This window comes from Lentibacillus daqui, assembly GCF_027186265.1.
In the GTDB taxonomy this organism is placed as follows: domain Bacteria; phylum Bacillota; class Bacilli; order Bacillales; family Amphibacillaceae; genus Lentibacillus_C; species Lentibacillus_C daqui.
In genome coordinates, this window is the sequence record NZ_CP114176.1 from 518,254 (window position 1) to 575,924 (window position 57,671).

General features: G+C 39.4%; 59 protein-coding genes and 6 pseudogenes (1 of these 65 running past the window's edge). 43 read left to right on the forward strand and 22 right to left on the reverse strand.

Annotation, left to right across the window (positions count from 1 at the left end; genetic code table 11):
• The 4 genes from paiA to yxiS all read left to right on the forward strand — a co-directional run.
• On the forward strand, positions 1–161 hold the end of the coding sequence (gene paiA / locus O2S85_RS02735) for a spermidine/spermine N(1)-acetyltransferase (RefSeq protein WP_269411227.1). The gene continues 358 nt to the left of window position 1, outside the view; the window shows 161 of its 519 coding nt (coding positions 359–519); its start codon lies beyond the left edge, outside the window; the stop codon is at positions 159–161.
• 28 nt (positions 162–189) lie between these two features.
• Positions 190–804, forward strand: coding sequence for an FMN-binding negative transcriptional regulator (locus tag O2S85_RS02740; RefSeq protein ID WP_269411228.1), 615 nt, complete (start codon positions 190–192; stop codon positions 802–804).
• Positions 805–1,133: 329 nt separating this feature from the next.
• Positions 1,134–1,331 (forward strand): cold-shock protein CspD, encoded by a 198-nt coding sequence (gene cspD, locus O2S85_RS02745; protein ID WP_269411229.1) that lies wholly within the window; start codon positions 1,134–1,136, stop codon positions 1,329–1,331.
• A 171-nt stretch (positions 1,332–1,502) separates the two neighbouring features.
• A complete protein-coding gene (gene yxiS / locus O2S85_RS02750; RefSeq protein WP_269411230.1) occupies positions 1,503–1,802 on the forward strand; it encodes a protein YxiS in 300 nt (99 codons plus the stop codon).
• Between the two features lie 10 nt (positions 1,803–1,812).
• On the opposite strand, the gene O2S85_RS02755 is transcribed toward yxiS, so the two are convergent.
• Positions 1,813–2,676 carry an NAD(P)-dependent oxidoreductase gene (locus O2S85_RS02755; RefSeq protein WP_269411231.1) on the reverse strand — a complete coding sequence of 288 codons (864 nt, stop codon included), beginning with the start codon at positions 2,674–2,676 and terminating at the stop codon, positions 1,813–1,815.
• Positions 2,677–2,846: 170 nt separating this feature from the next.
• Between O2S85_RS02755 and O2S85_RS02760 the strand changes: the two genes are divergently transcribed.
• From O2S85_RS02760 to O2S85_RS02775, 4 genes are all read left to right on the forward strand, one after another.
• Positions 2,847–3,293, forward strand: a complete 447-nt coding sequence (locus tag O2S85_RS02760) for a GNAT family N-acetyltransferase (protein ID WP_269411232.1) — start codon at positions 2,847–2,849, stop codon at positions 3,291–3,293.
• A 185-nt stretch (positions 3,294–3,478) separates the two neighbouring features.
• The gene (locus tag O2S85_RS02765; protein WP_269411233.1) at positions 3,479–4,492 is read left to right on the forward strand and encodes a DUF3231 family protein; all 1,014 of its coding nucleotides are present in this window, start codon (positions 3,479–3,481) and stop codon (positions 4,490–4,492) included.
• A 382-nt stretch (positions 4,493–4,874) separates the two neighbouring features.
• Positions 4,875–5,330, forward strand: a complete 456-nt coding sequence (locus tag O2S85_RS02770; RefSeq protein ID WP_269411234.1) for an Hsp20/alpha crystallin family protein — start codon at positions 4,875–4,877, stop codon at positions 5,328–5,330.
• A gap of 353 nt (positions 5,331–5,683) precedes the next feature.
• Positions 5,684–6,397, forward strand: coding sequence for a TraR/DksA C4-type zinc finger protein (locus O2S85_RS02775; protein ID WP_269411235.1), 714 nt, complete (start codon positions 5,684–5,686; stop codon positions 6,395–6,397).
• A 60-nt stretch (positions 6,398–6,457) separates the two neighbouring features.
• On the opposite strand, the gene O2S85_RS02780 is transcribed toward O2S85_RS02775, so the two are convergent.
• Together O2S85_RS02780 and O2S85_RS02785 are read right to left on the reverse strand one after the other, a co-directional pair.
• Complete coding sequence (locus tag O2S85_RS02780) at positions 6,458–7,264, reverse strand: hypothetical protein (RefSeq protein ID WP_269411236.1); 807 nt, start codon at positions 7,262–7,264, stop codon at positions 6,458–6,460.
• Between the two features lie 160 nt (positions 7,265–7,424).
• Positions 7,425–8,765, reverse strand: coding sequence for a S1C family serine protease (locus O2S85_RS02785; protein WP_269411237.1), 1,341 nt, complete (start codon positions 8,763–8,765; stop codon positions 7,425–7,427).
• 338 nt (positions 8,766–9,103) lie between these two features.
• Here O2S85_RS02785 and O2S85_RS02790 point away from each other — a divergent pair, with 338 nt between their 5' ends.
• The 3 genes from O2S85_RS02790 to typA all read left to right on the forward strand — a co-directional run bounded on the left by O2S85_RS02790 (position 9,104) and on the right by typA (position 13,098).
• Positions 9,104–9,790, forward strand: a complete 687-nt coding sequence (locus O2S85_RS02790; RefSeq protein WP_269411238.1) for a response regulator transcription factor — start codon at positions 9,104–9,106, stop codon at positions 9,788–9,790.
• Positions 9,791–9,792: 2 nt separating this feature from the next.
• Positions 9,793–11,133: a sensor histidine kinase gene (locus O2S85_RS02795; RefSeq protein WP_269411239.1), complete on the forward strand. Its 1,341-nt coding sequence runs from the start codon at positions 9,793–9,795 to the stop codon at positions 11,131–11,133.
• Positions 11,134–11,268: 135 nt separating this feature from the next.
• Positions 11,269–13,098, forward strand: coding sequence for a translational GTPase TypA (gene typA, locus O2S85_RS02800; RefSeq protein ID WP_269411240.1), 1,830 nt, complete (start codon positions 11,269–11,271; stop codon positions 13,096–13,098).
• 62 nt (positions 13,099–13,160) lie between these two features.
• Here typA and O2S85_RS02805 read toward each other — a convergent pair whose 3' ends face one another.
• The 4 genes from O2S85_RS02805 to O2S85_RS02820 form a co-directional block, all read right to left on the reverse strand.
• Positions 13,161–13,373 (reverse strand): hypothetical protein, encoded by a 213-nt coding sequence (locus O2S85_RS02805; RefSeq protein WP_269411241.1) that lies wholly within the window; start codon positions 13,371–13,373, stop codon positions 13,161–13,163.
• A 20-nt stretch (positions 13,374–13,393) separates the two neighbouring features.
• Positions 13,394–14,347, reverse strand: coding sequence for an ABC transporter permease (locus O2S85_RS02810; protein ID WP_269411242.1), 954 nt, complete (start codon positions 14,345–14,347; stop codon positions 13,394–13,396).
• Positions 14,340–15,260, reverse strand: coding sequence for an ABC transporter ATP-binding protein (locus O2S85_RS02815; protein ID WP_269412450.1), 921 nt, complete (start codon positions 15,258–15,260; stop codon positions 14,340–14,342). The genes O2S85_RS02810 and O2S85_RS02815 overlap by 8 nt, the downstream gene beginning before the upstream one ends.
• 157 nt (positions 15,261–15,417) lie before the next feature.
• The gene (locus tag O2S85_RS02820) at positions 15,418–15,576 is read right to left on the reverse strand and encodes a YfhE family protein (protein WP_269411243.1); all 159 of its coding nucleotides are present in this window, start codon (positions 15,574–15,576) and stop codon (positions 15,418–15,420) included.
• Positions 15,577–15,760: 184 nt separating this feature from the next.
• On the opposite strand from O2S85_RS02820, the gene O2S85_RS02825 reads away from it, so the two are divergent.
• The 7 genes and pseudogenes from O2S85_RS02825 to O2S85_RS02855 form a co-directional block, all read left to right on the forward strand.
• A complete protein-coding gene (locus tag O2S85_RS02825) occupies positions 15,761–16,027 on the forward strand; it encodes a hypothetical protein (protein ID WP_367746270.1) in 267 nt (88 codons plus the stop codon).
• 27 nt (positions 16,028–16,054) lie between these two features.
• Entirely contained in the window at positions 16,055–16,210 is a 156-nt protein-coding gene (locus O2S85_RS02830) for a hypothetical protein (protein ID WP_269411244.1), read from the forward strand.
• A gap of 229 nt (positions 16,211–16,439) precedes the next feature.
• Positions 16,440–17,618, forward strand: a complete 1,179-nt coding sequence (locus O2S85_RS02835; protein ID WP_269411245.1) for an Rpn family recombination-promoting nuclease/putative transposase — start codon at positions 16,440–16,442, stop codon at positions 17,616–17,618.
• Positions 17,619–17,948: 330 nt separating this feature from the next.
• Positions 17,949–18,494 (forward strand): GNAT family N-acetyltransferase, encoded by a 546-nt coding sequence (locus O2S85_RS02840; protein WP_269411246.1) that lies wholly within the window; start codon positions 17,949–17,951, stop codon positions 18,492–18,494.
• 201 nt (positions 18,495–18,695) lie between these two features.
• Complete coding sequence (locus O2S85_RS02845) at positions 18,696–19,232, forward strand: hypothetical protein (protein ID WP_269411247.1); 537 nt, start codon at positions 18,696–18,698, stop codon at positions 19,230–19,232.
• A 115-nt stretch (positions 19,233–19,347) separates the two neighbouring features.
• On the forward strand, positions 19,348–19,866 hold the full coding sequence (locus O2S85_RS02850) for a GNAT family N-acetyltransferase (protein ID WP_269411248.1): 519 nt from the start codon (positions 19,348–19,350) through the stop codon (positions 19,864–19,866).
• A 251-nt stretch (positions 19,867–20,117) separates the two neighbouring features.
• Positions 20,118–20,240: pseudogene (locus tag O2S85_RS02855) on the forward strand (helix-turn-helix transcriptional regulator); the annotation flags it as partial.
• A gap of 327 nt (positions 20,241–20,567) precedes the next feature.
• On the opposite strand, the gene O2S85_RS02860 reads toward O2S85_RS02855, so the two are convergent.
• From O2S85_RS02860 to O2S85_RS02870, 3 genes are all read right to left on the reverse strand, one after another.
• On the reverse strand, positions 20,568–21,587 hold the full coding sequence (locus O2S85_RS02860) for a beta-ketoacyl-[acyl-carrier-protein] synthase family protein (RefSeq protein WP_269411249.1): 1,020 nt from the start codon (positions 21,585–21,587) through the stop codon (positions 20,568–20,570).
• Positions 21,578–23,332, reverse strand: a complete 1,755-nt coding sequence (locus O2S85_RS02865; protein ID WP_269411250.1) for a class I adenylate-forming enzyme family protein — start codon at positions 23,330–23,332, stop codon at positions 21,578–21,580. Before O2S85_RS02865 ends, O2S85_RS02860 begins: the two co-directional genes overlap by 10 nt.
• Before the next feature lie 174 nt (positions 23,333–23,506).
• Positions 23,507–23,725, reverse strand: coding sequence for a TetR-like C-terminal domain-containing protein (locus O2S85_RS02870; protein ID WP_269411251.1), 219 nt, complete (start codon positions 23,723–23,725; stop codon positions 23,507–23,509).
• 674 nt (positions 23,726–24,399) lie between these two features.
• Here O2S85_RS02870 and O2S85_RS02875 point away from each other — a divergent pair.
• Positions 24,400–25,065 (forward strand): annotated as a pseudogene (locus tag O2S85_RS02875) (LysR substrate-binding domain-containing protein).
• 92 nt (positions 25,066–25,157) lie between these two features.
• On the opposite strand, the pseudogene O2S85_RS02880 reads toward O2S85_RS02875, so the two are convergent.
• Positions 25,158–25,729 (reverse strand): annotated as a pseudogene (locus tag O2S85_RS02880) (Maf family protein).
• 227 nt (positions 25,730–25,956) lie between these two features.
• On the opposite strand from O2S85_RS02880, the gene O2S85_RS18720 reads away from it, so the two are divergent.
• The 10 genes from O2S85_RS18720 to O2S85_RS02925 all read left to right on the forward strand — a co-directional run bounded on the left by O2S85_RS18720 (position 25,957) and on the right by O2S85_RS02925 (position 33,006).
• Positions 25,957–26,043: a putative holin-like toxin gene (locus O2S85_RS18720; RefSeq protein ID WP_367746348.1), complete on the forward strand. Its 87-nt coding sequence runs from the start codon at positions 25,957–25,959 to the stop codon at positions 26,041–26,043.
• Between the two features lie 347 nt (positions 26,044–26,390).
• The gene (locus tag O2S85_RS02885; RefSeq protein WP_269411252.1) at positions 26,391–27,899 is read left to right on the forward strand and encodes an LXG domain-containing protein; all 1,509 of its coding nucleotides are present in this window, start codon (positions 26,391–26,393) and stop codon (positions 27,897–27,899) included.
• Between the two features lie 51 nt (positions 27,900–27,950).
• Complete coding sequence (locus tag O2S85_RS02890) at positions 27,951–28,568, forward strand: hypothetical protein (RefSeq protein ID WP_269411253.1); 618 nt, start codon at positions 27,951–27,953, stop codon at positions 28,566–28,568.
• A gap of 354 nt (positions 28,569–28,922) precedes the next feature.
• Positions 28,923–29,318 (forward strand): hypothetical protein, encoded by a 396-nt coding sequence (locus O2S85_RS02895; RefSeq protein ID WP_269411254.1) that lies wholly within the window; start codon positions 28,923–28,925, stop codon positions 29,316–29,318.
• 143 nt (positions 29,319–29,461) lie between these two features.
• A complete protein-coding gene (locus O2S85_RS02900) occupies positions 29,462–29,716 on the forward strand; it encodes a hypothetical protein (protein WP_269411255.1) in 255 nt (84 codons plus the stop codon).
• Positions 29,717–29,815: 99 nt separating this feature from the next.
• Positions 29,816–30,082 (forward strand): hypothetical protein, encoded by a 267-nt coding sequence (locus tag O2S85_RS02905; protein ID WP_269411256.1) that lies wholly within the window; start codon positions 29,816–29,818, stop codon positions 30,080–30,082.
• A 79-nt stretch (positions 30,083–30,161) separates the two neighbouring features.
• A complete protein-coding gene (locus tag O2S85_RS02910) occupies positions 30,162–30,773 on the forward strand; it encodes a hypothetical protein (protein WP_269411257.1) in 612 nt (203 codons plus the stop codon).
• Positions 30,774–30,932: 159 nt separating this feature from the next.
• Entirely contained in the window at positions 30,933–31,472 is a 540-nt protein-coding gene (locus O2S85_RS02915; protein ID WP_269411258.1) for a hypothetical protein, read from the forward strand.
• Positions 31,473–31,519: 47 nt separating this feature from the next.
• Complete coding sequence (locus O2S85_RS02920; RefSeq protein WP_269411259.1) at positions 31,520–32,314, forward strand: hypothetical protein; 795 nt, start codon at positions 31,520–31,522, stop codon at positions 32,312–32,314.
• 368 nt (positions 32,315–32,682) lie between these two features.
• On the forward strand, positions 32,683–33,006 hold the full coding sequence (locus tag O2S85_RS02925) for a DUF4011 domain-containing protein (protein WP_269411260.1): 324 nt from the start codon (positions 32,683–32,685) through the stop codon (positions 33,004–33,006).
• 283 nt (positions 33,007–33,289) lie between these two features.
• Here O2S85_RS02925 and O2S85_RS02930 read toward each other — a convergent pair whose 3' ends face one another.
• Together O2S85_RS02930 and O2S85_RS02935 are read right to left on the reverse strand one after the other, a co-directional pair.
• Positions 33,290–33,466: a hypothetical protein gene (locus tag O2S85_RS02930; RefSeq protein WP_269411261.1), complete on the reverse strand. Its 177-nt coding sequence runs from the start codon at positions 33,464–33,466 to the stop codon at positions 33,290–33,292.
• 196 nt (positions 33,467–33,662) lie between these two features.
• Positions 33,663–34,334 (reverse strand): annotated as a pseudogene (locus tag O2S85_RS02935) (M48 family metallopeptidase).
• Between the two features lie 302 nt (positions 34,335–34,636).
• Between O2S85_RS02935 and O2S85_RS02940 the strand changes: the two are divergent.
• Positions 34,637–34,888, forward strand: coding sequence for a hypothetical protein (locus O2S85_RS02940; protein ID WP_269411262.1), 252 nt, complete (start codon positions 34,637–34,639; stop codon positions 34,886–34,888).
• Between the two features lie 150 nt (positions 34,889–35,038).
• On the opposite strand, the gene O2S85_RS02945 is transcribed toward O2S85_RS02940, so the two are convergent.
• Positions 35,039–35,386 (reverse strand): zinc-ribbon domain-containing protein, encoded by a 348-nt coding sequence (locus O2S85_RS02945; protein WP_269411263.1) that lies wholly within the window; start codon positions 35,384–35,386, stop codon positions 35,039–35,041.
• Between the two features lie 855 nt (positions 35,387–36,241).
• On the opposite strand from O2S85_RS02945, the gene O2S85_RS02950 reads away from it, so the two are divergent.
• Positions 36,242–37,261 carry a hypothetical protein gene (locus tag O2S85_RS02950; protein WP_269411264.1) on the forward strand — a complete coding sequence of 340 codons (1,020 nt, stop codon included), beginning with the start codon at positions 36,242–36,244 and terminating at the stop codon, positions 37,259–37,261.
• Positions 37,262–37,440: 179 nt separating this feature from the next.
• Here the strand turns inward: O2S85_RS02950 and O2S85_RS02955 are convergent.
• The 4 genes and pseudogenes from O2S85_RS02955 to O2S85_RS02970 all read right to left on the reverse strand — a co-directional run.
• Positions 37,441–37,611, reverse strand: a pseudogene (locus O2S85_RS02955) (GyrI-like domain-containing protein); the annotation flags it as partial.
• A 199-nt stretch (positions 37,612–37,810) separates the two neighbouring features.
• A complete protein-coding gene (gene map / locus O2S85_RS02960) occupies positions 37,811–38,551 on the reverse strand; it encodes a type I methionyl aminopeptidase (RefSeq protein WP_269411265.1) in 741 nt (246 codons plus the stop codon).
• A gap of 301 nt (positions 38,552–38,852) precedes the next feature.
• Positions 38,853–39,758: a CPBP family intramembrane glutamic endopeptidase gene (locus O2S85_RS02965; RefSeq protein WP_269411266.1), complete on the reverse strand. Its 906-nt coding sequence runs from the start codon at positions 39,756–39,758 to the stop codon at positions 38,853–38,855.
• 82 nt (positions 39,759–39,840) lie between these two features.
• Positions 39,841–41,259: an aspartate ammonia-lyase gene (locus O2S85_RS02970; protein ID WP_269411267.1), complete on the reverse strand. Its 1,419-nt coding sequence runs from the start codon at positions 41,257–41,259 to the stop codon at positions 39,841–39,843.
• Between the two features lie 289 nt (positions 41,260–41,548).
• On the opposite strand from O2S85_RS02970, the gene queC reads away from it, so the two are divergent.
• The 9 genes from queC to O2S85_RS03015 all read left to right on the forward strand — a co-directional run bounded on the left by queC (position 41,549) and on the right by O2S85_RS03015 (position 50,553).
• Positions 41,549–42,199 (forward strand): 7-cyano-7-deazaguanine synthase QueC, encoded by a 651-nt coding sequence (queC, locus tag O2S85_RS02975; protein ID WP_269411268.1) that lies wholly within the window; start codon positions 41,549–41,551, stop codon positions 42,197–42,199.
• Complete coding sequence (locus tag O2S85_RS02980; RefSeq protein WP_269411269.1) at positions 42,192–42,779, forward strand: VUT family protein; 588 nt, start codon at positions 42,192–42,194, stop codon at positions 42,777–42,779. Before queC ends, O2S85_RS02980 begins: the two co-directional genes overlap by 8 nt.
• Before the next feature lie 166 nt (positions 42,780–42,945).
• Positions 42,946–44,448, forward strand: coding sequence for an aminotransferase class V-fold PLP-dependent enzyme (locus tag O2S85_RS02985; protein ID WP_269411270.1), 1,503 nt, complete (start codon positions 42,946–42,948; stop codon positions 44,446–44,448).
• A gap of 342 nt (positions 44,449–44,790) precedes the next feature.
• On the forward strand, positions 44,791–45,771 hold the full coding sequence (locus O2S85_RS02990; RefSeq protein WP_269411271.1) for a Gfo/Idh/MocA family protein: 981 nt from the start codon (positions 44,791–44,793) through the stop codon (positions 45,769–45,771).
• 151 nt (positions 45,772–45,922) lie between these two features.
• The gene (locus tag O2S85_RS02995; protein WP_269412453.1) at positions 45,923–46,588 is read left to right on the forward strand and encodes an HAD family hydrolase; all 666 of its coding nucleotides are present in this window, start codon (positions 45,923–45,925) and stop codon (positions 46,586–46,588) included.
• A 455-nt stretch (positions 46,589–47,043) separates the two neighbouring features.
• Positions 47,044–47,859, forward strand: coding sequence for a DUF368 domain-containing protein (locus O2S85_RS03000; RefSeq protein ID WP_269411272.1), 816 nt, complete (start codon positions 47,044–47,046; stop codon positions 47,857–47,859).
• A 99-nt stretch (positions 47,860–47,958) separates the two neighbouring features.
• Complete coding sequence (locus O2S85_RS03005; RefSeq protein ID WP_269411273.1) at positions 47,959–48,279, forward strand: thioredoxin family protein; 321 nt, start codon at positions 47,959–47,961, stop codon at positions 48,277–48,279.
• Between the two features lie 271 nt (positions 48,280–48,550).
• Positions 48,551–49,042 (forward strand): PH domain-containing protein, encoded by a 492-nt coding sequence (locus O2S85_RS03010; protein ID WP_269411274.1) that lies wholly within the window; start codon positions 48,551–48,553, stop codon positions 49,040–49,042.
• Complete coding sequence (locus tag O2S85_RS03015; RefSeq protein WP_269411275.1) at positions 49,042–50,553, forward strand: PH domain-containing protein; 1,512 nt, start codon at positions 49,042–49,044, stop codon at positions 50,551–50,553. Before O2S85_RS03010 ends, O2S85_RS03015 begins: the two co-directional genes overlap by 1 nt.
• 42 nt (positions 50,554–50,595) lie before the next feature.
• Here O2S85_RS03015 and O2S85_RS03020 read toward each other — a convergent pair whose 3' ends face one another.
• The 3 genes and pseudogenes from O2S85_RS03020 to O2S85_RS03030 all read right to left on the reverse strand — a co-directional run.
• The gene (locus O2S85_RS03020) at positions 50,596–51,243 is read right to left on the reverse strand and encodes a VOC family protein (RefSeq protein ID WP_269411276.1); all 648 of its coding nucleotides are present in this window, start codon (positions 51,241–51,243) and stop codon (positions 50,596–50,598) included.
• A 126-nt stretch (positions 51,244–51,369) separates the two neighbouring features.
• Complete coding sequence (locus O2S85_RS03025) at positions 51,370–51,990, reverse strand: TetR/AcrR family transcriptional regulator (RefSeq protein WP_269411277.1); 621 nt, start codon at positions 51,988–51,990, stop codon at positions 51,370–51,372.
• Between the two features lie 482 nt (positions 51,991–52,472).
• Positions 52,473–54,033 (reverse strand): annotated as a pseudogene (locus O2S85_RS03030) (IS1182 family transposase); the annotation flags it as partial.
• Between the two features lie 278 nt (positions 54,034–54,311).
• Between O2S85_RS03030 and O2S85_RS03035 the strand changes: the two are divergent.
• The 3 genes from O2S85_RS03035 (at position 54,312) to O2S85_RS03045 (ending at position 55,972) form a co-directional block, all read left to right on the forward strand.
• Positions 54,312–54,554 (forward strand): glutaredoxin family protein, encoded by a 243-nt coding sequence (locus tag O2S85_RS03035; protein ID WP_269411278.1) that lies wholly within the window; start codon positions 54,312–54,314, stop codon positions 54,552–54,554.
• A gap of 173 nt (positions 54,555–54,727) precedes the next feature.
• Entirely contained in the window at positions 54,728–55,078 is a 351-nt protein-coding gene (locus tag O2S85_RS18725; protein ID WP_369419781.1) for a YppG family protein, read from the forward strand.
• A 195-nt stretch (positions 55,079–55,273) separates the two neighbouring features.
• Entirely contained in the window at positions 55,274–55,972 is a 699-nt protein-coding gene (locus O2S85_RS03045; protein WP_269411280.1) for an alpha/beta hydrolase, read from the forward strand.
• Positions 55,973–56,195: 223 nt separating this feature from the next.
• Here the strand turns inward: O2S85_RS03045 and O2S85_RS03050 are convergent, their stop codons facing one another.
• Positions 56,196–57,101 carry a DMT family transporter gene (locus O2S85_RS03050; protein ID WP_269411281.1) on the reverse strand — a complete coding sequence of 302 codons (906 nt, stop codon included), beginning with the start codon at positions 57,099–57,101 and terminating at the stop codon, positions 56,196–56,198.
• Positions 57,102–57,671: the final 570 nt, after the last annotated feature.

The window sequence follows — 57,671 nt, forward strand, 5'->3', positions numbered from 1 at the left end:
AGGACCAAAACAAAAGGAAAATTTGGTTAGGTGTTTGGGAATATAATACAGGTGCGATCCGTTTTTATCAAAGGATGGGGTTTGTTAAAACGGGCTCACATTCTTTCTACATGGGAGACGAACAACAAACGGATTTTATTATGGTCAAAACAATGGCATGAACAACTTAATTGATGGGAGCGTGAGTATATGTTTATTCCGCGGCATTTTTCAATCAAGGATGATGAAAAACTTTATGAAATCATAGATGAATATGGGTTTGCTACTTTGTTTTCGCAGCATGAGGGAGAACCTGCAGCCACACAAATACCTTTAATGATGGATAAAGACCGGAAACATCTTTATGGCCATTTTGCACGATCGAATCCGCAATGGAAGGATATTGACAAACAGCGGGTTCTGGCTGCTTTTCATGGTCCGCACTGTTATATTTCATCGTCTTGGTATGAGACAAATAGAGCAGTCCCTACATGGAATTATATTACTGTACATGTTTACGGGCATGTTGAACTTATCGATGGCAAAGAATTAAAGGAATCATTGAGTGGACTTGTACTAAAATATGAAGGCCCCGACAGCTCATACAAATTAGATGAGGTCGATCCCAAATATATGGAAGCCCAGACGAAAGGAATTGTGGGTTTTAAGATAAAGGTCGATAAAATGGAAGGTAAAGCGAAATTAAGTCAAAACCATCCAAGGGAACGGCAAAAGATGGTGATTCATGAACTTGAAAAATCTGAACATGAAGACGAACAAAGGATTGCTTCATACATGAAAAAGAACCTGAGGGCCGATAATTAGAGTGATTCTCTGACGCTTCCTGGCGAAAAGGGACAAAGCTGTCTCCCGAGTTGAGGTGTTCTCTCCCGTCCAGAACAAGTTGCTCGTGTAGCTAGTGCTAGAATATCGCATGTTGGTGGAGAAGAAGCAGACATACAACAATACAAGAAAACTTCCGGAAATTTACTAAATAATGGCTTGCATTTTTTCTCATAAAAGAGTAAAGTTAAAAGTAGCAAAAGGAAATTGAAGTTTGAAATAATACTTTACGATCTCTTTATCAAAGTGAGTGTAAACGTATTTATGATTCAATTACTTTGCACGATATTTGGATAAGGAGGTCATCCTCAATGACTGGTAAAGTAAAATGGTTTAATGCAGAAAAAGGCTTCGGTTTCATCGAGCGTGAAGACGGGGACGATGTATTCGTACATTTCTCAGCAATCCAGGCTGAAGGCTTCAAAACACTTGAAGAAGGCCAAGATGTTGAATTTGAAATTGTCGAAGGTAACCGCGGACCACAAGCGGCTAACGTCGTTGTTCAATAATAAAACAACAAAGGGCTTATCTCCTCGGGGATAGGCTCTTTTTTTGCAAGTTAAGAAAGTATAAAAATAAATTTTTGTTTCATTTTGTTTTTAAAAATGACAGAAACCCCTACTGAATGGAGTTTTTACTTTTTATTGGATATTCAAATTGAAAAAGGCTGGTGATCATTGATGGAAAATCGTGATGTGGATCAAAAGGTCATTGAAAACTATGAAAACGCCGAAAACATGATGATACTCGTATTTGCTCAGTGGTGCATCAATCATGATTTGCACCCAATGAAATTATACCAAAGGGCTTATCCGACCCAAAGTGCCAATCAGGCATTAGCCGCGGCACTGGAGCACACTGTACCGAAAGCCGAATCAGAAGAGATTTCCGATCAGACGGTATTACAGGTGCTCCAGCTCTTTGGCAATAATGATTTAGCATATGTTGTTCAGTCAGAAATCGAGCAACGGAAAGAATAAGTCAAGAATGTTATTTTTCCAGTAACTTGATAAGGGCTTGTGTCCCGCTGTCTGCATCTCCGTTTTCTGCCAGTTGTTTGTACAGTTTTAGTGACAGGGCTAATCCCGGGGTTTCTATACCCATTTCTTTGGCAGTTTCCAAGGCGATTGTCATGTCCTTGATAATATGTTTGACATAAAAGCCTGGGGCAAAGTCTCTTTTAATCATACGGGGTGCCAGGTTGGACAATGACCAGCTGCCAGCAGCCCCTGTTGTAATGCTGTCCAGGACTCTGCTGGGATCAAGTCCGGCTTTTTGTGCATAAACAATCGCTTCACATACACCAATCATATTAGAAGCAATTGTGATTTGGTTACACATTTTCGTATGCTGCCCGGCACCTGCCTCTCCTTGTAAAATGATTTCACTGCCTATCACATCCAAAATGGGACTTATTTCATCAAAAACATTCGGGTCGCCGCCAACCATAATGGCAAGCGTTCCATTCCTTGCTCCGATATCTCCACCAGATACAGGGGCATCCAGTGCTTTGATTCCTCTTTCCGCAGCTTTCTGATAAATATCAACAGCAAGTGCCGGTTTTGATGTCGTCATATCGATCACAACGGTACCTTGCTTGGCATTGGCCAAAATACCGTCATCACCAAAGTAAATCTCCTCAACATCTTGCGGGTATCCTACCATAGTAATAATTACATCGGCTGAAGCTGCTACATCTGCAACCGTATCTTTCCAGGCAGCACCTTTATCAAGCAGATCCTGAGCCTTTTCTTTCGTACGCGTATAGAGGGTCAATTCATATCCAGCATTCAGTAAATTTTCCGCCATACTTCTACCCATGACACCTGTTCCAATAAATCCAATCGTTGTCATATATCGATACTCCCTTATTTAATAGTATACATACCATTTCGACACCCATACGCCAAAATCCTTTCTTGTGTGGTATACTGGAAAAACAAAGGCGTCGTAGCTGTACAAGCTTTTGTTAAATGACTGCACAACTATAAATTTCATACACGCTTAGCTAGGAGTTGTTTTAGGTGCAATGGTTTAAAAAATCATTTCATGAAATACCGGTAGATGAATTATATCAGATTATCAAAGCGCGAGTTGATGTATTCATTGTTGAACAATCCTGTCCATATGAGGAGTTGGATAATTGTGATCAGGAAGCGATTCATTTATTCTTGAAAGTAAATAATGAAATTGCAGCTTATGTTCGTATCTTACCAAAAGGTAGGACATTTCCGGAAGTATCCATTGGCAGGGTGCTGGTGGTGGAAAAATATCGTGGCCATGGTTATGCCAAAATGATCATGCAACGGGCGATTAACTTTATTGTTGAAGAATGGCAGGAAACTACCATCAAAATTCAAGCTCAAACCTATTTGCAATCCTTTTACGAATCGTTTGGGTTTCAGCAGATTTCACCGGCTTATTTGGAAGATGGCATTCCCCATATTGATATGATCTACTGTAGTAATTAATTTGTATGTAATGACAACTGAACTTTGCTAATCAACAACAGAGGACAGGAAATCCTGCCCTCTGTTTCTTTATGGAAACGCAACAGAATAATACAGCAATAGCAAATGATTCGTTCCACCCAATTGCATAATTTCCCTGGTGAGGTGAAAGATACTTCTAATAAAACACCTTTGGAGGGACTCTTATGAATACACAGCCTAATCCAGATTTGACCTCTTCAGAAATCGCAAGTCTTTGGAGTGGCTATCTGAGTGATTCGATGGCAATACAAACCATTAGCTATGCATTAACTCATATTCAAGATCAAGATATACGTGCTGTATTTGAATTTGCTTTGAGCTTATCGCAACAACACGTGCAATTTGTGGAAAACATGTTTACGACAGAAGAAATCGCTATTCCTTTTGGGTTTTCCGAACAAGATGTAGATCTAAGTGCACCACGCTTGTTTACGGACGACTTTTATCTCGTCTACATACAAAACCTTGGGAAAATGGGGGTGACAGTCTATACAATGGCTTTGGCTAATGCGGCACGTTCGGATGTTGTTCAGTTTTATAAGCAATGTCTTCATACATCAGCGGATTTATTGGACCAAGCCATAAAAGTGAAATTGGAAAGAGGAGTTTTTACAAGAGCCCCCTATATTCCTAAACCGAAAATTGCAGAATATGTCAATGACCAGAATTATACGAGCGGAGGATGGTTTAATGAAAAACGTCCGTTAAATGGAATTGAAATTACGAACCTATACTACAACAGTGAAAGGAATACGGTGGGAGCCGCTCTGATTACCGGGTTCAGCCAGGTGGCTCAATCAAGTGAGGTTAGGAAGTACATGGCCAGGGGACGGGATATCTCAGAAAAACACGTCAACACATTCAATAAAATTATGAGAAATGACCATTTGCCTACTGCTCAAACGTGGAACGCATTACCCACGGATTCTACACAACCTCCATTTTCAGACAAACTGATGATGTTCCATATTGCAGCGATGAATGAAGCCGGGATTGGTCAATACGGCGCAGCAATTGGCGCTAGTCAAAGATCGGATTTAATCACAACGTATACGGCGCTTACAGCTCAAATTGCAAAATATGCCGCAGATGGTGCAGATATCATGATTAAAAATGGGTGGATGGAAAAGCCCCCGCAAGCTCCAAATCGGGAATCAATTGCAAAAGGGAAACATTAGGTGTTCATGAATGTATTATTTATGGTAATCATTATTCGAGTAAAAGGTATTTTTTCTAGAAAGTTAAGAAAGTATAAAAATCAACTTGCGTCCAGCTTATGCCAGAATAGGCTCCGTCCGGCTCCAGCGCCCAGCGGCTAGCAAACTTCAGGCTTCTTCCTACGATAAGTCAACATCGGTTCGCTTCCAGCTTACCGTGTTTCCTTTATCTCGTCAGAACCCTTCCAGTTTGTACGCCGCTAACCGGGCGCTTCCGCCTTTGGTTCAATTTTTTGGGACTATCGTGTTTGAAATTCTGCACACGTGGTAAACATTAAATAGATTAGCACTCGACCCGGAAGAGTGCTAAAAACCAAAATCTGTTCAAAAGGAGTGGTTAACAATGGCATTAGTTCCTTTTAACAACAGGAAAAATCGGAGTGTAGTCAATGCGAGTCCTTGGAATCCGATCAACATGATTGATGACTTCTTTAACGATTCATGGTTTCAGAACAGAAATCTCGTAACGGATCCGTTTAAAGTGGATGTAAAAGAAACGGATAACGAGTATTTGGTTGAAGCAGAAGTTCCGGGAGTGAAAAAAGAGGATATTGATCTTCGTTTAAACGACGGCAGGCTTTCGATTGTTGTCAACAGAAAAGAAAACGTCGAAGAAAAAGGCAAAGATGACTCGTATATTCACAGAGAGAGACGGTATGACACAATGCAGCGTTCCTTATATCTGGGCAATGTTAAACCCGATGAGGTAAGTGCAAAACTGGAGGATGGATTGCTGCAAATTACAGTGCCTAAAGACGAACAACAATCCGATAATGCCCGTAAAATTGACATTACGTGAGCTGCTGTTAACCGTCACCCTTCAAACATTAAAAGAAGCAGGGATGGGTCACAGGTACCCGATTATATTCCCTTTTCTGAATAAAAAAACGGCCTGAATATGGCCGTTTTTTTATACCAGAATTTTTGGGCTAAACGCTATTTTAAAGCCCGATTAAGGCGATGACTAATTTTGTACTGAATGATATCAGCCTAGCTCGAATGATCCAAAATTAATCCAGGTAATTGATAGGACATATTGACATGATTTGGGAACGTAAATAAAGAATCAACTTTGCGCTTTAACACATAGTATAATTAGCTATCCTTTTTTGAACATCCTCTGAAATGATTTTTTAAATGGAGGCTAACCCTATGCTAACTAAAAAGCAATTAAATACATGTAAAAACGCCCTTACCGAACGGCAAAATGAACTGATTAAGCAGGTGCAGGATCATTTCGGTCTGCAGTTTGAGTTTGCCCAGGAATCGATTGGGGAACTATCCAATTATGATAATCACCCGGCAGATCATGGGACCGGTTTGTTTGAACGCGGAAAAGACCTCGCATTAAATGAGCATGCGGAAAGGGAATTGGAAGAGATTAATGAAGCATTACATGCAATTGAACAGGGAACCTATGGCATTTGTAGTAAATGTGGCAGGGACATCCCTTTTGAACGGTTGGAGGCGGTTCCAACGACTGATGTTTGTATGAAGCATGCGTCGGACCATACATTTAACCGTGAACGGCCAATTGAAGAAGAAGTATACAGTTCGCATATCAACCCGAACAAACGTGGGGATGAAGTGGAAACAGAATATGACGCGGAAGACGCCTGGCAAGATGTGAACCGCTATGGAACATCTGATACTCCTTCTGACATTTATGACGATCAGGAGAATTACGATCAGGTTTATCCAAATAGTGACGAAAACCGGGGAAGTGCAGAGGACATTGAAAGCTTCCTATCCGCCGATATTTATGGTAAATACGATGGCGTTACTCCAAACCATAACCGGTATGAAAAGCGCTATAATGAAGCGGAAAACGATTACCAGGACGATGGTTACAACGAGAATGAATAAGAAAAACGCACAAGTTGATTGCTTGTGCGTTTTTCTTATAGGGGCCTGGGTGGGATTTCTTTAATAACTGCCAAACCCATCCAGCATACTGCTAAGCACAGAGTCAATGAGTGTTTCGGCAAAGGATTGTAAAAAGAAGCTGCAAACAAGTAAGGAAATAAAGTAAATGGCCATTAAAATATAAATCCGGTCAAATCCGTTTGCAGGCTGCTCCAATAAAATAAGTGTCGGGATAATCATTAATGCACCAATCATGCTTAGCAAAATGAATGCTCCGGATAAGGAAGACAGGCCGATGAAAGCAATAATAAATCCTGCCACATATAATAACAAATACGGGATTAGGTAGGCACCATATTTAGCCAGTGCATCGGCATAGGTAATCTGCTGTGCAACAATCTTACCACCTGCCAAAGTTAACGCAGCAACAACGAGGAATAATAAGATAAATTCAACAAATGGTAACACAAAGGTTGTAAAAAATGTAAAGTCAGGCTCACCAAAATAGCCGCTGGAGAAGGCATGGAATGTGAGGTGAACACCTAAGGCAAGGAGGAGAGCAAATATAACGATCGTCACAATACTGGAAACCAGATCATTGCTATTCGCATGTTTTGCTTCGCTCGGTTTTTTGAGTAAGGTAACAAAAAAATGCCCAAAATCGGCGCCTGCTGTTTTTAGCTTCTCAATTGTTTCGTTTTGTCTGACTTGTTCCGGTTGTTCATTATTTGCGGTCGATTGTTGCTGTTCGGTCGTATACATGGTTGGATCCTGTGTCGGGATTGATTCAGTGTCTGACAGTTGAGCCCCACAGTTTGTGCAAAATTTTCCCTGCTCTATTTCTTGTCCGCAATTTGGACAATGCATGTTATCACTTCCTTTGACATATTTACGAAAATTATCCGCATGATCTTTTTTTAAAAGCTGGGGTGCGCGTATATTATTAATTATATCGGTCTGCCACCCAAAAAAGAAGGGAAACCTCCTTTTTAAAATGGATAGGTTTCCCTTAATGGATGGAGATAGATTATTGTTCCTGTTCCAGGCGTTTGGACAATGTCAGTTCTACTGTGTTTGGTTTGCCATTTTGATATACTTCCAATTTAATGGTATCTCCAACGTTTGTCTCTGAGTACATATATTTTCGTAAATCCAAAATAGATTTAACTTCTTTATCGTTTATTTTGGTAATAACATCAAACTGATTTAAGCCGGCTTTATCAGCAGGTGATCCAGGTTCAATATTTGCAACAACCATCCCGTGGTCGACGTCTTTAGGAAGTTTGATATTTTGTTGATATTGCGGCGGAACCTCATCAAGTGCAGCAGTGCTAACCCCAATGAATGGACGTTCGATTTTGCCTTTTTTCTCCAGATCCTTCATAATTGGCATGGCGGAATCAATTGGAATCGCAAATCCTATCCCCTCGACCGATTGCTGGGCAATTTTCATCGAATTAATGCCGATCACTTCACCGTCACTGTTGACAAGTGCGCCACCACTGTTCCCCGGATTAATTGCCGCGTCAGTTTGGATAACCTCTGTTGACCAGTCAGGCTGGTTATCTCCGTTGGTATCAATTTTTATATTTCGTTCCAGTCCACTAATAATGCCTTTGGTCACGGAACCAGAGAATTCCATGCCTAACGGGTTACCAATCGCGATGACAGTGTCTCCCACTTCTAAATCACCGGACTTGCCGATTTTTGCGACCGTATCAATCTTGCTGCCATCAACCTGTAAAACTGCCAGATCGGTGAGCGTATCGGTTCCTAATACTTTTGCTTTTAGTTTATGATCGTCATCCAGTGAAACATCGACTTCAGACGCACCATTTACCACATGGTTGTTTGTAACAATGTAGGCTTTGCCGTTTTCTTTCTTGTAAATAATGCCAGATCCTGAACCAGCTTCCTGACTTGGCTCCCAATCACTTATTTGCTTCTTGTTAATCACACCAACAACTGTCTTGGAAGCCTCACTAATATCGGAGGCAACATCCGCATCATCAGAAGCAACGGTATTGGAAATGGCTGGTGTTGTTTCTTGATCTTCCGCTTGACTGGATCCGCTGTTGCTGTTGGCCTCTTGGTTTGTACCAGTAGGAATGACGTTTGTCAGAAATAAAGCTGCGACAATCACCGCCGAAATGATTCCGCCGACAAGCCCGCTTAATAGTGGGTGGGATGATTTGGGTTTCGGCTCTTTTGGCGGTGTTTGTTTTGGTCTTCTCGTAATTCCCGGGCCTTTTTCTGATTGGTTATCATAAAATTGATCATGACTTTGCTTTGACTGGCTGTCAGTATTTTGATTATCCGTTGGTTGTTGCTGATTTTGCTGTTCATTGTGCTCATCACGATAATCCATATTTATCACCCTCTAATATCTAAGTAATAATTTCTATATTATCATTATAATTGCCTGCCTTGGAAGAAATTAAGTATAAATGTAGAAAAAGTGTGTAATAGTGCTCCACATTGTCCAGGCCCGAAGCAATCAGGAACTTACGAACTGCTTATCCCGCATTCATGTATCATTTGCACATACATGGGGAAGGAAAAATACAGCCTGTTAATAAGTGATCTGCTTTTTGCTTTTCATTGTTCATATTCCCCATTTTGTGTAAAAATAAAAGTGTAAATGTAGAAAGTGGGTAAAGCGGGACGCGGTGCCTGTCCCCCCGTCCCACAAAGGAGGTATATGAATTGGGTTATCATATTGGTGTGGTGGAGGATGATTCGAATATTCAAAATATCGTTTCTGCCTATTTGAAAAAGGAAGGGTTTATGGTGACGATTCATGATACGGCGGAGAAGGCATTGGAATTATGGGAAACACAACCACCGGATATGTGGATTTTAGATATTATGCTCCCGGGAATGGACGGGTATGATTTTTGCAAACGAATTCGGCAAGAGAGTGAGGTGCCAATTATTATTATTTCGGCTAAAGATGAAGAAGTGGATAAAATATTGGGGCTTGAACTTGGCAGTGATGATTATTTAACGAAGCCATTTAGCCCCCGGGAATTAGTGGCTCGTGTGAAGCGGCTGTTGAAACGCTCCAACTTGGTTATGGACGCAAATGACCCTGTTCAGGACAAGGTAACAGTGGATAATCTGGTTATTTATAAAGGGGATCGTCTGGTGTTCTGGAATGGGCTCGAGCAGGAAGTAACAACCAAGGAGTTCGATATGCTGTTACTATTTGCAGAAAATGTGAACCGGGCCTTTTCCCGGGAGGAATTATTGATTCAAGTCTGGGGCAGCGATTATTTTGGCAGTGATCGTGCGGTAGATGACCTGGTGAAACGAATTCGCAAAAAATTGAAGGATATCCAATTGGAAACTGTTTGGGGCTACGGATATCGCCTTCGTTCTGAAGAGGAATAGCAATGAAACTGCAAAATCAATTAAACGTTGCGTTTACGACATTACTACTGGTCATTTTGGCTGTTACGGGATTTGTTATTTATTCCTTGATCCTCGATTTGCTTGTACAAGATGAACAGCGGCAATTGAAACAAAAAGGGGAGATTCTTGTCAGTATTTTAAATGATGAGGACAGTTCCCAGCAAAACATTGAACAGTTCAGTGATTTTTTGGAGGATAAGGATTTACAATTATTTTTGTATGATCGTGCACATAATCAGGTGCTGGACTCGACCATGTCACAACAGGTTGCCGCCGGATTTTTCCGGAACAATAATTTTGCCGACGAATCGAAGCAATTATGGGAATATAGCAATGATAAATACGTTACCTCAAGAATTCTGTTTTATCCAAAAAGCACCGGTCTGGAACTGATCCTGTTAACCCCGCTCAAGGATTTGCAGGCTGTCCAGCATAATTATATTCAACGGCTGCTGGTCGTGTTCCTGATTGGGGCGGTGGCTGCGATTATATTGAGTTATTTTTTGACCAACAAACTGGTTACCCCATTAACGAAATTAAAATGGCAGTTAAAGAAAATTGAAAAGCGGCAATTTGACCAGATTGAACGCATTCAGGCGACGGGGGAAATTAAGGAGGTTGAACAAAGTGTGTACGAAATGGCTGGTGAATTGCAGCGCTATATGAAAACACAGCAAGCCTTCTTCCAAAATGCCAGTCACGAGTTGAAAACGCCATTAATGACCATTCAAGGCTATGCAGAGGGAATCCACGATCGTATATTTAATGAGCAAGATGAAAAAAAAGGCCTGGAAATCATGGTCAAAGAGGTCAAACGACTAAAAAAGATTATTAATGAGATGATATTACTAGCCAAGTTGGACAGTGAACAAACAAGCTACCAGCCGGAAAAGATAGCTGTTCGCGAATTGATCGATCAGGTTCTGGAACGGGCATTGCCATTGGTGAATGAACAGGGAGTTACGATTGAAGATCATGTAGAACCGGAGACGATGATTGTTGCCGATCAGGAGATGTTACTTCGGGCGTTGTTAAATATCACCTTTAATGGAATCCGTCATGCCAACTCCAGGGTAGAGATTCATGTTACCAAACAGGCAAACAATACCTTCATAACCGTTGAGGATGACGGGGAAGGGATAGCGGAGGAATTAATTCCGCATATTTTTCACCGGTTTGTGAAAGGGAAAAATGGCGAAACCGGACTGGGACTCGCAATTGCCAGGGCGATTGTCGAACAATCCAATGGCAAAATTACGGTTGGTACATCCAGTTTGGGCGGGGCAAAATTTACGTTACAATTTGTCGTTGCAAAAAAGTAGTTTTTTTCGACAGCATTTTGTGCTATAATAGTATGGTTTGAGTCAACCTTATTACAGATGGACGTTAGGGAACGAAACCATTTATTTGGCACTCATTCCGCTAACATAATCGTAATAAAAGAGGAGCGTACTTTTATGCAATTAAGAGAAGATATACGAAATATCGCGATAATTGCCCACGTTGACCACGGCAAAACAACACTTGTTGATCAACTGTTGAAATACTCGGGTACTTTTCGTGAAAATGAACATGTAGATGAACGTGCAATGGATTCAAATGACCTCGAACGTGAACGCGGGATTACGATTCTGGCAAAGAATACCGCGATTAATTATAAAGATACAGTCATTAATATTTTAGATACACCAGGTCACGCAGACTTTGGCGGAGAAGTAGAACGAATTATGAAAATGGTCGATGGAGTTCTGTTAGTGGTTGATGCGTATGAAGGTTGCATGCCGCAGACCCGGTTTGTTTTGAAAAAGGCATTGGAACAAAAATTGACCCCTGTCGTTATTTTAAATAAAATTGACCGTCCAAACGCTCGCCCAAATGAAGTAATCGATGAAGTATTAGACTTGTTCATCGAACTTGGTGCCGATGAAGATCAGTTGGAATTTCCGGTTGTTTATGCCTCCGCGTTAAATGGAACGTCTGGTGAGGAACCGGATGATCAGCAGGAAACCATGGATCCGGTTTTCAAAACGATTTTGGAACAGATTCCGGCTCCGGTTGATAACGTTGATGAACCATTACAATTCCAGGTAACGTTGCTGGATTACAATGATTATGTAGGAAGAATTGGGATCGGCCGGGTATTCCGTGGAAAAATTAAAGTCGGCCAGCATGTGGTTGTCTTGAAAAAAGATGGAACCCAAAAATCATTCCGCGTGAGCAAACTGTTTGGTTTTATCGGACTAAAGCGGATCGAAATCCAGGAAGCAAAAGCTGGTGATATTGTGGCCATTGCAGGTATGGAAGATCTGAATATCGGCGAAACGATTTGCCCTGAGGATCATCCGGAAGCCTTGCCGATGCTCAGAATTGATGAACCAACATTGCAAATGACTTTTCTGGTAAACAATAGCCCATTTGCCGGTAAGGAAGGAAAATATATAACTTCCAGACGAATTGAAGAACGGTTAATGAAACAGTTGGAAACCGATGTAAGTTTACGTGTCGAACCAACCGAATCACCGGATGCATGGATCGTATCTGGCCGTGGTGAATTGCACTTATCGATTTTAATTGAAAACATGCGGCGTGAAGGATTTGAACTGCAACTTTCCAAGCCTAAAGTTATTATTAAGGAAATCGATGGTGTATCATGTGAGCCGGTCGAACGGGTGCAAGTCGACATCCCTGAAGAATATACAGGTGGGGTGATGGAATCCCTCGGCGCACGTAAAGGCGAAATGCTGGATATGGTCAACCATGGAAATGGCCAGGTTCGGATTGATTTTAAAGTTCCATCACGTGGCTTACTTGGCTATACGACCGAATTTATGAGTCAGACCCACGGATATGGTATTTTAAACCATACCTTTGATTCGTATGAGCCGGTTTACAAAGGCTATGTCGGCGGCCGTCGTGAAGGGGTGCTTGTCGCATTGGAAAATGGCAAAGCAACCACTTATGGTATTATGCAGTTGGAAGACCGCGGTGTCATTTTCGTTGAGCCAGGAACAGATATTTATGCCGGGATGATCGTTGGCGAACATAATCGCGAAAATGATCTGACAGTTAATATCACGAAAGAAAAGCATCTGACCAACGTCCGCTCTGCAACAAAAGACCAGACGGCAACCATCCGCAAAACAAGAAGCATGTCATTGGAGGAAGCAATCGAGTACTTGAATGATGATGAATATTGTGAAGTAACCCCTGAGTACGTTCGCCTGCGCAAGAAAATCCTGAACAAAAACGAACGGGAAAAAGCAGCAAGACGAGCTAAATTAGGATAATTCTCGAACTGGAAGAATGTTTTAAATGGCATTCTTCCGGTTTTTTATATGTATGGCATAAATCAATTTGATCCCGGTTGATACACAAGCCCGTGTGGTCGATATCTTCTTGAATCCGGTTGATATCCGCGTCTGGTTGGTCGATATATGCCCGAATCCGGTTGATACCCGCGCCCAACCGGTTGATGTAATCTCAAACCTGGTTGATATTCATACGCCACGCCCAATGTCGCCGAACTATAAATAAAAATAAAAGCTGTTTGCCAGCGAAGCAAACAGCTTTTTCAATTTTAATTTATTGTCCAGCTACGTCCCGTTTCGTAAAGAACAGCCAAGAGACAATAAGAAAGATAACATAATACACAATCAATACGATAATCGAAAATTCCAATGTCATTCCATTAATGAGGGGTTCCCGCCCATGTGCGTATTGGCTAAGGTCGGTATTGGCAAACAAAATATATTTAGCAAAGGCTTTGTCCTGAAAAAACGCAACGATTGACGTACCGGTAAACATGAGAAAGATCGCTAATCCAATCGCCAATGAACTTTGCCGGAAGATGGCAGAGATCATAAATGCGAATGTAGCCATCATCACAAGGTTTACCAGTTGATAGCCATACCCCGAAATAATTGCTTTGAGCACAGAAACTTCGGTGATACCACCCATGCCAAATTCAACAATATGTGTATGGATTCCGTTTACACCAAAGAAAATCGCTCCAACAATCCAGGAAAAGATCAACACAGCTAACAGTGTAAAGAGTGCAAATAACAAGGTGGAGACGTATTTGGAAACCAAAATTTTTGTCCGGGATATCGGACGAATCAGCAGCAACTTGATTGTTCCCCATTTAAATTCGTTCGCAATGATTCCGGCAGCAATGATGATGGTAAATAAGGTAACCAACGATAAGAAATCTTTATTTTCAAGGACAAACTGCCATGCATCATATTTGGCCGGCTTGAGATCGTGTTCCAGATAGTAATTGTTTTTAGCAATATCCTCATTGTAAAGTCCCTGCAAATCTTTATCTTCCTGCATTTCCTTGGTCATTTCATCATTACTTTGTTGTAATTCTTCCCGCCAGTCATTTCCCTGATATTCCTCGTTCAGGTCACCAAATGAATGGTTGATAAAAGCCAGACCAATAATTATTGCGGCCAGTAAAATGTACATCACCCAAGTTGACTTGCGAATATATATTTTAATCTGCTCATTATAGAGTAATTTGATAAAGTTACCCAATCGTATTCTCCCCAATCAAATCGAAAAATTTATCTTCTAGCGATGTTTTGGCTGCACTAACTTGATAAATAGCAATATCCTGTTTCGCCAGTGTTTGAATGATTTTTGGTATATCTTCTTTTTCACTTTGAAATTGCAGGATACCGTCCTTGATAATTGCTTCTATCTGGTGTTCCGCTTGTAATATTTTTTTGGCCTGTTCCTGTGGCGTTACTTCCATTTGCACTTGAATTGCTGTTTGTGTGTCAGCTGTTTCGTTCACTTGTTGGGTGGCAATTAATTCGCCATTTTTAATAATTCCAATCCGGTCACACATGAGTTCAATCTCTGACAATAAGTGACTGGAAATGATCACAGCCACATGATCTTTTTCAGCCAAACTTCTGATGTATGTACGAATTTCCCGAATACCAGCAGGATCCAGCCCGTTCGTTGGCTCATCCAGTATTAAGACAGACGGTTTATGTAACAAGGCTTGGGCAATTCCTAGGCGCTGGCGCATTCCAAGTGAATATTTGCCAACTTTATGTTTGATCACTTTTTCCAACCCAACAAGAGAAATCACTTCCTGGATACGTTCTTTGGTCACGCTAGGAGTCATTCGTGCAAAGTGATTCAGGTTTTGGAGCCCGGTCATAAACGGGTACATTTCCGGATTTTCTACAATCGCACCAATTTCTCGGGCTGCTTGTTTATAGTCGGTTTTAATGCTTTTGCCAAGGATGCGAATATCGCCACTTGTCATATGCATTAAGCCAACCATCATTCGGATCGTGGTTGTTTTTCCGGCACCATTTGGCCCAATAAATCCAAACACTTCCCCGGGATTAATTGTAAAGGATAACCCTTTGATAATATTTTTGTTGCCGATGTTTTTATTCACATCGATGAGCTGCATTGCCGGTTCTACCATAACTGCTACCTCCATTTTCTTTGCTTTGTATTACGATGATATTTGGCAAAAGGTTTCAATCATTTAATAGTAGCTTAAATAAAGAAAAAACACATGGCCATTCATGTGTTTCCATAATTGATATGCATTTGAAAGTGAATAGGGGTGAATCATATGTTTATTGTTTTAAATGTGGGTTTTCGTGTTTTGCCACATTGACTCGGGGTCTCCGAAAGCCGCCAGCAATATCTGCCTGTTTAAATTCCTTGGAATAATGAACTTCCTGTGCATCAGAAAGCTGTTTGTTTTTGGTTGGCTGATATTGTATATTTTTCATAAATAACTACCCTTTCTATGAAATGTTCTTTCTATCATGTGTCTTCCCGGTTTGGATGAATTAAAACATCTAAGTTAAGTAAGCAATGTTGGTTGTTGTTGTGCATAAGGCAGTAAACAGTAGTAGTATAGAGTTAAGTAAATGAAGTAATGGCTGCGGAATTTTATCTGGAAGGGGGCAAATGATGATGTGGGCAGATATCTTGTCCGTGATAACCGTTATAGTGCTAATTGTTTCCCTGTTTTTTGCTGTGCGTAAACGTAATAGGGCTGGAATTACTGGAGTAAAAAGTGCTTTATCGGCAATTTTCCTTTACCTTTTGGCGGTAACCAATCTGCTGGCTTATTGGTTTAACTTTGTCGGGATTGTGAGCTGGGGGATATCAATTGTTTTGTTAATATTGGCTGCTTACTTTACCAAGTATATTCCAAAGTCAAAGGTAAACGGTTAAATACAAATACAGCGGGGAGGTGATTCAATGAATGAATTCGTTGTTGGCTGGGGAACGTTGTCATTAATCAATGCGGGATTGGCTCAAGGAAAGAATAGAAGTGGATTGAATTGGTTTCTCTTGTCCCTATTTCTTGGGCCAATTGCGACACTTATATTGGTAATAGTTGAAAAGCGGGCATGATTTTGGTGCGGATAAAAGCAAGGAAGTAATGCGTGAATAAGGATAGAGCGGTTTAATTTGGTTTGGATATCATATATATTATTTGCGTGAATTGTGGTTGCAAAATGGTAAACGATGCAAAAAAGCTTAAAAACCTTTTGGGAACACTTGTTTTGCAACGGGTTTCTGATATACTATTAATAGACAATACACCTTGGCTCAGACCTCAAAAAGTGAAAGGTGTGATGATATGCCACAAACAAACTATTTTCACGTGAAAACAATTGATTCAACTGCATTTATCAACGTTCAGGAAAACCCCATTGATTACAACAAACCAACGAGAGATAATAAGCAAACAAAGCTGCTCAAGCGAATTCCTTTAGAGCGGTTGATGGATTTAAAAATTGATTTTGCTTTCAAACAACTATTCGGGAATGAAAAAAATAAACAAATTACAATTGTGTTTCTCAATGCTATCTTGCAAAAAACTGGCAGAGGCATAATCAAGGATGTCGTCTTCGCCAATGTAGAGCAAAACAGGGAATATGATGAGGATAAAGAATCGAGATTGGATTTGCTCGTTGTTACAGATGCCGGTGAAACAATTAATGTGGAAGTTCAGTTTTCAGACAAACATGATATGGCTAAACGGTCTATATTTTACTGGTCAAGATTGTATAAAAATCTTTTGGGAAAAAGCATGGACTATAAACAACTGCGACCGGTAATTTCCATCAATATCTTGAACTACGATTATTTCAGCCAAACAGAACGCTTCCATACAAGCTATCACTTATCAGAAGATGTGGATCGATATTGGCTTTCGGATGTGGTGGAATTTCATTTCATCGAGATGACCAAACTAATAAAATATTGGAAACAAGGAAAACTGAATCCATGGGAAGATGTACTTGCCAGATGGCTACTGATGCTGGGAATGGTGGATCACAGACATGGGGAAGTATATGACGATATTTATAAAGAATTGGAGGAAATAGCCATGAACGATGAGTCATTACGTGATGCTTTTGAAAATTGGGAAGAACTGAGCATGACAAGAGAACAAGTTTTACAGTATGAATCGCGATTGAAAGTTCTTCTAGATAAAGAAGCTGAACGCCGTCAAGAGGAAGAGCGGAAACAAGAGATAAAGCGGATGGAAAAAGACCTTTACGAAAAGGAAAAACACGTGGGTGAAAAAGAAAAACACGTGGATGAAAAGGAAAAATACGTGGACGAAAAAGAAAAATATTTGGAAGAAAAAGAAAAACATTTGGCGCAAACAATTGATGAAGCGGAATATAATGCTAAAAAAGCTGTTGCCATAAGACTTTTAAAACAGAATATCGCAATAGATGTGGTTGTTAAATCCACAGGTTTGGATGAAGAGGCAGTTGCTCAAATCCTTCAGGAAATGGATACCTAAAATACCTCTAAAGGTTATGTTCCAGCAAAGTGCATGTGTCTGTGTATCATTATACTGATACAAAAGGGAGGTCGTTGTATGCCTATCTGTCAAAACTGTAGTAAGGAATGGACTTGGAAGCAAACAATTAAAACATTGTTTAAATTGAAATGCCTGCATTGTGGTGAAAAGCAATATGAATCTGCCGCAAGAAATTCGGTAGGAAGAGCAACAAAGATTAATTGTAAATGAGTTCCTTGGGGAATATGAGAACCTGTCAGAGTAGAGAAGGACTTTTATATAACTAATCTTGATTAAAATGAAACATTGCCGCAAACGGGTGAGTTAAAGATGAATCATTATGTTCAGAAAATATTTAAAGGAGTGAAAACTGATAATTTACTACTTAGAATGCCAAAGCAAGAGGATCTATCTTACATACTGTCGATAGAAGGAGATCCAGCTACAAATCAATATCGTCCAGCAGGGCCAATGAAGGATCTTGATGAGGCCCAAGAATCATTGAATCGTTGGAGAAATAATTGGTTGAATTATGGATATGGCTATTGGGTAGTTGTTCTCCCGACTACGTCAGATGTAATTGGAGGGATCGGTAAAGATCGCTGGAAAGGGATGGACGTGTTGAACCTTTATTATAGGTTTTCACCAAAGGCATGGGGACACGGCTATGCGACGGAATTAGCCAGGGTTGCTGTTAAAATGGCTAAAGATTATATACCTAATTTGTCTGTTATAGCCCGAATTCGTCCTTCTAATAAACCATCAATACGAGTGGCAGAAAGAATCGGCCTTCAACACTATCATAAACTTGATTCTAATGAACATATGGCTTTTATTTCTGACAAAAGCAAGGTAAGTGCGAAGACGTCAATTTAACGATGCTAATATGGAATAGGCATAAGCGCCAATGCTGAACAAAAGGGCCGGATAGTAGAACAAAAGAATTGTAAACATTTGGTGGTTATATTTTATATATCTAATACGCAAAGGTAGAATAAATATAATGAATGGAAGCCATTAGTAATCTCAATAGCAGCTGTTTCTGGTGAAGGAAAAACTAATGGGAGAGGGTTGACTATGGAGCCAGAATATATAAGGGATTATGCGATGTATTCGGCGATTTTCGGTATGTTTAGTTTTGTTTGGTTCGGGTGGGCTCAGGAGAATCCTAGAAAAAGGTGGCACAAGTATATTGGGATTGCGTCCGGGTTTGCGTTGTTAGTATGCTTGATTGGCGTGTACTTAAGCGTGACGCACGGGGATTCGGCAACTACTTTGTCAGAAAAGGACACGTTTACTAACTACTTAATTGTTTTCTACACTGAATTTTTTTTAGCGGGACTCGGAGCTTTCTTGTTGATCCGAAGTAAAAAAAAGGATTATGTTGCTCCGTGGATTGCTTTTATCGTAGGTGTTCATTTTTTCTGGCTAGTAAACATCTTTAAAGACCTTAGTTTGTATATGTTAGCGGTTCTTATGATAGCAATTGCTGTAATATCACCATGGCTATCCAAAAAATTGGGAGTTGCCAACAGTGCAATCACCGGCATAGGTTCTGGCACAGCTTTATTTTGTTTTGCCATATTGGGATTGATCCGCTACCTATTGGCTTAAAAAATTATTGCTAAAAAAACATCAATTAATCGCTCGGCAAACAGATGTCGTTTTCATGGGTTTGTAGATCTTCAAACATTGAGCGCGATTGCAGGGAAATGAGGTGACTGATTCAATGAAGATAAGAAAGGCTGTTTTGGCTGATGCAAAAGGAATAGCAAAAGTACACGTTGACAGTTGGAAAACGACATATGCAAATATTATCCCAGAGAGGTATTTGAATAATGTGACCTATGAGAAGAGAGAACAGTTATGGATAAACAACATTCCAAACGGTGGCGTTTACGTGGCAGAAACCAAAGAGAAAGATATTGTAGGGTTTTCATCTGGTGGTGAGAAGAGGACAGATAAATATCCGGGTTACACAGGTGAATTATATGCCATATATATTTTGAAAGAGCATCAAAGAGACGGAGTGGGGAAATTACTTGTAAGACCAATAATTGAGGAACTAAAACAAAAAAACATGTCTACGATGATAGTAAAAGTGCTTGAAGATAACAGTTCCCTTCTTTTTTATGAAGCACTTGGAGGTAAAAAAATAGATACCGTTGAAGAACAGTTTTCCGGAAAAACGCTTAATAAACGTGTATACGGATGGGACGATATAGCCATTCTTGAAGGGCTTGTATAGATGCTTTGAAATTAACGGATTTTTTAATACTATCCTGAATTTAAGTCTTCCTGAAATGGGCGCAGTAATTAACGACTGGCTGCCATAATTGGACCGTATTGTTAAACAACACTTAAATATCTAAAGTTTAGAAGAGATTATGAAATTTTGTACTTAAAGTAACTGGCAGATTAATTTAACAAGGATTAATGTCTAGAAAGTCTAGAAAAACTAGTGGCGGGGCTTTCAAACCTACTTTTCTCCGTTTAAATATGATTGGAGTATCCCGACAAACTATAAGTTTCATTGCAACAGGACATTTTAATCCTTCAGCAAAATTGGCGTTAATATTATGTATTGCCCTAGATAAAAAATTTGAGACCTGTTTTATTTTTAATTGGGGTTACCGCAATCGGGAGCTTATCAACAACAAAGGTATTCCCTATTTTGCAGAAAGAACCGATTTAATGGAATCGTTCTGTTACCTATCAACTTGCTTTTTTCCAGCATAGAGAACAGAAACGGAATAAGAAATACGACACGGGAGCTGTCTGAAACCACTGAAAAGGTGCGACTATTTAACTGTTAATTTTGCTTAACTCAAGGTTGGCCTTGTGCATGTGAGTATTGATCACGCTGGGTCTGAAACTGGTTGAGTGAGCTTGAAAGTTTATTATCTTGTGCACAAATTTGATCATGTGACCGATAATTCCATCACTTTTTTAGAGGCAGAGAACCTTTTCATTAAAGACGTTTTCCAAGGCGATGGTCTCCGCCTTGTCGCCAACAGGTGTCGCGGTGGCATGGGCGTTGATATAATCGATATCGCCTGGCTTTAGTCCAGAGGTTTCCAATGCCCGTTTGATTGCAATCGCTGCCCCTTCTCCATAAGGATGTGGTGCAGTTTCATGGTAGGCGTCATTGGAGGCGCCATAACCGGCAAGCTCGGCATAGATTTTTGCCCCACGTTTGGCTGCGTGTTCTTCAGTTTCTAAAATAAGAAAAGCTGCTCCTTCACCTACAACCATTCCTTTTCGGTTGGCATCAAATGGTCGGCTCCATTCCCGCATATCATCTGGTCCATCGGTTGCGATTGCGCCCGCTGAACGCAAACCGGCAAGGACAACCGGAGAAAATAGATATTCCGCTCCACCAGCTAAAACCAGATCCACTTCACCGCGTTTGAGCCAATACATCGATTCACCGATCGCATTGGCCGATGCCGCACAAGCAGTTGTGTAGGTCATGACCGGTCCGCGAATATGATATTCCATGGCAAGTGCTGCCGCTGCTGCGTTTGGAATGGATTTCGACAACAGCCTGGGCCCCATCCGCTTGTCAGGGTACATAGCCAGTGAACTCGCACTCTCGGTAAGTGACTCCACACCACCATATGCGGTTCCCACCGATATTCCCATTCGCTGTTGCGGAAGATCCACTGACCAAGATGCTTCTGTTTCTGATGATAATCCGGCATCTTTAACCGCCTCAGCTGCTGCAATAAGGCCAAGCTGGGTAAACCTGTCCGTATTTTTGATTTGTTTTTTGGAAAGGTAGTCGTGCATATTGATTTCCGGTAGTTGTGCAGATACTGGAATCCATTTCTGCCAGTCGGCTTGTTTCGTTTCCTTAACGGCAGATTTCCCTTTCATTATTGAATCCCAAAAAAAGGGAACGCCAACACCAAACGGGGTGATGGCGCCGATTCCAGTAACAACAACTTTTGGTGTCGTTACTGCCATTCATTTGCCTCCTTTGTTTCAGTTGCATTTTTTCCTAAATACTTTTTAGCGGCTTCAACAAGGCGAAACTTCTGTATTTTTCCGTTTCCGGTATATGGCCAATCCGCTTCTTCAATAAACCAGACGTAGCGGGGGACTTTAAATTTAGCTAGTTGCTCACGGCATAGGTTTACAATATCACGTCTTTTTAGCTTTTTGCCAGCCTTTAACTCTACGAAAGCGGCACCAATTTCACCGGTGATGGCATCGGGTACCCCAACAACATACACTTGTTTGACGGCATCATGGTTAGAGATAACTTCTTCCACTTCTTTTGGCGCAACATTTTCACCGGAAACTTTATATAAATCCTTACTCTTTCCAAGGAATTCAATATAACCATGTTCATCAATCCGTCCCAAATCGCCAGTATAAAACCATCCGTCCTTATCAATAGCAGCGGCCGTTTCTTCTGGTTTATTGTAATAGCCGTTGGTTACAATGTTTCCACGGACGACAAGTTCACCAGGAGTGTTTGGATCAATATCCTCTTTTGTGAATGGATCGACTACTTTATATTGCGTGTTTGCTCCGCCAAATTCAGCCAAACCACTGCTTCCACCCGGCTTCATCCGTCCTACCCTGGTGGAAACAATCGCAACTGAATCGCCCACTTCCGTATGAACAGTTGCTGCAGTTGCTTCTGTTCCACCATAAGCCGTACAGATCTCAGTCAGACCAAGTTCCTGTATTGCCTGCTTCCAGACCGGAATTGGTGCCGGGGCAGCTGCACAAAGTAAGCTGAATAATGATGTCAGGTCATATTTCTTTAAATCCGGGTAATGCAGAATAGAAAGTAACATGGAAGGGACACCAAGGAAATCAGTTGCCCGTGTTTTTTCCATTAGTGTCAACATGGATTTTGGTGTCGATTCCGTTGTTAATACAAGTGCACCACCTACATATGTAGCAGAAAGAATTCCTTCAATATAGGCAAATACATGATACATTGGCAGGGTCGTAAAGATACGTCGTCCATCTTCAAACGCCCGGCTGAGTGCGGAACTGAATCCGCAACGTAAAACCATATCATGGGTAAGCATCACACCTTTAGGCAGCCCAGTTGTTCCAGAGGTATAAATGATATCGACAATTTCATCCGGATATTCACTATGATCGATTCGTTCCTGTAAAACATCCATTGCAACCGATGATGATTTGGCAAGAAAATCATCCCATACGATAAATCTTTCACTACCACCTGATGACGGTTGATTAGGAATGCAAATTGCCTGTTGCATGACATGTTTGCCGTGAATATCCTGAAGCTTGTTCTGATCGATTAAGCGATCAATAATTTCCGCGTAATTTGTCTTTTTAATGGTTTGATGAAAGAATAACCAATTAGTGTCGGATTGCCTAAGTGTGTATTCCAATTCATCTTCACGCAGCATCGTGTTGATTGGTACACATACTGCACCAACCAAGGATACAGCAATTTTTAAGGATATAAATTCGGGTCTGTTTTCCATTAATAGGGCAACATGATCGCGTCGTTTAACACCAAGTGCCATTAATGCTCTGGCAACTTGTATACTTTCATTCCACACGTCCATGTATGTATATTCCCTATCAGCGGTTAATAGTAATGGGCGATCAGGATATTTTTGTGCCCGCTCAGCAAAATGGGCTCCCAATGTTTTTCGCTTCCAGACCGGGAATTGACTTTCAATGTCATGCCGACGTTCGGTTACACTTTTTACCATAGAGCACACTCCATTCCAGTTAAGTTGTCCGACTTTAATAATTAGTTGTATATCATATTCAATTAATTCAAACCTGTCAATTTATTTGTTTTTAATTGGAACACATTGGCACGCTGTTTTTAGTATATTCATGTTGCTGGTTTTTAATATTTTTTTGGGAGAAATAACGACCGCTTATGCATTTGTTCCCCAAGATAATAAGGTTGATTTAAAAAAAGGATTGTCAATGTAAGGTCCATTAACATCTAACTGCCTCAGTAATTCAGCCATGTATCTTGGTGTGTAAGGCATATCCTTTTGCAACCACCACAATGTTAACATTAATGATTTTCCCTTAAACGTCAATTCCATATCCGTAAGCAAGATCCCTTTATCAATGAATAACTTTTTCACTAACGTCTTACACCTACCCACTTTTTCTCAATAATATTAGGTTTTTTTCGACTCGTATGGAGAACATACAATTCTCTAGTAGGATTTTCACGATGAAGTTCTTGATACACTTTCATTGCATCAGGTGAATTTGAATACTTTTACAATGAGGTAATTTATTCCAAAATACGTTGGTTTTCATCATTTGTGTATGCTTTTGCGGCCTCAATCAACACCCATTGGTCCGGGAATGCTTGGCGTACATCTTTCCATTTCATTTATGACACCTCCAAGTTCTTTACATATATTCTATCATGCCACGATAGGTTTTATAAACATTACCAATTTTGAATTCTCAAAACCTAGAAAATGTATTAGCTAATGCAATATTTAACCATGTTCTTTCAATCAAATGAACAGAATAACGCATAAATAAGTTGAAATAAAAAACAAAAAGTGTATAGACTATCAGCAGAAGGTTCTGACTCATTTTGTTGGACTGGGTAATATTCTTGAAGTAAAAGAGTACTGAGGAAAGTATACAATTGTACGAACTAACCAGCTTAGGACCACGTGCTTTCCAAATTTTGTGTAAAACGCAGTATAACACGCTATTGTTTGATCGGCATGATGGGAAACTTATCCCGACAAAAGCAGGAAACACGTTATATCCGTTTGCTAAAAATATGGTAGAAATGCTAGAACAATCGCACGAGGCAGTCAAGGAGGCAACAGGTGAACACGAAACTGTATTGCATGTAGGGGCCAGTTTTACAATTGGCGATTATTTGCTGCCTCATGTGATGGGAAAATTTAAGAAAAAGTTTCCTGATTACCGATTTAGTTTAACGATTGGAAACACGCCACAGATCGTGGAAAAACTGGGGGATCAGGATATCGATATTGCTCTGGTGGAGAGCCAGGTTGATGATCGTTCCTTTATGATAGAAACGTTCGCACAGGATGAATTGGTCCTGGTTTTACCGGCCGATCATCGCTGGAAAGACAGGGAAATGATCATGCTGCATGAACTGCCAGAAGAAAAGATGATCTGACGGGAAGCGGAATCAGGGACGCGAATTATTTTGGAAAATTCATTACAAGAAGCTGGCGTACTGAAAAAGATTCAGAGTTCATTGGAGCTTGGCAGTGTCCAATCGATTAAAAGTGCGATGGAAGCGGGTCTTGGTGTCAGTATTTTACCGAAGCTAACGGTGGAGAAGGAATTGGCGTATGGTATGATGAAGGTGGTAACAGTTAACGACCTCAAACGCACACGTGATTTGCTGATGGTTCGAGAGCCGCAACGTTTCAGAAAACAGGTGGTGCGTGATTTTGTGGCGTTTGTTCGGGGGAGTTAGCAAAATATTGGCAGATGTAAATGATAGTTTTTCAAAAGTGGCCAGTCCCCCATTACGCAAAATGCCGGAATACGTGGGACTGGCACTAATTTTTAACCTTTTTCCTCCGCATACACAGAAAACCGTCTCAGTTCCCTAATCACACGCGAAATGGGCAATCCCATAACGGTGTAGTAATCGCCGATAATTTGCTTAACAAACATTGCCCCAAGACTTTGAATGCCGTATGCACCTGCTTTATCGTACGGTTCACATACCAATCTATTTCCTCTTTTGATAATGGCCAAAATTCAACCTTTGTTCGTTCAACAAAAACAATCTCATCATCATGGGAGCGAATCATGACACCAGTAAATACCTCGTGTACGTTTCCGCTAAAAGCAGTAATCATTTGCGCAGCCTCTTGGCTATCTTTCGGTTTTCCAAAGATCGTTTGATGGAAGGAAACAACAGTGTCAGCCGATAAAATCACTTCATCTTCGCAGTGAAGCGGGACATTTTTCCCTTTTAATAACGCCAATTGTTTTACTTTTTCTACCGGATCGCTTGATTTGATTTGTGATTCATCCACGTCCGGTTTTCGGATCGTAAAAGGAATCTTAACCTGGTTTAACAGCTCTTGTCTTCTTGGTGATGAGGATACCAGGATGAGTTTGTTAGTCATATTTTTCCTCCTGCTCGGATTAATTGGTTGTCTTCATTTTACCAGTAAGCGGGCAGGGTATGAAGATTTAACTTTCGTCTGATTATGTATTAATAGAAATTTAAAATACTTCTTTAAACTTTTTAGGCAGATGGTATAATAGAAACATGCAATAATCGTGTTTTCCTCAAGGGAGGTCGGCGCATCTCGTCGTTGTAGTGTCACGCGATACGCTATAACGGAAGGGGGTGTTGCCCTTGTCTGTTTTTGAGACATTGGTTCTAATGATCGCCTTTGCAACACTAGTTGTAACGATTATAGACCGTAAAAAATAGACCTCCCTTAGTTTCGCAGCCTAGTGAGGTCTATTCCTTACCTGTGCTGACCCCTCTTGAAGGGGAGCGATTCATTGCTGACCGGAGATATTGGCGTATCTTCGGTCTTTATTAGTTTATGCCTGTTTTCTTATCTCTATGTTTATTATAACACGAAAAGTCAATTTGAAAACAAAAAATAATATGATTTGTTGTTTTTCCTGCTTTCCTAAACCTCTACGATTGGGACATCATTTCTGATCTGTAAAAAATGTCGCATTACTAACCCAATCCAAATATTTTAAAATTAATTTTCCCATCTAATGCCCCTTAAACCGGAGTTGGATCGATTGTAATGGTAAAGAGGGGTGCTTTCCAATTTCCTCTCCATCCGTGATGCCATGAATAAATTGATCGATCTTGATGATGCACTCAAAGGTGAAGGTGGAAATGCAATTAGAGAACATTTTATGACACTTCATTTCCCGGCAGTCATTCTATTTAACTTGTTTTTGGAAGAATATATTAATATTTTAAAAGAAATAAAGGGATCGGTCGAATCGTTTGAAAATAATAATGGCCTTATCCGTGAAGAATTCATCGAAGGCGATGTGAAAAGTGCTCTCAATAAACTCGATGACTTAACACATGAAATTGTGGATGATATTAATAATCATTATAATGAGGTAAGTGACCTGGTGCCTTATGATTCCGTGAAAACGACAAACTTTGACTTTCACCTGTCCGGAGCACGGTTTATCGTTCAAGATACACGTACAAACCTTTCCAAGCTTGATGAAGACAGCACTTCTAAACTAGAAGATTCGGCTGATTCAGCAGATCAAATTGCTCAATTTGTCACCAAGATTCAAGGTTGGACGAAAAATGGGGTCTTTTTGACAGAATCCCAAATTGGTGAAGTTGAAAATTATTTCATGGAATCGGATGTCATCGAGGACATGATCGACCGTGCCACGGAATTGTCTGTTAAACAAGGTGATTCGACCATTCAGGGAGATATTGCCGGGTGGCTTTCGGATTTAGGAAAAACAAACGGGGCATATAACGTTGCAAAAGGGGCACTTGCATTTAAAATCATGAACAGCGGCATGCTTGATTTGGTGAAAGACGGTAAAGGAAACTTTATTGTTAAAGCTTCTGCTAAGTGGAAAAAAGGTTCGAATGGAAAATATGAATCGAAGTTGGCCGGTAATATTTATAAACTATTGAAAAACGGCGATAGAAACGCAGCGAATCCCCTTAAGCGGTATATTGCCAAATCAGGAAAAGCGCCTAGTGGGGTTCTTCGACAAATAATCGGGCTTAAAGGCAAAACAAATAGAATTAGTTTCGGGAAAGTAGCTAACAGTTATTCTAGTGTTCTTGTATTTGATAAAGCGAAATTAAAAGATTATAAAATGAACGTGGATGTAAAGGGTACGGCGAAGCAATTTTCCAGTACGAAGGGTGTAATGAAACTTGCGAAAAGGATACCGTATGCTGGAATCCTATTTTCAGTTGGAACAAATTCCGGCGAATATTTTAGTGATGAAAATAAATACAAATCATTTTACGAAAAGTCAGGTAGGTTTGCTGGAGGTATTGGACTAGATCTTGGGGTTGCCGGACTCACAACTGGCGGAGCTGTTATCGGGTCAATGATCTGCCCGGGGGTTGGTACTGTTATAGGTGGGGCAGTTGGCGCAGGTGTTGGGATTGTAGGATCCTGGTTTGTTGAAGGAACTGTTAAAGAATGGGGAGAAAATGCTGGTCGCTGGGTTGAGGATACTGTTAAAGATGCAGGGGATTGGATAGGTGATAAAGTTGGTGATATAACCTCAAATGTAGGAGGTTTTATTTCAGGGATTTTTAACTAACCTAGTGAATAATTATTATGCTAGTCTTGAGTAAAAGGAATGGAGTAGTACATGGATAAACAAAAAAGATTTTCATTAAAGAGTGGCTTTTTGGCTTTTATTAAATCAAATATTATTTTAATGTTTTTTTTCCTGATTTTTATGCTTAACAGTAATGAGTGGCGCTATGACGGAATAAATTTTGTTATCCTTTTTCTGTTCGGTGCTGAATCTTTTATAGTCCTATTATCTTCACTAGCGTGTTTTAATACACAAATTGAGAAGGATTTAAAAAAAGGTAAACAAAAGAAAAATAACAAAGAGTGGTTAGGATTTGGAATTAATTTTATAGTGATTTCCATATTTTCACTATTATTCTTAGGGGCAAACATTCCCTACCCAAGCACATTAATATTTTTAATATTAATAACAAATGCTATGGCATCAGTTTATTCCGTGGTTTTTCATCCAATTGCTTTAGGTATTTATGAAGCGAACGTTTTGCAAGAAAAAACAACCATGATGGATTACATTTTTAAGTATGTTGCCATTTTTTTATCAGGGATAAATTATTATGTGCAGATGATATTGTTAAGGTTCCCGTTGTTGTTAAACAAAGTCATTGCTATTGTTTTTGCTTTGTTTCTACTGTGGCAATGGTTTGTGGTAGGTACGATTTTTGACAAGTGATTTGAGAGCATATGGCAGTATATTCAAACTAAGGGATATAGTAAAATAGAAACGCTTTTCCTTTAAAGAAAGCCTTCACTTCAATATTTCTTAATTGGAAACTGCAATTGTATTTGCGTTGACCTTATTATGGGGTGTTGCTTTGACACTAGGCATTTTTAATTAAAATAGGATATTTTTATTGGAGAAAAAACCATGAGTAGGCAGGGAAATCATTGGATAAATCATCAACACACATAAAGGCTAATGGTACAAAAACGAAAATATGGAAATTTTCTTTGGTAAAGGGACTTCAGTCATTCATAACGTCCAATTTGCTACTTGTTTTTGCTGCAGTTATTTTTATGGTTAATCATGGATCAAAAACGCCTATTTTGGTATTTATATTCTTTTGCAGAGGCCTTTATAATTTTGCTGTCATTTATAGCTTGTTTTAACCGTCAAGTTAATCATGTGATTTCAGGACACAAAAGCCGTTTTTCTGAAAAAGAATGGATAGGATTGCTATTAACCATTACTATAACATCTCTGTTATCGCTTGGCTTTGCAGGTATTGGCGTTCCGTTCCCAAGTACAATCGTTATGTTAGTTTTGGTGATAAATTTCATGTTCGCTTTATATTCTATTCTTTTTCATCCTGTTGCTCTGAAATTATATAAAGCTAATGTTTATGATGAAAAAAGCAGCGTTTTGGACTTTACATTTAAATATATATACTGTTTTCGGGAATTAATTTTCATGTTCAAATGAAGTTATTACATCTTCCTTTAGTGGTTAATAAAATTTTGGCTATTGTCTTTGTATTATTTTTACTTTTGCAAGGATTTTTGGTTATTAGTTTTTGAATAATTTATCCGTGACCTAGTCAACAGGAAAAAGGAATGGAATGTTGCATGAACAAACAGAAATACTTTTCATTTAAACACGGATTTTTAGCTTTTGTTAAATCAAATATTCTATTAATACTTATTCTTCTTGTTTTGGTGATTAACAAGAGTGAGTGGCGTTATGACGATGGCTTTGGTTACGTTATGATGTATCTTGTATTTGCGGAAATTTTTATTGTGGTTTTGTCATTTCTGGCATGTATTAAACCTTATGTTGGGAAGGATTTAGAAAAGGATCAAAAGAAGCATAACAAAGAGTAGTTAGGGTTTGGAATTAACTTTATAGCACTTTCTATATTTTCACTATTATTCTTAGGGGCAAACATTCCCTACCCAAGTACACTAATTTTTTTAATATTAATGACCAATTTTATAGTGTCATTGTACTCCGTTATTTTTCATCCGGTTGCTTTAGGAATTTATCAAGCGAACGTTTTCCAAGAAAAAACAACCTTGATGGATTACATTTTTAAATATGTTGCCATTTTTTTATCAGGGATAAATTATTACGAACAGATGATTTTGTTAAGGCTACCGTTGCTAGTTAATAAAGTAATTGCTATTGTCTTTGTCCTATTTTTATTGTGGGAAGGGTTTGGGGTAATTGCCATCTTTGACAAGTTCTAAAAAACAATTATGCTAGTTATGAAGCGGGTTGTGTAATCAATTCTTTCGTAAGGGAAAGGTTAAGTTGTTTGATAAAACATTGGGAAATCGTATTTCTATAAAAAACGGTTTATGGTTTCTTTTAAAGGCTAACATCATGCTAGCAATTTTGATCGCATTGTTTACATTAAATAGGACTGAATGGAGATCAGACGGAGCGGGAAAGGTAAGCACATTTATTTTCATGTTTGAATGTCTTTTTATTTTACTATCCATATTTGCCTGTTTAAAACCTGAGAAGGGTATTGTGAAACAGCGGACAAATAAGAAAATTTCCCAAAAAGAATGGATTGGTATGGTTATTGCAATTATATCAACATCATTATTATCTCTTTTTATGCTGCCCGCGGGTATTCCATTTCCGAGTACGATTATCCTTGTTGTGTTAGCAATTAATTTTTTTGCTGCTATCTACTCGGTTGTTTTTCATAAAGTAGCTATCGGGATATATGAACTGAACGTATTTAAAGAAAAAGATGGTATTACAGATTATACATTCAAATATATAGCAATAATTTTTTCAGGCTTAAATTATAATGTGCAAGTTAATCTACAAAAATTACCCCTTATTTTTAATAAACCGATTACCATCATTTTTGTGTTTATATTGGCAATGCAGTTTATTATTGCGGGTACTATTTTTACGTATTAGGGTATAGCTTATAGGCTAGAGGTTATATGTAGCAGATGGGGATGGAAGCGATAAATGGTGACGAAATTAAAATCGGGAGGAAAAGAAAGCAAGAGGTTCTCTTTAAAGAATGGATTTAAATTTTTCTTAAACGCAAATATATTGTTGTTTGTCATCGTGATGTTGTTTGTAATAAATAAAAATAGTTGGCCCGAAGATGAATTGACAGGGGTATATGTATTTTTATTCGTTTTTGCGGAACCTGCAAGCATTTTACTATCGATTATTTCTTGTTTTAGCCCCGATAAAATGGCGTTCCCGAGAAAAATGAAATGGAGTCATTCGAAAGAGGAATGGATTGGATTCGGTATAGCAGTTGTGGGATTATCACTATTTTCGCTTATTTTCTTGGGAGCTGGAGTTCCTTGGCCAAGTACGATTGTTTTTTTGATGTTAATGACGAATGCTATGTTTGCGCTATACTCTATTCTTTTCCATCCGATTACAATCGGATTATACCGGGCAAATGTATATGATAAGAAAGAAACGATAGCTGACTACATCTTTAAATATATCGCCATATGCTTTTCGGGTGTTAATTACTATATTCAACTCACCTTATTAAGGCTTCCGTTGTTAATAAATAAACTTTTTGCGATCGTGTTTGCCTTAATCTTAATTTGGCAGGCGTTCACAGTCATTGGTGTATTTAATTTATGATATGTTATTGTCTGGAAAATGATAGTTTCACTAAAAGGAGGTTCCCCATGTTACAAACACAACAAATCAATCTAACCATCAATGAAATGGTTGCTGCACTTTCTCTTTGTGGTTACGATAAAATGGCAGGTCAGATTTTGAACGAGCAGGAACTGATAAAAAATGAATCGGAATTTAACCGTTTTGTTCAGGAAACGGAAACGAAACTCAGGCAAAAGGGATATTGGGATGATAATAGGGAAACCGGCATTGCCAAGGGTTTGGAGGATTTACTTTATCTGCTTGTACATGCCAAGAAAAAGATTCGCTGTATCAATATGCGAAAGCATCGTGTATTGCTCATCCATTTGCTTAATAAAAAGCATTCACTGGTACAGGAAGTGAAGGGCGGGGAGCATGCCTTTTCCTTTTACAAGAATAGCGACGGCTTTTATGATATTCTCCGCGAACACTTTGGTATGCGGGATACGGAAACGGATATAAATGGTTGGCAGCCAATTCAGATGACGGATGAGCTGATCGATGAGTTACATACATCGGAGCCCGAACTGTTACTGACGATGAAACAGGATGAAAATCAGGCAATGGCATTACGTGACTTTGCTGGCGACTTTTTACGGAATGGACAGGAATTTGATAACATATCCTTCATGAAGTCTGATTATGTAAAGGACCAGTCGGAGTTTGATGACATTCAGTTTTTGCTTCCAGGTAATAATTTTGTCTGGCATATGAATTACGAGAACGTCGAAGAAAATCATCAGGTAATTCTTGAGCCGATTCCGGTAAAAACGTATTTTGAGGAGATAGAACGTGTTCTAACCGACTTTTTCAATGAATAGCTTCACCCATGCTTATGAATTTACAAAGGAAACCCAGTTAATAGGGTTCCTTTGTTTTTGTAAGGGATGAAGCAGAGTTCCCTTAAAAAACCTGGAATCATATGAATAGCCAGTTTATTAACTTTCAATAACAGGCAATAACACGTTACAATAGTACCAAAGAATTATTGTCAAACTAGATGATCAAATGAAAGACAAAATGATGATACTTAAAGTTCGTTTAAATGATTTAAGTAAAAAGAATCGCTCGATACGTATGCTTAAAAGGTATGATAAATGGTCTTTTGATTTAACTGCAATCAAACAAATAGATAAGGATCCGCAATCTATAACTGGATGCCATCATTGCCAAAAAAGGTAAAACGGAATTGTTAGAGCAAGATGTCAACAATAATGAATCTCTTATTATCTCTGCAAAATTGACATCTTTATTTAGAAATCTCAAGTCGATTGAAGAAGAAACCGGCTTGTATGATTTATACATAGAATATCCTTTTTTAAGCGACAAAATGTTGGATGGCACCTACATTCGAGCACCATTATTTTTGCACCCCGTCGAATTAATTCGTAATAAAAAGCATGGAATCCAGTGGGAACTTGCGTATGATACAGATTCAGAATCCATGTTAAATCGTTCGCTTTTCTTGGCGATACAGAAAATGAGTAATCTGCATGTGCGGGGAAATTTATGATGAAGCGCAAGAAAAAGCGTTCCTAAAATCCTTGTATGAAAATCTGTCTATATATGTAATAAATATATTTTTGATGAGGTGCATAATGGAGAAACAAGTTACGGACAGTGATGCTAGGAAGTTCAACTGCTTGATCGTCTTTTTAGCAGCAGCGGCGCTAATCCTTACGTACTAAATGAAGAGTGTAAAGCGAAATCCCTAATGTAACAAATGAAATGATTAAGGCTATTCATATCATAATCCTACCTCTTTTTCTTGTGTATTTTACATATTCATTATATACTTATGGTGGAGAGAAAATTAATCCTCTCCGGGTCTTAGTCTTTAGGCTTTTTCTTCTGTCGCAAGCAGATTGAAAGTCCTTTTCCTTTTTACGATTTGATAAAATGACAACGGTTAAATTAATAACAGCAATTGTCAAGTTTGTCGCTGTCGTAAACAGGGCTAAAACTTCTGCCACATCTACTTACCCCCCTTTCTCTTCGGGGGATATTTGTATTACATCATTACGGTTCTATTAAAACATTCATATTCGTAAAAAGGGTGTGAATAATATTAACTATCTCTCAAATGAAAACTTGACGTGCGAATAGAGTCATGTCTCATTTAATGATCATTGATACAATGCAACTCCATGCCATGAACACGTAACCATTCTATTTGTCTTTCATAATCTGGTAAGACCGACTTAACCGTTTGCCAAACTTTTGACTGCGCTCGAAAATGACCAGATGTGCTAGCTCATGTACGATCACATAATCCATGACACGAATTGGCGCCATGATAATACGCCAATTGATCCATATGTTACCTTCTGGAGTGCAGGTTCCCCATCGTTTGTGCTGTGTTTTGAAACGAATGGATGATGGCTCTACGCCTAATAGTTGCTGGTAGTAGCTGGCGCGTTTTATAAGCTTTTATAGCCATAGTGATGATACCATGTAATGATTTGTTTTTCCAATTGTGCTTGAACCTTGCCCTGGGACCATGTTTTTGGAACGGTAGCAATAAACTTATCCAATCGTGGCTGTATCTGTATCCGCACGATTCACCTTTAATCGATAATGACGGTCAAGATAAGGGAACTTCTCACCATTTACAAATTCTTTCGGCTGGACCATCGTTTGGACCTCATTTATTTCTTCAAGTTTTTCATGTATCCATTTTGCTTTTTGTTCGATTAATTTTTTGATTTTGTCATCTGTCATCTTATCTGGTGCGTATACTACCACACCATTTACAAGGTCTATGGATATTTTGGCGTCTTTGCGGGTTTGTCTGTGCAGATTGTAATGGATAATCGTGGTTCCATATTTGATGCTAGGCATGTTTTCCCCCTACCTTCTATATTTATTTTACATAGGTGAGAGGGTTTGGGCAATTTTTTATTAGAAAACAATATTAGAAGGCGGAAGAAAATCCTTTATCCATAAATAGGAAACCAATAAAAACCGTAGTCAATTTTATAATCTAAGTTGCACAAAAAGACTAAAAACAGTAGTCTACAAGGAACAACTGAGTGACTATGAATCAGCGGTGATTATTTTGGCCGACTATAATGATACCGGGAAAATGAAAGGATATTGCACGGTGTCCCGATCGGAATAAAATCCCCCATGCTTTGTCAAATATGTTAAAACTTTATGAGTTCAAAGATTTATCAGGATTTTATCTCAAGAAGGGTTGCTACGTTGGTTCAGCGGCTGAAACAAACGAGGCAATTATTCTTGGAAAACTAAACATCTATGAATTATTTTTGGAGCAACTGGGGGATAGACCATTTTTCGTTCCTGTGAAAAATCCGTACCATCCCACATATATCGCGGCAGGCCTGCTACAGGAATCACTGCCTACTTTAATTTATCATGTTGCGACTGTTTAAAGTCACCGAAAGTATAGACTTTTAAAAGCTGACGATTTTCATTAACGAACAGACAATTAAAGAAACTATCAACTTGCATATAGGTTGATAGTTAGCTTCTTTTTTCAATTCACATGGATTTTTTCAATGATCCTAAGTCAAACCACACATTTATGAAACCGACATTCCAATCAACATGCCAAGAATTGCTCCGGCGACTGACAGTACCATTAGAATAATCCCATGTGTTTCTTTACCATGTTTGCGAACCAGGTACCCCATGATAAACGCTCCGGCGCCAAAGAGAATTGGAATAAACAAAATTGAAATGGCAAAGAATACCCACCCTAAAACGACAAACACAGTTCCCTCTTTCTTATTTGTACCACTGAGATCAGCCGTAGCTGGTATGCTAGCATCTGAACCGTTTGCCAGGTTCGCACCGCATGATGAGCAGAAGTTTTCATCAGGATCTGTCTTCATTCCACAATTAGGACAATACACAACAACACTCCCCATCAATCAATACTTGTTAAGTCAAACCGTTGTAGGCACTCATTCATATTGTATTGCAAGAACCCTGTGGTCAGTGTATTTAATATCCATTGTTATAATAAGTTTGCGAAACAATTCTCACTAAATAATTCTATGTGCAAAGGAATAACTTATTCCATGTACTTAACGATATTTAGGAACATGCCAAACGTTTATATTAAGAATAAACAGCAACTCAAATGAAAAACAAAAGTATCTTCCATTTCCATGGATATTATCTATAGCAAATGTAGATAAGTATGAACACAGTACTTGCACTGTATCACTTTTTATTTAAAAGCTGGAGGTGAACATGCAGTATCTAATGAACAAGAGGATTTATAAGATGAAAAGATAGCATTGGAATGAAAACCGACTGCAGCCTTCAGACGAGCATTCCAAGGAAGAGGTTTATTATATGTCTTTTCCTAGTATGGGATCTGCTGAACAGGTGCATGCAATTTACTAGTATTGTTTGTTATAATAGTCAAAAATGAATATCTTTTTGATAGCCATAACTTCCAGAATAGAGGTGTAGTTATGGTGCCTATTTCGGTAGGTGAATTTATAAAAAACACGGTAAACAACGAACGAGGAAATGGTAAAGCAACTGTACGGTGGGATAGTAGATAAGTATACGGCAACATACTTATCGAAAATGGCTGTGGTGTGCTAACTGTTCCGGAAAATCAACTGGAAGATTTCAATGAGCGGTTGTCAACATTCTATAAAACCAATGATTATAGCAAGATGGATCAGTTTCTATATGATAAGTGTTTGTTTGGTATTGATTATGCTTAAATTAAGATCATTTTTTTACCAGCGTTTTGGAGGTACAACATGAAAGTAAATGAATTGCGAGTAAAACTAAAGGATAAAAAGAAAGCTGAAATAGAACAACTTTTTGTAGAAGTGTATAAACAAATCCCCAAGAAGGTACGTGAGGGAAAGGAAATTGATCAGCTGATTAACAATCCGGATGCATTTAAAAAAGCAAGAAAAAACACAAAGCAATCAACGAAAAACCTTGATTTCACAAATGTTGACAAGGAAGTAAGATTATTTATTAAAAACGCGTATGATCAAAATTATTTTACCCCAAATCGGATGATACCGAAAAAGGAACGTTCTAATTGGCGATTCACCGCTAAACGACTAGTTAATCAGTTAATGGAGCTTTCCGGTCAGGAAGAACATGTAAAAGCATGTACATCGTTAATGGAAGAGTTATACAAGTTATTTTGCTACGCTTCTGGTCATTATGTTTTCACCAGTCAAGAGCCTTTTTACACAATAAATAGCTCACAACGCCAATTTTTTAAACAGGTTGTCATGATGAAAAAGCGGGTAGATGAACCAAGGGAATGGATTCATGATTCATTACGGTTGATGTTGGATAATGGAACTGACCATGATACACCAAGTGAATTTTTATCTGAAGCTTTATTGGAAGCACTAACAAATGCCCCGCTGAAAGAAGAGGCGGTTAAAATAGCTGACAACCTGCTTCAAGAAAAAGAAGCGACAGTAAGAAAGATTAATGTTCATCATAAAGAAGCCGAGAATTATGATAAAGAGGATTACATTAATCATTTAGTGGAAACCATTTTTATGATCCAAAGCGCTTTGGGCGAATATCAGGCAGCAGTCAGGTACTTTAACAAACATTATATAGAATCAATTACCAGAGAGATTAGGCTTTATGTTTTGCTTCGTTTGGTTATGCGTTATCAGCGTGTAGAGGATTGGATGAGCGTGTACGAAAAGGCGATCAAAAGAAGAATTAACCCAAGAGATTCACTTAAAAAAGCCTATGAACATATCAAACGTACCGGGGAATTTCCGAGGTTTATTGGCTAATATATCATAGATTACTATGAAATGTTATCTTCGCCTGAATTGTGGACCCCACGGATGATCAGGCAGTGAGTTATGGGAAATTTTTAATGAAAGATGAAAGATTTCTTTTAAATAAAAAGATTGAGGTAATCACCAGCAAGCAGTGGATTCAATATGTAATCCACTGCTTATACAGGTTCCTATTTTACAGGGATCCAGATTTCTGAATATAAATCAGGACTGGATGGATTTTCATCTAAATATACCTCTAGTTCTGGTGTTCCTGCATGTTTGTAACCACTTGAAGGAAACCATTCTGAAAAAATTTGTTTCCATGTTTTTGGCATAGCACCGTGAACCTCAAATATTGCCCTGCTGCCTGTAATGATTCAACCCACGTCAGTCACTCACTCCTTACTTAAATCCTAACGGGGCATCACCTATTATTCCTGTCTTCTTGTGCTTTTCACGGACAGTTTATTTTGTTAAGACACTGTTTCGTTCCATTAACTGGTCCTTTTCTTAAATAAGTTACTAATCCTTATTCCATCCTATGTGGTATTAGTGTTCTTACAATGTAGTAATAATCGGTCCTTCCTTGGTAAGGATAATCGTATGTTCATATTGAGCCACATAGCTTTCATTGGTCAAGAAGGTCCATCCATCTTCGGATTGAAAAACTTCTTCCTCAAATGTAGAGATAAAAGGCTCAAAGGCAATTACCATACCATCTTTTAAAATTTCGTCATCCCAGCGGGAGAAGTAATTGAAAATATGTTTCGGTTCTTCATGAATCGAACGCCCAACACCATGTCCAGTAAGATTTTTTATGATTGTTAAACCATGCTGATTCGCTACATTGTGTACGGCTTTACCGAGCGCACCTTTTTTCGAGCCTGGTTTTGCCTTCTTAAGTCCAGCATCGAATGCTTCTTTAGCAACGTCACATATCTTCTGTAAAATTCCCTCTCCCTTCCCAACTACAAAGGAAATTCCAGTATCTGCAAAATAGCCGTTTTTTGAACCTGAAACATCAATATTCACAAGGTCCCCTTCTTGAATGGTCCGTCTACTTGGAATCCCGTGTGCTACCTCTTCATTTATGCTAATGCACGTATATCCAGGAAAATCGTATTCTCCTTTTGGGGCAGATTGAGCTCCAGCTTTTTCAAACATCTCTTTCGCAATTTTATCGAGTTCCTTTGTGGTAATTCCAGATTTCGTACCATTAACTAATTCATCCCTTATCGTTCCACAAATTTCACCAATTTCTTTTAATCCATTAAAATCCTCTTCAGTCTTTGCAATCATCGTGTATCCTCACTTTTTAAATTGGTATTCGTATGAAGCAGAAAAGGATAGTTTTTTTAATCCTTTTCTGCTTTGTTAATTATCCTATGTTCCTGGTACCATTTCCCTGCTCACGATAACATAAAATATTCGCAGTCAGCCTATATGTGCCTATATATTTTTCATTTGAAAAGAGCCTCTATATAAACCGCCAATAGCAATAATTATGCTCCCATCATTAGATAAACCGAATATAATTCTCCCGATTGGCTAATCATATCCTCGAATTTTGTCGTGTTTTGTCGAATATCAATTGTGCAACTCAACCTGTAAACAGTGTTCCTTTCTGTGCCTGTCGTTTTTTCGTATAGAAGTAGGTGAAGAAAAACGTAATCACAATGAGCAATGTTGCCATGAGCCCACCTTCTATGCCGAACGATCCGCCTGTAATCAGGTTGTTTCCACCGTCAATGTCAACCTGATATAAGCTGTGTGGAGGAAGCCCGCTCACGGCAAAGCCATACACGGCACCCTGGAAGAAATTCCACGTCATATGGAAACCAATCGGCAGCATCAGACTCTTTGTTGTCTCGAACATATAGGCAAACAGGATGCCGACAAGGACAATGTTGATAATACCGATGATGCTCACATTCGGATTCGTAATATGGGCAACTCCAAAGACAATGGCCGATATTAAATAGGTGAGCCATCGTTTATTGTGCCGTTCAATCATTGTTTGCATCACGTAACCGCGAAAAAACATTTCTTCAAAGAAACCGGTCAAAATAAAAACTACTGCAAAGGCGAGTGTGTAATAGCTGAATTGTGGGTTCGCCAGCGCATTAACCAACGTGATTTGTTTTGTCATAAGCAAAAGAAAGAAAATTACCGTCATCACTCCGGCACCAAGCAACAGGCCGAACACCATATCGGACATAGGCCCTTGAATCCGGAGTTTTTTCGGCGATTTCTTATTAATGAACCGGAAGACAGCAAGGGTGGCCACGATGCCGCCGAGTGTTCCGGCACCTTGTGTCAGAACGAAGAACAAAGGACGCATATCACCTGATTCAAGAGAGAGCACCGCCTGCCCTTTGGAAATATCGATTGTCGATGCCAATAATATGCCGGGAAATGAGAAAATTCCTTGTCCGACAAAGACCATCAGGAGTGCGAATGCGATAAGCCAACCTGATCGTACTTGACCAAATTTATTTTTAAACATAAGGTATCGTCCCTTCGTTGAGCACTTAAAACAAAGGTAACCGGCTTCTAGCATGATGCACAACCAGTTACCCTTTATTTCCCTATTTATTTACCGTCAAATATCGACTTCCTGCAATACCTGGACTGGTCATCTCACGTGGGTCCAGTATGGTGTCCAGCTCTTTGTCTGACAATAGATCGTGCGCCTTGCAGATTTCTTTGATCGTTAACCCGGTTTCGACTGACTGTTTGACCACTTTTGCCGCCGTTTCATAACCCAAATGCGGATTCAGAGCTGTGATGATGCCATAGCTTTCTTCTACATATTCGCGGCACCGCTCGACATTGGCTTCCATTCCGCTGACTGCATAACGTGTAAATACGTCCAATCCATTGTTCATGATTTTCAATGACTGTAGCAGGTTAAAAATAATAACGGGACCCATCACATTTAATTCGAACTGACCAGCTTCCGAGGCCATGCAGATTGACTGGTCATTGCCTGCGACTTGAAACGCAACCTGATTCACGACTTCAATCATGACGGGGTTCACCTTGCCCGGCATAATGGAAGACCCGGGTTGCCGCGTTGGCAGATTAATTTCCCGAAAACCTGTCATCGGACCGGACGCCATCAAGCGAATATCATTGCAAATTTTGGACATGTTCATTGCCGACACTTTTAATGCCGATGATAAACTCGTATATCCATCCGTATTCTGTGTTCCATCCACCAAATTCTTTGCCGCGTGTAATTTTACACCAAGCTGTGCAGATAACTGTGCCGTTACCTTTTCAATGTATTCAGGCTTGGCATTCAGGCCTGTCCCAACGGCTGTAGCGCCCATATTAACCGTCAGCAATTCATTCGCTGCCTGTTTAATCCTTCTAATATCCCGGCTGACGACTTCAGAATAAGCACCGAATTCCTGACCCAATCGAATAGGAACGGCGTCTTGAAGATGCGTCCGTCCCATTTTCAAAACATCCTGGAATTCATTTTCTTTCTGAATCAGCTCTTTCTTTAATGTCGTCATGGTAGCAATCAATTCTTCTGCCATACGGAACGATGCTATTTTTATCGCAGTTGGTATCGTATCATTCGTGGATTGGGACATGTTTACATGCGTATTTGGGGAACAGAAGTCATAATCTCCTTTATCCCGTTCCGATATTTCCAAAACACGATTGGCCAAAACTTCATTCATATTCATATTAATGGAAGTACCTGCCCCACCCTGAATGGAATCAACGACGAATTGGTCCAGATGTTTTCCTGCGATCACTTCATCCGCGGCTTTCACAATAAGGTTTCCAATTGTTTCCGGCAACATACCTGTAGACATATTGGCTGATGCCGCCGCTTTTTTTACCTCCGCAAGAGCGAGAACCAGCTCTTTATGAACAGGTATTCCGGTAATTGGAAAATTCTCCATGGCTCGTACAGTTTGCACCCCATAATAAACATCTTCCGGTACCTTCTTCATTCCTAAACTATCTTTTTCCAGCCTAGTGCGCATGTGGTGATGCTCCTTTTTATCTATCATATTTAGTTGTATATTTAGAAGGCGCTTTCCTAAAAGTAAACTAGCTGTCTTCTTCAAACATGGAAAGATTAACGCAAAAGGATTGGAATGTCAACAGAAACCGGTGCCTGTTACTTTCCGAATGATACGTTGTCAAATAAGCGGGGCTTTTTTACCGGACTTTTTGAACATCCTCTTAAAAGTGGCCGGTATTTCATATATACTGTTATGCAGAGGGTTCGAAACCATCCCCTCTTTAATAAAAACTAGGAGGAATTAAAAAATGGAAAAAGCAGTAGTAGTATTTAGTGGCGGGCAAGATTCAACTACATGTCTTCTATGGGCACTGGAGGAGTTTGATGAAGTTGAAGCCGTCACTTTTTTGTATGGGCAAAGGAACATCTCGGAACTTGATTCAGCAGAGAAAATTGCCAAAGATCTAGGGGTCAAACAAACAGTATTGGATATGAGTTTACTCCATCAGCTAACTGAAAATGCCATGACCAGAAAAGATGTGGAAATCGATGAGAGTGGTAAGGTGCCGAATACATTTGTCGATGGGAGGAATCATATTTTTCTATCCTTTGCGGCTATTTATGCGAAGCGTATCGGTGCAAGTCATATTATCACAGGCGTAAGTGAGACAGATTTTAGCGGATATCCGGATTGTCGTAACGATTTCATCCAGTCATTAAATCAGACGCTAAATCTTGCAATGGACTACCATTTTGACATTCATACCCCATTAATGTGGAAAAATAAAGCAGAAACATGGGAAATGGCAGATAGAATGGGAAGATTGGAATACATCAGAGCGAATACGACAACGTGTTATAACGGAGTAATAGGTGACGGGTGCGGCGAATGTCCCTCCTGTAAGTTGAGAAAGCAAGGTCTGGATGCTTATTTGGCGGCAGGGTATGAACATGTATAGAGTACTCATCTACTTACTATCTATTGTACTTGCAAACGTCATTACAGCCAAATTTGCTCCGCTTGATTTAGGTGTATTCATCATACCTTATGGCACATTGTTTATCGGATTGACGCTTGTCATGCGTGATATGGTTCAGAATAGATATGGCAGAGCAAAAACGTACATGTGGATTGTTGTTGCGCTAGCATTGTCGGCAGTTACCAGTCATCTGCTTGGTGATGCTTTATGGGTTGTATTCGCCTCAACCTTAAGTTTTATCATATCCGAAACAACAGACACAGAAATATATACACGTTTTAAAATTCCATTTGTAAAGCGTGTGATGTATTCCGGAGTTGTCGCTGGATTTCTTGATTCCTCCGTGTTTGTCATAATCGGAATAGGTCCTTTGGGGCTTGGGTACGTTCCTTGGGCTTTGGTTCCTTATGCTGTAGCAGGACAATGGGTTGCAAAAGCACTCATGCAATTCATTGTCGCAGGAGGAATACGGCATTTCGTTATTAAAATGGGAATATATGAACCTAATATAACAAATTTTGATCATGCAAAAACACCGGAAATACGGACAGTGCGATAGATGGAAACAGAACAGGTGCCTGTTGTGACGGGTGCCTGTCTTTTACCAAATGAGGTCATATGTTGGCAAATAAACAGGGTTTTAAAGACTGCTACACAAGACAAACATTTCATAAACATTCACATATATTAAACCAGAAGACTCTCGTGAAAAGGTGAATAACCATATGCTCAAGGCCAGAATCGGAAGTAACTATTATGAAATGCTCGGGGAATTGGAAACCTATTTTCAATCATTTAGAGATGGAATCATTGGGAATGACCAGGAATTTCTTTCTCCTGTTGGCAGGCAAAAGATCATCTATGGGGATTGGATGGCAAGTGGACGTCTGTATCGACCAATTGAGGATAAAATATGTGACGTGTTTGGTCCGTTTATGGCGAATACACATACGGATTCCAATGTGACAGGGGCTGTGATGACCGAGGCTTATGAAGAGGCGAAACGGGTCATCAAGGCACATGTCCATGCAAGTGAAGCGGATTGCCTTTTATTTTCCGGTGCAGGCATGACCGCTGCTATTAATAAACTGCAACGAATACTTGGATTAAGGATTCCGGAAAGATATAAAGACAAACTAAGTTTAAGTGAACAGGATACGCCTGTTATTTTCATATCGCATATGGAGCATCATTCCAATCATACATCCTGGTTGGAAACGATTGGTGATGTCTGTCTGATGGAACCTGATTCAGATGGTAATGTGAGTCCATCTGTATTGAACGAACTTTTATCTGAGTACAAAGACCGTAAACTAAAAATCGGATCATTCACAGCTTGTTCCAATGTAACAGGGATTGAAACGCCATACCATGAATTGGCAAAGGTTATGCACGCACATGACGGATATTGCTTTGTTGACTTTGCTGCATCAGCACCCTATGCAGAAATAAATATGCACCCCGAAAATGATAGTGAAGCCCTGGACGCTATCTTTTTTTCCCCACATAAATTTTTAGGCGGCCCCGGGTCAAGCGGGGTATTGATATTTAACGCCAAATTATATGCCAATAAAGTTCCCGATCATCCGGGTGGAGGAACCGTCGCCTGGACCAACCCATGGGGAGAGAAGCAATATTTCAAAGATATTGAAAGACGTGAAGATGGGGGTACACCGGGGATTATGCAGGCCATTCGGGCAGCTTTATGCATAAGGCTAAAGGAACAGATGGGGATAGAAAAAATATTAATGCGTGAACAAGAACTTGTTTCTTTAGTGCTACACCACCTAAACGCGATTCCAGAGGTCCATGTATTAGAAGGAGAAAAGACGAAACGACTGGGCATCATATCATTCAATGTGAAAAATCTTCACTATAATTTAGTTGTGAAGCTGCTGAATGACCGATTTGGCTTCCAACTGCGAGGTGGTTGTTCCTGTACCGGGACATACGGGCACTATTTGTTTTCGCTTGATCAAGAAGCATCGAAAAAAATGACGGATCTGATTGATGCTGGTGATCTATCGTTAAAGACAGGCTGGGCTCGTTTTTCCATGCATCCTACCATGACAAACCAGGAAATATATCAATTTATTTCCGCGCTTAAACAAATCATTAAAAATCAGGATGAATGGAAACAAGATTATCGATATGATCCCAAAACCAATGACTTTTACTTCATCAATCAAAGCAGGGTAGATGCGACCGAGCTATTTTCAATGGATTAGAAGCGTTAAAGCGGTTTTGGCAGTTTACAGGCCTTCTGATCCACTGGTTTGACTAAGGATAGGGTCGTTGATATCCAACGCAATATGAAAAAATTTTAAACGAAACGGATGTAATCATGTACAGCCTCATTGTTATGTTGAAGTTGTACATGATTTTTTATCATCATGAGGGGGATGAAAAAACCCCCATTGAAGGAAGTTTCACTTTATTTGGGTGGTTGTATTGCAGAAACCTGCTATAATATGGTTGAAGGTGCAGTAACAAAATCGAGATTCCGCAAGAAATGCCAGCAGAAATGAAATGTATTTCGGCGGATGAGTTAGGTAAAAGGGAGATGCCATATGAATTTTGGAACAGTCGGTACAAGCTGGATTACAGAATCTTTTATTGAAGCGGCAAAAGATACAGCTGATATGAGGCTTGCTGCGGTCTATTCGCGGTCAGAACAGAAGGCGAAACAATTTATCGAAAAGCATGGGGGAAGTAATATTTTTACAGATGTGGAAGCAATGGCAAAAAGTAAGTTGATTGATTGTGTGTACATTGCTTCACCAAATGCATTGCATTATGAACATGCAATTACGTTTTTGAAACATCGCAAGCACGTGATTTGTGAAAAACCCATGTTTTCCAATACAAAGGAACTGGAAAGTGCATATCAAATTGCTGAGGAAAATGGTGTGTTTTTAGTCGAGGCGATGCGTAACGTATATATGCCCAATCTGGTAACATTAAAGGAAAAAATGGAAAAGGCTGGACAACTGCGGAATATTGTCTTTAATTATGCTAAATATTCTTCTCGGTATGATGCAGTTTTAAATGGTGAAGAACCCAATATATTTTCATTACAATATTCCGGTGGAGCGCTGGTAGATTTGGGTGTCTATCCAATTGCAGCGGCCATATTCTTATTTGGAGAGCCGGAACATGTTTCCTATTCCCCGGTAATCATCCGAACGGGCGTTGATGGATGTGGTACACTTGTACTAAGCTATTCAGATTTTATGTGTACCATCTTTTGTTCTAAAATTTCCACTTCATACAACTCATCCGAAATCCAAGGGGAAAAAGGAACATTTACTATTGATGATATAGGTTCGATTGCGAATATATCGTTCATTGATAATCACACTGGACAGAAACAGCAAATTGCCAATGAACATCCGGAAAAAGATATGTTTTATGAAATCGATCAGATTGTTCAAATGATCAAAACAAATAACAAGGCAGAATATAAAAAGCGGAAACAATTAAGCGCCGATGTTCTTAACATAACTGAAACAGTCAGGAGAGAGAATGGGATTGTGTATCAAAATGACTAGAGAAAAAGGGCATGTGTAAGATAAACAACTTTTGCAAGAGTATTCCCTATTTAAGAATGCTCTTTTTGTATAAATATGGAAACGAATAACCAATACACTATAGACCAACGAAGCAGTGATTCTAAAGAAAAATCCAAGGAGGCGGATGGGCATTATAAAAGCTGTCCTATTTGATTTAGACGGAACCTTGTTAAACCGGGATGAGTCAGTAAAGATCTTCATTGATAGGCAATTCGATCGACTGCATAAGCGCCTTAATCATATTCCAAAAGATAAATATATAACAAGGTTTTTGGAACTCGATGATGGCGGATATGTCTGGAAGGATAAAGTTTACCAACAACTAGTGAATGAATTTGATATGGCAGGTCTGACCTGGGAGGAATTGCTACAAGACTTTGTTAGTCAATTTCAAGATAGCTGTGTTCCCTTCCCCAACCTTATTCGTATGTTGGAAGAATTGAAAAATAAAGGCCTTGTTCTTGGAATGATTACAAACGGAAAAGGGCAGTTTCAAATGGATAATATAAGGGCTTTGGGAATCGAAAAGTACTTTGAAACGATTCTTATATCTGAATGGGCGGGAATGAAAAAGCCGGAACCTCAGATATTCGAAAAAGCCTTAGATCATCTTCATGTTTTACCCAACGAAAGTGTATTCATTGGTGACCATCCGGAAAAAGATGTAAATGCGGCCCGAAGTGTAGGGATAAAGGGCGTTTGGAAAAAGGATAATAGATGGGATCACCTTAATACAGATTCTGTAGTTGTTGATTTGGAGGAAATACCCATTATTGTAGATAAGTTAAGTATGTAAAAATCAGTATCTTATCAGGTCTCAAAAGATTGTTATTAAAAGTATAAAACTAGTCGTCGCTCCCACAATAGCTGTCTAGAGTCGTAAGTTCACGCTTACGGCTCGTTTTTATTATTAACATTCTATGTTTATCATATGCGAAAAAGATGTAAAATTACAACTATTTTAATGATGTGTGGAAAATCCTGGATGGACCAATAACGTGTTTGCAGTTAATCAAACAGCTAAAATTCGTTAAAGTGAATGAAATCCTTTGATAAAAGTTCGAATCGGTGATAATAGAGCCGACCCGTTAATATAAACTAGTACCCGCTGATTATCATAAGTCGGGTCAATGTTATCCCTAAGCCAAAGCGGTGTTTATTGTACAAATTATTTATATGAATTGCAAGGTATTTTTGGTATGATAGCTTTATGTGTAAAATGAATTTTTTATGGATAAGGAGTTTAAATGAATGGAATGGAAAAATATATACCGCGGTATACTGATGGGGGCAAGTGATGTAATCCCAGGTGTCAGCGGAGGAACAATTGCTATATTACTTGGTATTTATGATCGATTAATTATCGCGATCAATGGGATATTTAGTAAGGAGTGGAAGCGGCAGTTAAGCTTTTTAATTCCACTTGCTATTGGAGTAGGATCGGCTATATTATTATTAAGCAGATTAATAGAATGGTTGCTGGCCAATTATGCCGTCCCTACACATTTTTTCTTTTTGGGCCTCATCATTGGAATTTTGCCATATTTGCTCCACCAGGCAGATGCTAGGAGAACATTTCGGGTCAATCATTATGTTTTGCTAGTTATCGGGGCTGTTCTCATCGGGTCGTTGGTATTTCTGCATGCCGGGAATTCCGACGTTATCACCAACATGACAACTTCAACATATATTCTATTATTCTTTTCCGGTTTTCTTGCCAGCAGTGCAATGATTTTACCGGGGATTAGTGGTTCATTCATGCTTCTTGTCATCGGTGTTTACCCAACAGTTATTGGAGCTGTTAGTCAATTGCGGTTGGATGTGCTCGTTGTCACTGGTGTGGGGATTGTCGCAGGAATTGTGATTATGAGTAAAATCATTCGTTACTTTTTGGATCGTTTCGGACTTTATACGTTTGCCATCATTATTGGCTCGGTCATTGGCTCGATTGTTGTGGTTTTCCCGGGATGGCCAGCTACAATGCCACTTTTATTACTTAGTATGCTGACCTTTGTTATCGGGTTATTGGTTGCATATTTTCTTGGTCGTGTGGAATATACGGATTAACATGCTTATTGGGAACACGCACTTAAAGCAAACCATAAGACAATTGTGCCTATAAGCTTTACAATAATGATAAGTGGTACAAAAGGAGGGCTTGGCCGTATGAAAAAAATTGCAAGCGAACAGGAATTTAACGAAATCATTCAAAGCGAGAAACCAGTTATCATCAAATTCTTCGCTGATTGGTGCCCGGATTGCAAACGGATGGATATGTTTATCGGTGAAGTGATGGATGAATTCAGCCAATATGATTGGTATGAGATTAATAGTGACGAGGTTAAAGGAATAGCTGAGAAATATGAAGTCATGGGCATTCCCAGCATTTTGATTTTCCAAAATGGTGAAAAACTCGCCCATCAACATAGTGCATATACGAAGACACCTGAATCGGTAACAGAATTTCTGCATGAACAACTCGGGTGATGATCGTTACAAAAGGCTGATCGGGTAACCGGTTGGCCTTTTGTTGAATCCAGCGAACAGGGATATCGATCAAACGCATTGTAATATCGACCAGATAGCGGGAATATCAACCAAGTGTAGAAAATTATCGACCCAAAACTGTGAATATCAACCAACATAACTCAATATCGACCAAAATTTGCACAATATCAACCACTTATGAAACTTTTTCGCTCTTACCATCGTACTACCTTTATATATAGCAAAGCATGACATAAAAGGATGATACAGCATGACAACAATCCCCCAGCCGGAAAATCAAATTTCCAAAGATGCCATTACCGTTTGGCGGATCACTAATATCACTGTAGACGCGATCGCATTGGTTATTTTGATCGGACTGCTTTGGGCGGGAATCCACTTTAACTGGTTTCACTGGATTATAGTCATTCTTTGGATTCTCATTGGATTGACGATCATTTTTGCAATATGGGATGTGTTGATCGAGCCAAGATTACTCTATAAATACTGGCGGTTTGGAATAACGGAAGAATTTGTCCAACTCAAACATGGGGTATTTTCCCATAAATATATTGTAATTCCCATGACAAAAATTCAATACGTCGAAGCAACGCAAGGACCGCTGTTGCGCAAATACGGATTATATACGATAACTGTCGGGACAATGCGGTCTTCGCATGCCATTCCAGCACTGCCCGAAACACAAGCATTTCTTCTGCGTGACAGTATAGCTGAACGGGCAAGACTGAAGGAGGAAGAATAATGCAGCCCAGGCGAATGCATCCGATGAAAATTATATTCTCCTTCATCCATACATTGCGTAATAGTTTTGTGATCATCCTATATTTGTTTATTATTAATTTTAATGATGCTTCAACATTTATCAAGATTGCCCGTTATGTGTTTCTTGCCTTCCTTCTCTATCGACTGGTGGCACTTGCAATTGATTGGTGGAAAACAACATATGGCATTCAAGACGGCGCCATTCATATATATCGTGGCTGGTTTAAGAGGACTGATAATCGGGTACCAATCGAACGGGTGCAGAATGTGGAATGGCATACACCGTTTTACTATCGCATGTTTCACCTGACATCATTATCCTTGCAAACAAGTGCAACGGAAAAAGAGGCATCCGTCAAGTTTGAAGCGGTGAAACAAACGGTTGCCGAGCAAATTGAACAGCTTGTGTTGCACAAACAGGAAGCATTAAAAAAACAGCAAGACATCCCGGAAGACGACACCGAATCCATAAATAACCAGACAGAGCAAACAGAAATGGCGACAACAAACTCAAATACACCTGATGCACGTCAGGTTCATTTTCAGCCAACGCGCCGGGAATTATGGAAAGCATCTTTTCTGTCATTCAGTTTTTTAGCGTTTATCCCGATTCTGGCTGCTGGTTATCACGAGATCGATGAGGTGGTTGATGTCGATGAACAAGCCAAGGGTTTTTTCACCTTTTTAACCAGCTCATGGGTGATCATGCTTTGTGTCATCATTCTGTTTGCAATGTTTGCGATCGCCTTTGGAATCATTCGTACTTTTTTAAAGTATGGCCAATATGAAATAGCCTCGGATCAGGAACGGATTTATATTCGCAGTGGCACATTGAGCAGAAGAATGTTTGTTATCCGCAAAAATAATGTTCAAGCCATTCAAATTACGCAAAATCCGCTGAAAAAGCTGCTTGGGCTATTGGAAATTAACTTGCTGAGTGCCGGGAGTGAGGAAGAGGAGTCTGAAGAAGTACATTCGTTATATCCATTCCTTCCTCAAGGACGTGCGGAGGAATTGTTAGAAGAGTTGTTGCCGGATTTTCAAATGAAAGAGGAAGCTGCTATGAACAAACTGCCCCGTAGTGCCTTGTTAATCAGGTTATTGAGGGTCCCATGGGTGTGGATTATCGCAACGATCCTCATTGTCTGGTTCAAGCCAACATGGTGGTGGATCTCGCCGGCTATTTTCCTGCTCACTTATATCAGTCGTGTTTTTGACTATCGCAATACGCGTTTTTTACTTGATGGAGAGTTTATTCAATTGAAAACAGGCGGTTTATGGTCAACTGTATTCGTGACCAACCGGAAAAAGGTGATTGAAGCAGAAGTAGTGTGTACAATAGTGCAGCAGCGATTCGGACTGGCAACTATTCAAACAATTAATCGTACCAAACCCGTGCATGCAGAAGAATTGAAAGATGTTCCATTAGAAACGGCACATACATTTATAAAGTGGTATCAGGAGCGGTATAAAGAGATCAAAGTCGAATAATGATACGGCGAAAGGGAGAAGGGATGTACGCCACATCCCTTTTCAGACTAAATCAAAATGCAATTTGGCATCGTCAGTAAAGCGTATTTTGCAATTTTGCAAGGCAAGCAGACTCTTGTTCAGCTTCCTTGGTTTCAATTGATAAATTCGTGCAAATGTATCTCGATCGACCCCATTATAATGGATCGTGTTGATCGTTTGGATATTTAACAGACTTGTTTCAGGATATGCATCATTCGGGTTTTCCCACTCAATTAGGAACGGGAGCATTTCTTCCGTATAATTGTACATTGGGAACAGCATCCGCCATTTTAAAACCGTTCCATCCGGTTTGGTGCGCTCACCGGCAAATGGCCCACTATACGGGATGCGTTCGTTTTGAAAATGGGTCACATACTCATCCATTTGACTCGTTCTAAGCGCGAATTGGAACGGACCGGGCGATTCATTTTCAATGGTATGGACAAAATGCTGAATAAGCGGGTTTTCCGCCTGTTTTGCCTTAGACAGATCAGTGACTCCAAGCCATTCCAAATAACTGTCATTGGAAAAATAGGACAAGTAATTATATGTCCCCCAGTCGGCGTGCTCGCCACCTTTGATCGCTTTGATGGTGAATTGATTCCCGTATTCAGCACTTGCTGTTTCGGCGTTAATTCCCGCTATTACGATATGATCCAATGCTAACATGTCATATCCCTCCCCGGTTGTTTTATATGGATTTTGAACACCACTATAAATTGCGTATTTTATTCATTATAGTTTCTGATGACTATTTTGCAATATATTTGTTTGCCCGAATCATCCTTGGTAAATTCATTTTTGGTCCTGTTTACAAAGCCCATGTTTCAGCAGATCAATTTCTTTCAAAAAGTTTGTCATAGCCATGTCATACGATAACTCTCTGGCAAAACTAAGCACAAGATTATGGAAGATGACAGCAATTAAGATTTGTATGATGTGAAATAAATCACTTTTATCCGAAATGCACAAGTTGCGTGTGTTTATAATATCCTTGATTTCGGTAATTTGTTTTAACCTTTCTTTGCTGAAATTACCCGTAAATGTACGCTCCATTTTATAGTTCATATTTAAAAAGGCGTTTTTAAAGAAGTCGCGATTTTCCCGGGTTTGAAAGTTTTCCAACATGGATTGATATATAACGGTAGCAGTATCAAAAATGTCTCCCTCCGCCTGCCTGAGACAAGAGATGAATTTTCTTGCTTGTATTTTTCCGTAAAGCTCTAATACATAATAAAACGCATCTTCTTTATCGTAAAAATATTGATAGAAGCTCCCTCTGGGTATATCAGCAGCTTTGACGATATTGGTAATCGAGGCTTCGTGCAGGGATACTCTGGAAAATTCCTTTTTTACTGCTTGAATAAGTATTTGCCGTTTTTCTCTTGGCAAATTATAAAAGGTCGCTTTTGGCATCCATATTCCCTCAATTCCTGATAAAATGACATGTTGTCACAATAAACAATGCACTCATTATAAATGACATCTTGTCACAAGTCAATTTTAACGAAGAAATGCGAATGTGCCTGGGACATGTCTGCTAAAACCGCAACAGTCAACTGACCCATCTTGTAGCCCGGCTTATGGACATTGATAAAGTGAATATGTTGGTCTACGCAGGTAATATATGCACTATCACATCAAAGAAGTTCCGCTGCGTGTGATCTTTATCACAGCGAATCTGATAAAAAGGCGATAAGATAATAGTGGGATCTGGGATGTCTCTGCTTTATTATTACCATAATCGTGCAAGCTGGTACGTTAGCTTGCCATTTTACGAAAGAGGCTGGGACATAACTAGCCAAAAATAGTAAATAAAAAGGTTCCAAGCAATAAAAAATTTGCTTGGAACCTTTTTTGAGGAATTTCTCCATCTCCCGGTACTATTTTACCGTTAATGGCGGCTTTTTTTCTCAAATTCACCGCCATCAATGCGAAGGCTAATTCATTTTTCACCTTCTGTTTTCCTCTGACAGAAAAACGAGTAAAACCCAAATTAGCCTTCAAGAAACCGAACGCTGGTTCTACATCAATTTTACGTTTTCCGTAAATTTCACCAGTTTTCTCGTCTGAAAGCTTCGTACGTACATATTCTTTTTGGGACTCCCACTTTTCATTCATGTAGACTTTTCGGTTGTTTCCTTCTTTTGCTTTCGTACATAAATCGCGGAGTGGACAGCCCAAACAGTCCTCACATTCGTACACTTTAAATTCACGGGTGAATCCGTACCTGTCTGTTCGTTTGGAATGATGACTAAACCGTATTTTCCGTCCATTTGGGCACAGAAAAGTATCTTCGTCCTCATTATACTCCCAATTATCTACATGAAAAGCGTTGTTCTTATGCTTCTTTTTCTTCTCCTTTCGATATTGATTGTATGTAATAAGTGGCGTTCGATTTCGATTCTCGATGATATCTTCATAATTCTGTTCACTGCCATATCCGGCATCCGCGACAATGTGTTCCGGCAGTTCGAAAAAGTTTTCTTCAATCGAGTCGAGAAAAGGAATTAAAGTGCGTGTATCCGTCGGGTTTGGGAAAACATCGTAAGCGAGCGCGTATTGACCTTCCGTTGCAATCTGGACATTGTAACCAGCTTTCAATTGACCGTTCTTCATGTAGTCATCCTTCATGCGCATAAACGTCGCATCTGGATCCGTTTTTGAGTAACTATTGCGATCACCAAAAATCTCCATATCGTTTTGATACTTTTGCTTACGAGTGATGAAATCGTTAAACTGCTTGCGAGCTTGTTTTGGAAATTTACGTTCGGAACGGATTTTCTTTCGTTCGCTACCAACTTCACAAGCTTCGATTTTTTTATCGTATTCCTCAACCTTTTCATCTAACTTTTCGACTACTTCTTCCATTTCTTTAACGGAAAGTTCCTCTTCTGTTTCTCGCTCTATTGCCGGGATGATCTCCTTCTCCAACAGCTCATCATACAGTTGATTGGACTTTTCGATTAGCTTATCACTATATCTTTCAACGGATTTCCGCCACACAAAGGTGAACTTATTGGCGTTCGCTTCAATTTTTGTACCATCAATAAAAATGGCTTCCTCTTCAATCAATTCCTTTTCCACGAGCTGATTTCGGAACTGGACAAAGCATTCACGCAATAACTTTTCGCTGTGTGGATTAGAACGGAATCGATTGATCGTGCGATAGCTGGGTTCATGTCCTTGAGCCAACCACATCATGCGGATACTATCCTGTAATAAAGCTTCTATTTTACGACCAGAAAACACGGATTGCGTATACCCACACAAAATGACTTTCAACATCATGCGAGGATGGTATGCAGGACGGCCGGTTTGTCGTATAAAGTCATCGAAAACCTCTTCGGGAATACTCTCGACAAGATCATTGATCGCAAAAGCAATATCATTCTCTTTCAATTTAATTTCTAAATCTAGCGGCAAAACTACCTGATTCATGGTATAATGTTTAAACATAAGGACACCTCCAAAATTATTGTTTGGTCACTTTAATTTTATCAAAAGGTGTCCTTTTTGTTTACTAAAATAATGTCAAAAAAGGCGTGGGGCCTACACTTTTTTAGTGTAAGCTCCTACGCCTTAATTTTTATTTACTGGAGTTTTGTCCCAGCCTCTTTTTTGTATGGGGTTTTTAGGCGGTTTGAACTAATATTTGAAATATAATTGTAATAGTTGCGTTTAAACATGATGGATCGTGGGTATGAACAAAATAAAGATATCCAGGAGGGACAGGGATGAGCACAAAGCATGTTATGGTATATATCAACAATAGTAATAAGCGATCCAAATTGTTGGATCAATTGGACGAATGGAAGATTGATTATCAAACAAGAAACGTTACCGAACACCCGGAATACTTAAAGGAGCTGCAGGAAAAAGGCATATATGGAACACCTGTGACGTTTATTAACGGGGATCCCATTTTAGGTTTTCAAAAAGAGAAAATGAAGGATAGGCTGGGGCTGCGCTTTCAATAGATGAATGGCAAAAAAGGGATACGAATCACGGTTGTCAACATGAACAGATGCAGGCTGATTGCATAAACTATAAATGATAAAAGTGATAAAGAGGTGTTACTTAAATGTTTGCGAGTCCCTTTTTTTATCGGTCACCATATAATGTATATAATGAATTTCAGGATTATAATCAGATGAATCCTTATAACCAAACATGGCAATCCCAGCAATTTCCTCCCGTACCCCCGCCCCAAACGCAGACACCATTTGACTACTTTTCAAAGCCGCCACAACCAACAAATTGGTATATGTCCAACCAGGGGCAACAGGCAAATTGGCCTCCTCCGGCAAATCAGGGACAGTCCATGAATGCTCCTTATCCGCCGCCAAAACAAAATGGTCTTCTCGCTTATTTTCAAGATAAGGATGGGCATGTAGATTTGGATAAAATGTTTTCGACGGTTGGTCAATTTGCAAACACATTCCAGCAAATTACACCTGTTGTCAAGCAGGTTGGATCCTTTATGAAGAACCTTCGTGTGTAGCGGAGTCAAGAAAATGCCGGTCATAAATAAGCTGATTCTTGTCCTGTTTATCAGCTTATTTACATAGTGAAAAATCAGCAACCGTGGTATATAACAGCTTGAAAGGGAGAGCGTAAGTACATGGAAAGGAGAAACATCTTCATTTGTGTCGTGTGATAAGACCTGTATGCAATAATAGTTTGAAGGAGAATGGAAATGATTGGTTGCTTAATCATTCATGGCTATACAGGCGGTCCCTATGAAGTTGATCCATTGGCCGCTTATTTAAAGGAGAATACGAACTGGCAAGTGGAAGTCCCAACACTGCCGGGGCATGGCAAAAATTTAAGTTTAACAGAAGAAAATGTTTCCCATGAACGGTGGATTCAGGCTGCCGAGCAAAAACTGCAGGCCATGCTTGAGAAGTATGAGGATCTTTATTTGATTGGGTTCTCAATGGGCGGGATGATTGCTTCCTACTTAGCCGCAAAATATCATGTAACGAAATTGGTATTATTGGCGCCAGCGGGAAAATACTTGTCATGGAAACAACTATTTTCAGATGTTGTTGAAGTGATGATTGATGGCTGCCGGGGAACATTGAACAAAAATAAATTATATCTGCATTATAAACGAAAACTCGGGGCTATTCCTTTTAAAGCTAATGTGGAATTCTTGAAATTGGTTCGGTTTACAAAGCCATATTTAAAAGAAATTGACACCCCGGTACTGATCGCACAAGGGCAACAAGATGGAATGGTTCCATATAAAACAGCTTACTATTTGGAAAAGGAAATGACATCCAGGCAAAAAGAAGTTGTTTTTTTTGACCAGTCAAAACATCTCATCTGTTTGGGAGATGACAAAGATGCGTTGAATACCATCGTATATGACTTTCTGACAACGGATGAATGATCAACTCCTGATCATTATTCAAACAAGGTACAGTCAAAAATTTCTTTGACTGTACCTTGTTCTCTTCAAAGGATGTCAAAAAGTCCGGTAAAAGTAATACATCGAATTTCTTCATAATGAGATGGAAACAATCACCAATGTTGGAAATACGACCTGATTCAGTAATACAGTCCAAATTGAACAAAATACAATCCGGAACCTAATCTTTACCCTGGCTGCTGGCCTATTTTTTCCCGGAAATCGTTACCCTGCGTTTTCTTGATGTACTCATGATAAATAAAAACAGGCCAAAGATTACTATCGTTCCACCCAGCCATTGGGAGGGTGTCACCTTCTCGTCAAGTATCAAATAGGCGAGAAGGGAGGCTCCGATTGGTTCAAAGACAATTCCCATGGAAATGGTTGCTGAACTCAACCATTTTAATGCCCAATTAAATAATGTATGGCCGAAGAATGTCGGGATAATCGCCAGCGCCAAAAAGATCCACCAATGTTCAGGTGAGTAGCCCAAAAACGGGTTATGTAACAACAGATTATAAATAATTAACGTAATGGCACCGATGCCATAGATAATAAAGGTATAGGGCATGATTGACAGACGTCTTCTTGCTTGTTGTCCAAGCAGCAAATAGACAGTGATGGCAACTGCGCCAATCAAAGCAAGCATATCACCGAATAACGCCGTTCCACTTAGCTGAAAGTCCCCCCAGCTAATAATGAAGCTTCCCATCAAAGTAATGACCATGCTAATAATAGCACCTTGAGAAAATCGTTCTTTAAAAAAGATATAAGTGCCAATAAAAGTAAATATGGGCTGAAGTGATACAAGTGCAACCGAGCTTGCGACAGATGTATAATTCAAGGACTCAAACCAGATGATAAAATGAAACGCCAAACAAATACCGGCAAAAATGGAGAGAATCCAGTCCTTTTTTTCGATGTAATGAAATTCATGTCTGCGCTTAAAAAGGACATATGGAGCCAGCAAAATAAATGTGAACAACAAGCGGTAATTGGCAATAATAGCAGTGGGTACACCTTCTGCCAATTTCACTAAAACTGCTGAGGTTGATACGGCGATAACACCGATGCCAACGACTATGTATGGATTAAATGGGGGTATACGCATGTTAAGTTAAGTCTCCTTGTTCGCTCGTGAAGATTAATACTGAGTACATTTTACCATGTTCGTATGAAAAAATCACGAAGGAGTAGATAATGCATTGACAAATGTGTTATGATGAAATAACTGTTATTTTGCATGAATTTCTGAGTGAGAGGCTCATTCTTCACAGGAAGGATGCCTTTTTTAGAGTAAGAAAAGTATTAAACATGAAACTGTACAATTCAGGAAAAGCAAAGTTGGTCAGTGTCTGTTTTTTGTTCTTTAAAGTAAGCCATTCACTGATGCTACTTGTGAAACAAACGTTCAAAAGGCTGAAAAACATGACTGTTCCAGGTCAGAAGCAATTTTATCCTTTTGAACATCCCATATATATGCTTTTCTTATGGTAAATAGATAAGTGCTTGAAGAGTTACGAATTGGATCATGAAGTTCGAGGCGCACAAGCGGAGAAAGATATTACCGCCTGCTTTTGGTGTCTTTTGTATAACCTTTGTCAATCAAAAGAGCTAAGTCGACATCCTTGCATTGTGTTCCTTGTATCTAACTGTTCATATGGAACTTTTGAACATCCTC

Excerpts from the sequence above, each read along its gene's own strand:
- O2S85_RS02915 (WP_269411258.1), top strand. The coding sequence starts at position 30,933 with ATGTTGTTTGTAATAAATAAAAATAGTTGGCCCGAAGATGAATTGACA.
- O2S85_RS02905 (WP_269411256.1), top strand. The coding sequence starts at position 29,816 with ATGACCAATTTTATAGTGTCATTGTACTCCGTTATTTTTCATCCGGTT.
- O2S85_RS02755 (WP_269411231.1), bottom strand. The coding sequence starts at position 2,676 with ATGACAACGATTGGATTTATTGGAACAGGTGTCATGGGTAGAAGTATG.
- O2S85_RS02835 (WP_269411245.1), top strand. The coding sequence starts at position 16,440 with ATGCCACAAACAAACTATTTTCACGTGAAAACAATTGATTCAACTGCA.
- O2S85_RS02940 (WP_269411262.1), top strand. The coding sequence starts at position 34,637 with ATGTTAAAACTTTATGAGTTCAAAGATTTATCAGGATTTTATCTCAAG.
- O2S85_RS03015 (WP_269411275.1), top strand. The coding sequence starts at position 49,042 with ATGCAGCCCAGGCGAATGCATCCGATGAAAATTATATTCTCCTTCATC.
- O2S85_RS02850 (WP_269411248.1), top strand. The coding sequence starts at position 19,348 with ATGAAGATAAGAAAGGCTGTTTTGGCTGATGCAAAAGGAATAGCAAAA.
- O2S85_RS03025 (WP_269411277.1), bottom strand. The coding sequence starts at position 51,990 with ATGCCAAAAGCGACCTTTTATAATTTGCCAAGAGAAAAACGGCAAATA.
- O2S85_RS02740 (WP_269411228.1), top strand. The coding sequence starts at position 190 with ATGTTTATTCCGCGGCATTTTTCAATCAAGGATGATGAAAAACTTTAT.
- map (WP_269411265.1), bottom strand. The coding sequence starts at position 38,551 with ATGATTGCAAAGACTGAAGAGGATTTTAATGGATTAAAAGAAATTGGT.
- O2S85_RS03010 (WP_269411274.1), top strand. The coding sequence starts at position 48,551 with ATGACAACAATCCCCCAGCCGGAAAATCAAATTTCCAAAGATGCCATT.
- O2S85_RS02950 (WP_269411264.1), top strand. The coding sequence starts at position 36,242 with ATGAAAGTAAATGAATTGCGAGTAAAACTAAAGGATAAAAAGAAAGCT.
- O2S85_RS02815 (WP_269412450.1), bottom strand. The coding sequence starts at position 15,260 with ATGGTAGAACCGGCAATGCAGCTCATCGATGTGAATAAAAACATCGGC.
- cspD (WP_269411229.1), top strand. The coding sequence starts at position 1,134 with ATGACTGGTAAAGTAAAATGGTTTAATGCAGAAAAAGGCTTCGGTTTC.
- O2S85_RS02775 (WP_269411235.1), top strand. The coding sequence starts at position 5,684 with ATGCTAACTAAAAAGCAATTAAATACATGTAAAAACGCCCTTACCGAA.
- O2S85_RS18725 (WP_369419781.1), top strand. The coding sequence starts at position 54,728 with ATGAATCCTTATAACCAAACATGGCAATCCCAGCAATTTCCTCCCGTA.
- O2S85_RS02895 (WP_269411254.1), top strand. The coding sequence starts at position 28,923 with ATGGATCAAAAACGCCTATTTTGGTATTTATATTCTTTTGCAGAGGCC.
- O2S85_RS02780 (WP_269411236.1), bottom strand. The coding sequence starts at position 7,264 with ATGCATTGTCCAAATTGCGGACAAGAAATAGAGCAGGGAAAATTTTGC.
- O2S85_RS02965 (WP_269411266.1), bottom strand. The coding sequence starts at position 39,758 with ATGTTTAAAAATAAATTTGGTCAAGTACGATCAGGTTGGCTTATCGCA.
- O2S85_RS03045 (WP_269411280.1), top strand. The coding sequence starts at position 55,274 with ATGATTGGTTGCTTAATCATTCATGGCTATACAGGCGGTCCCTATGAA.
- O2S85_RS02770 (WP_269411234.1), top strand. The coding sequence starts at position 4,875 with ATGGCATTAGTTCCTTTTAACAACAGGAAAAATCGGAGTGTAGTCAAT.
- O2S85_RS02920 (WP_269411259.1), top strand. The coding sequence starts at position 31,520 with ATGTTACAAACACAACAAATCAATCTAACCATCAATGAAATGGTTGCT.
- O2S85_RS03020 (WP_269411276.1), bottom strand. The coding sequence starts at position 51,243 with ATGTTAGCATTGGATCATATCGTAATAGCGGGAATTAACGCCGAAACA.
- O2S85_RS02985 (WP_269411270.1), top strand. The coding sequence starts at position 42,946 with ATGCTCAAGGCCAGAATCGGAAGTAACTATTATGAAATGCTCGGGGAA.
- yxiS (WP_269411230.1), top strand. The coding sequence starts at position 1,503 with ATGGAAAATCGTGATGTGGATCAAAAGGTCATTGAAAACTATGAAAAC.
- O2S85_RS02865 (WP_269411250.1), bottom strand. The coding sequence starts at position 23,332 with ATGGTAAAAAGTGTAACCGAACGTCGGCATGACATTGAAAGTCAATTC.
- O2S85_RS03000 (WP_269411272.1), top strand. The coding sequence starts at position 47,044 with ATGGAATGGAAAAATATATACCGCGGTATACTGATGGGGGCAAGTGAT.
- O2S85_RS02990 (WP_269411271.1), top strand. The coding sequence starts at position 44,791 with ATGAATTTTGGAACAGTCGGTACAAGCTGGATTACAGAATCTTTTATT.
- O2S85_RS03050 (WP_269411281.1), bottom strand. The coding sequence starts at position 57,101 with ATGCGTATACCCCCATTTAATCCATACATAGTCGTTGGCATCGGTGTT.
- O2S85_RS02795 (WP_269411239.1), top strand. The coding sequence starts at position 9,793 with ATGAAACTGCAAAATCAATTAAACGTTGCGTTTACGACATTACTACTG.
- O2S85_RS02845 (WP_269411247.1), top strand. The coding sequence starts at position 18,696 with ATGGAGCCAGAATATATAAGGGATTATGCGATGTATTCGGCGATTTTC.
- O2S85_RS02820 (WP_269411243.1), bottom strand. The coding sequence starts at position 15,576 with ATGAAAAATATACAATATCAGCCAACCAAAAACAAACAGCTTTCTGAT.
- O2S85_RS02970 (WP_269411267.1), bottom strand. The coding sequence starts at position 41,259 with ATGCGCACTAGGCTGGAAAAAGATAGTTTAGGAATGAAGAAGGTACCG.
- O2S85_RS02765 (WP_269411233.1), top strand. The coding sequence starts at position 3,479 with ATGAATACACAGCCTAATCCAGATTTGACCTCTTCAGAAATCGCAAGT.
- O2S85_RS02825 (WP_367746270.1), top strand. The coding sequence starts at position 15,761 with ATGATGTGGGCAGATATCTTGTCCGTGATAACCGTTATAGTGCTAATT.
- O2S85_RS03005 (WP_269411273.1), top strand. The coding sequence starts at position 47,959 with ATGAAAAAAATTGCAAGCGAACAGGAATTTAACGAAATCATTCAAAGC.
- O2S85_RS02840 (WP_269411246.1), top strand. The coding sequence starts at position 17,949 with ATGAATCATTATGTTCAGAAAATATTTAAAGGAGTGAAAACTGATAAT.
- queC (WP_269411268.1), top strand. The coding sequence starts at position 41,549 with ATGGAAAAAGCAGTAGTAGTATTTAGTGGCGGGCAAGATTCAACTACA.
- O2S85_RS02980 (WP_269411269.1), top strand. The coding sequence starts at position 42,192 with ATGTATAGAGTACTCATCTACTTACTATCTATTGTACTTGCAAACGTC.
- O2S85_RS02900 (WP_269411255.1), top strand. The coding sequence starts at position 29,462 with ATGAACAAACAGAAATACTTTTCATTTAAACACGGATTTTTAGCTTTT.
- O2S85_RS02785 (WP_269411237.1), bottom strand. The coding sequence starts at position 8,765 with ATGGATTATCGTGATGAGCACAATGAACAGCAAAATCAGCAACAACCA.
- O2S85_RS02890 (WP_269411253.1), top strand. The coding sequence starts at position 27,951 with ATGGATAAACAAAAAAGATTTTCATTAAAGAGTGGCTTTTTGGCTTTT.
- O2S85_RS02945 (WP_269411263.1), bottom strand. The coding sequence starts at position 35,386 with ATGGGGAGTGTTGTTGTGTATTGTCCTAATTGTGGAATGAAGACAGAT.
- typA (WP_269411240.1), top strand. The coding sequence starts at position 11,269 with ATGCAATTAAGAGAAGATATACGAAATATCGCGATAATTGCCCACGTT.
- O2S85_RS02830 (WP_269411244.1), top strand. The coding sequence starts at position 16,055 with ATGAATGAATTCGTTGTTGGCTGGGGAACGTTGTCATTAATCAATGCG.
- O2S85_RS02860 (WP_269411249.1), bottom strand. The coding sequence starts at position 21,587 with ATGGCAGTAACGACACCAAAAGTTGTTGTTACTGGAATCGGCGCCATC.
- O2S85_RS03035 (WP_269411278.1), top strand. The coding sequence starts at position 54,312 with ATGAGCACAAAGCATGTTATGGTATATATCAACAATAGTAATAAGCGA.